At 61.1% G+C, this 46152-nt stretch carries 29 protein-coding genes and 1 pseudogene; 20 read left to right on the forward strand and 10 right to left on the reverse strand.

Features of this window, described 5'->3' with window-relative positions; translation table 11 throughout:
- Positions 1-123 precede the first annotated feature (123 nt).
- The 4 genes from B3E94_RS16205 to B3E94_RS16220 all read right to left on the reverse strand — a co-directional run bounded on the left by B3E94_RS16205 (position 124) and on the right by B3E94_RS16220 (position 9630).
- Positions 124-1197, reverse strand: a complete 1074-nt coding sequence (locus B3E94_RS16205) for a fimbrial protein (protein WP_286914295.1) — start codon at positions 1195-1197, stop codon at positions 124-126.
- Positions 1194-3761, reverse strand: a complete 2568-nt coding sequence (locus tag B3E94_RS16210; protein WP_286914296.1) for a fimbria/pilus outer membrane usher protein — start codon at positions 3759-3761, stop codon at positions 1194-1196. Before B3E94_RS16210 ends, B3E94_RS16205 begins: the two co-directional genes overlap by 4 nt.
- Before the next feature lie 263 nt (positions 3762-4024).
- Entirely contained in the window at positions 4025-9169 is a 5145-nt protein-coding gene (locus B3E94_RS16215) for an RHS repeat domain-containing protein (protein WP_286914297.1), read from the reverse strand.
- A 2-nt stretch (positions 9170-9171) separates the two neighbouring features.
- Positions 9172-9630: a hypothetical protein gene (locus tag B3E94_RS16220; protein WP_286914298.1), complete on the reverse strand. Its 459-nt coding sequence runs from the start codon at positions 9628-9630 to the stop codon at positions 9172-9174.
- A gap of 290 nt (positions 9631-9920) precedes the next feature.
- On the opposite strand from B3E94_RS16220, the gene B3E94_RS16225 reads away from it, so the two are divergent.
- From B3E94_RS16225 to B3E94_RS16260, 8 genes are all read left to right on the forward strand, one after another.
- Complete coding sequence (locus B3E94_RS16225; protein ID WP_286914299.1) at positions 9921-11708, forward strand: hypothetical protein; 1788 nt, start codon at positions 9921-9923, stop codon at positions 11706-11708.
- A 98-nt stretch (positions 11709-11806) separates the two neighbouring features.
- Entirely contained in the window at positions 11807-14260 is a 2454-nt protein-coding gene (locus B3E94_RS16230) for a hypothetical protein (RefSeq protein WP_286914301.1), read from the forward strand.
- 2 nt (positions 14261-14262) lie between these two features.
- Positions 14263-17076 (forward strand): hypothetical protein, encoded by a 2814-nt coding sequence (locus B3E94_RS16235; RefSeq protein ID WP_286914302.1) that lies wholly within the window; start codon positions 14263-14265, stop codon positions 17074-17076.
- Between the two features lie 34 nt (positions 17077-17110).
- A complete protein-coding gene (locus tag B3E94_RS16240) occupies positions 17111-20824 on the forward strand; it encodes an RHS repeat domain-containing protein (protein WP_286914303.1) in 3714 nt (1237 codons plus the stop codon).
- 248 nt (positions 20825-21072) lie between these two features.
- Complete coding sequence (locus B3E94_RS16245) at positions 21073-23100, forward strand: hypothetical protein (protein ID WP_286914304.1); 2028 nt, start codon at positions 21073-21075, stop codon at positions 23098-23100.
- A 172-nt stretch (positions 23101-23272) separates the two neighbouring features.
- Positions 23273-23656 carry a hypothetical protein gene (locus tag B3E94_RS16250; RefSeq protein WP_286914306.1) on the forward strand — a complete coding sequence of 128 codons (384 nt, stop codon included), beginning with the start codon at positions 23273-23275 and terminating at the stop codon, positions 23654-23656.
- A gap of 113 nt (positions 23657-23769) precedes the next feature.
- On the forward strand, positions 23770-25461 hold the full coding sequence (locus tag B3E94_RS16255) for an autotransporter outer membrane beta-barrel domain-containing protein (RefSeq protein WP_286914323.1): 1692 nt from the start codon (positions 23770-23772) through the stop codon (positions 25459-25461).
- A 55-nt stretch (positions 25462-25516) separates the two neighbouring features.
- Complete coding sequence (locus B3E94_RS16260) at positions 25517-26980, forward strand: hypothetical protein (RefSeq protein ID WP_286914307.1); 1464 nt, start codon at positions 25517-25519, stop codon at positions 26978-26980.
- A gap of 10 nt (positions 26981-26990) precedes the next feature.
- On the opposite strand, the gene B3E94_RS16265 is transcribed toward B3E94_RS16260, so the two are convergent.
- From B3E94_RS16265 to B3E94_RS16275, 3 genes are all read right to left on the reverse strand, one after another.
- Positions 26991-27773, reverse strand: a complete 783-nt coding sequence (locus tag B3E94_RS16265; protein ID WP_313394798.1) for a molecular chaperone — start codon at positions 27771-27773, stop codon at positions 26991-26993.
- A 5-nt stretch (positions 27774-27778) separates the two neighbouring features.
- Complete coding sequence (locus tag B3E94_RS16270; protein WP_286914308.1) at positions 27779-28312, reverse strand: fimbrial protein; 534 nt, start codon at positions 28310-28312, stop codon at positions 27779-27781.
- 178 nt (positions 28313-28490) lie between these two features.
- Entirely contained in the window at positions 28491-28892 is a 402-nt protein-coding gene (locus tag B3E94_RS16275; protein WP_286914310.1) for a PA2817 family protein, read from the reverse strand.
- 180 nt (positions 28893-29072) lie between these two features.
- Here B3E94_RS16275 and B3E94_RS16280 point away from each other — a divergent pair, with 180 nt between their 5' ends.
- Positions 29073-30587, forward strand: a complete 1515-nt coding sequence (locus B3E94_RS16280) for a hypothetical protein (RefSeq protein WP_286914311.1) — start codon at positions 29073-29075, stop codon at positions 30585-30587.
- Between the two features lie 71 nt (positions 30588-30658).
- Here B3E94_RS16280 and B3E94_RS16285 read toward each other — a convergent pair whose 3' ends face one another.
- Positions 30659-33106, reverse strand: a complete 2448-nt coding sequence (locus tag B3E94_RS16285; protein WP_286914312.1) for an acyl-CoA dehydrogenase — start codon at positions 33104-33106, stop codon at positions 30659-30661.
- A gap of 238 nt (positions 33107-33344) precedes the next feature.
- Between B3E94_RS16285 and B3E94_RS16290 the strand changes: the two genes are divergently transcribed.
- The 3 genes from B3E94_RS16290 (at position 33345) to B3E94_RS16300 (ending at position 35812) form a co-directional block, all read left to right on the forward strand.
- Positions 33345-33968 (forward strand): glutathione S-transferase, encoded by a 624-nt coding sequence (locus B3E94_RS16290; protein WP_286914313.1) that lies wholly within the window; start codon positions 33345-33347, stop codon positions 33966-33968.
- A gap of 135 nt (positions 33969-34103) precedes the next feature.
- A complete protein-coding gene (locus tag B3E94_RS16295) occupies positions 34104-35036 on the forward strand; it encodes an ABC transporter ATP-binding protein (protein WP_176512218.1) in 933 nt (310 codons plus the stop codon).
- Positions 35033-35812 carry an ABC transporter permease gene (locus B3E94_RS16300; protein WP_012271145.1) on the forward strand — a complete coding sequence of 260 codons (780 nt, stop codon included), beginning with the start codon at positions 35033-35035 and terminating at the stop codon, positions 35810-35812. Before B3E94_RS16295 ends, B3E94_RS16300 begins: the two co-directional genes overlap by 4 nt.
- Before the next feature lie 12 nt (positions 35813-35824).
- Here the strand turns inward: B3E94_RS16300 and B3E94_RS16305 are convergent.
- A pseudogene (locus B3E94_RS16305) lies at positions 35825-36322 on the reverse strand (DUF2062 domain-containing protein); the annotation flags it as partial.
- A gap of 142 nt (positions 36323-36464) precedes the next feature.
- On the opposite strand from B3E94_RS16305, the gene B3E94_RS16310 reads away from it, so the two are divergent.
- From B3E94_RS16310 to murB, 8 genes are all read left to right on the forward strand, one after another.
- On the forward strand, positions 36465-38693 hold the full coding sequence (locus B3E94_RS16310) for a DNA internalization-related competence protein ComEC/Rec2 (protein ID WP_286914314.1): 2229 nt from the start codon (positions 36465-36467) through the stop codon (positions 38691-38693).
- A gap of 68 nt (positions 38694-38761) precedes the next feature.
- The gene (locus B3E94_RS16315) at positions 38762-39397 is read left to right on the forward strand and encodes a MotA/TolQ/ExbB proton channel family protein (RefSeq protein WP_176512221.1); all 636 of its coding nucleotides are present in this window, start codon (positions 38762-38764) and stop codon (positions 39395-39397) included.
- Positions 39394-39828 carry an ExbD/TolR family protein gene (locus B3E94_RS16320; protein WP_236238260.1) on the forward strand — a complete coding sequence of 145 codons (435 nt, stop codon included), beginning with the start codon at positions 39394-39396 and terminating at the stop codon, positions 39826-39828. The genes B3E94_RS16315 and B3E94_RS16320 overlap by 4 nt, the downstream gene beginning before the upstream one ends.
- Positions 39828-40829: a tetraacyldisaccharide 4'-kinase gene (gene lpxK, locus B3E94_RS16325; protein WP_286914316.1), complete on the forward strand. Its 1002-nt coding sequence runs from the start codon at positions 39828-39830 to the stop codon at positions 40827-40829. Before B3E94_RS16320 ends, lpxK begins: the two co-directional genes overlap by 1 nt.
- A 43-nt stretch (positions 40830-40872) precedes the next feature.
- Complete coding sequence (locus B3E94_RS16330) at positions 40873-41058, forward strand: Trm112 family protein (RefSeq protein WP_003247142.1); 186 nt, start codon at positions 40873-40875, stop codon at positions 41056-41058.
- The gene (gene kdsB / locus B3E94_RS16335) at positions 41055-41819 is read left to right on the forward strand and encodes a 3-deoxy-manno-octulosonate cytidylyltransferase (protein ID WP_286914317.1); all 765 of its coding nucleotides are present in this window, start codon (positions 41055-41057) and stop codon (positions 41817-41819) included. Before B3E94_RS16330 ends, kdsB begins: the two co-directional genes overlap by 4 nt.
- Positions 41819-42283 (forward strand): low molecular weight protein-tyrosine-phosphatase, encoded by a 465-nt coding sequence (locus tag B3E94_RS16340; protein ID WP_286914319.1) that lies wholly within the window; start codon positions 41819-41821, stop codon positions 42281-42283. Before kdsB ends, B3E94_RS16340 begins: the two co-directional genes overlap by 1 nt.
- Entirely contained in the window at positions 42280-43299 is a 1020-nt protein-coding gene (gene murB / locus B3E94_RS16345; protein ID WP_286914320.1) for a UDP-N-acetylmuramate dehydrogenase, read from the forward strand. The genes B3E94_RS16340 and murB overlap by 4 nt, the downstream gene beginning before the upstream one ends.
- A 168-nt stretch (positions 43300-43467) precedes the next feature.
- Here murB and B3E94_RS16350 read toward each other — a convergent pair.
- Positions 43468-46152, reverse strand: a 2685-nt coding sequence (locus B3E94_RS16350) for a ribonuclease E/G (protein ID WP_286914321.1), incomplete at its 5' end; no start/stop codon positions are given.

The raw sequence follows: 46152 nt of genomic DNA on the forward strand, positions 1-46152 counted from the left end.
CTCGTTTCCCGCTCCAAATCGAAAAACGCCGAAAAGGACGCAAGTCCTTTTCGGCGTTTTTGCATGCCTGATTATTTTGTCTGCCCAGGCGCCCGGCAAACCAGCCGGGCGCCTGCGGCATGATCAGCGGTAGCTGATGGTGAAGTTCAATGCTCCCTGCGCCAGGCCTGGCCTCACCGTCGGGTCAAGCTGGTAGAAGCGTGCCCGGAAATCAAGTTGGGTCACGCCCAGTTGCAGTTGCTTGACCGAGACCGCCTCTTGCAATGGCAACTCCCGACCATCCCCGTGCAGTACCTGAATGCCGAAACCTGCGGCCGTAGAACCGGTACCCAGGCTGAAGATGCCCCTTTTGGCATCCAGCACGTTGGAGCCCCTCGTGCCATCCAGTTCGATGTGGGCATAGGCGGTGCTTGCCGCACTGTCGTCTTCGCAATCACTGAGCGTGATGCTGAAAGGGGTGTCGATGCCGACGGGGCCGGGGCCTTTGAAGTCGGCCACGGTGTAATTACCCAATTGCACCGGGTCTGCGCTTACCGGGTTGCCCAAGAGCGTGCATTGAGCTTGCTTGACCCGAGCTCTCAAGATGTAGTCCATGACCCTGCCCAGGTCATCGGTCGATCCGTGGAACATTTGTCTGTCGATGATGTGTTCGCCAGGGGGGATCGGGCCGGTCTTTATCAACCTCACCCGGCCTCTGATTGTGCCAAGCGGTGCGTTGAAGCCGGTGGGGGTGATCATGGTGCCATTGTAGGGCACCTCTTGGCTGCCATCGTCGGATGTAAAGGTGTTGGAGGCCGAGCCATCGTAGGGGTAGGCCAGCGTGATCACTGCACCAACGCTGTCAATGTTGGTGCGCAGTATGCTTTCGGTAAAGCGCTGACCGCGTGCGGGGGCGTTCACGACAAGTGGCGTGGAGGGAATCATCATGGCCCGGGTGGGCGGTGAAGCGTTGTAGAAACAACTCAAGGCCGCCCCTTCACTGTTTCTGACAGTCATGGGTAGATCGGCAATCACACGCCCCACTTCAGCATCGCGGGGCACCCAAACGGTGCCCATATCATGCTCGAACGTCATGTAGGTGGGCGAGTTCGACTGCCAATTGCACAAGGCCTGCGCTTGGCTGCAGAACAGCCAGAAAGCCAGGCCGCATGTCATTGTGGCGGTGGGGCGCAAGGCTGCGCATCCAAGGGTGCTCATGAGGATTGTTCCTGCTCGTTGGTGCCCGCTTCAGCGGGAGGGCGGGGGGCGCTGTGGGGTTGGCACACGAGTGATTGGATGCGGTAGCCGTTGACTACCGGGATGTCCTGGGGGGTGAGTGTCAACCGGCATTCACGGGTGGTTTGCTCCACCCACTGTGCCAACAGTTGCTGCTGGCCTTGCTCGTCGCTGGCCACCAGCGCCTGCCCTGCTTGGCCGACCACGGCCAGCTGCCGGCCCTGTGCATCGGTAATTTGCGCGCCGAAGGGCAGCGCACGACCATCGGGAAGTTGCAACTTCAGGACCATGCGCATGACCTGGCGGCTTGGGAAGCTGGCCTTGACGATGGCGCCGCGGCGCGGCACCACTTGCTGCGTGGCATTTTCGATGATGGTTTCGGGCGACAAGTCGTCGGTTCGCAACACCAGCGAATTCAGCCGATAAGGTCGCAGGTTGGGAGCCAGCAGATAACCCTGTTGGTTGGCTTGGCTCGGCGGCCCGTTCTCCAGTGAGATACCGGCCGCATTGGGCACATGGACCAACGCGCTGGTTTCGCCCAGGTAGGGGCCCATCACCACGCCTGAGCCGTGGACCAGCAATGCGCCACTGGTGTTGACCGACACACTGCGATAATCGGGCCCTTGCGTGTAACCTGCGCCATAGCTGGCGCTGGTGCCTTGATAAGCAACCGACAGCGCGCCACTGGTGCGGCTTTGCTCGTCATTGCTGACCGACACCTGGTAGCCGAGTTGGTGGTTGATCATCCCGCCGTTGAGGCTGGCGCGTTGGCTGTAGCTGCCGTTGTTGCGCTGCACGTCGAAGGTGGCATTGTGCCGGCGACCAAAGTCCAGTGGCAGTGACAGGCTCAGGCCCAGCAGGCGGCTGTCGCCACCGTTTTGGGCAAGGGCCTGGGAGGTGAACAGGTTGATGCCCAGGTCGCGCCAGCGGGTGTTGTACTGCAGCTGGTAATGGCGGCGCTGGGTATTGCTGTTCCAGTAATCATCTTGTGACAGGGTCACGCTGACGGAGTGTTTGCCGATGTTCTGAAACACCGAGGCTTCCAGGCGGCTGCGGCGGCTGCCCAGAAAGTGTTCGGACTGATTACGCTCCCTGACGGCCTCGTCGAAGTCGCGGTAGCCCTCGGTCGAGTAACGGTAGCCGGCAAAGCGCAGGTTGGTGCCAGTTTGAAAGCTTTTGCCGTAGCGCGCGGCAAAGCTATGCCCTTGTGCCTGGCCTGCAAGGCGGCCCAGGTCGGTGCGCGACTGGGTCACGTCGAACGACAGCGCACCCAGCCCGGCGAAGTCTCGGGCAACCCCCAGCGCCCCCGCGCGATAGAAGTCGCTGCCGAACACACCGCCGTAGAGGGTGCTGTCCCACAGCCCGCCACGGGCCAGGGTAGCTTGCCAGAACACCGGCTGTTCCAACTCTTCGGCGCCGTTGTAGCGGCCAACCGTCGCGCTGTAGCGCCAGATGCCATCGCGCAGCAGGTTGGCCAGTGACGAGTAGGGTTGGATAAAACGACGTACCTGGCCATCGGCCTCGGTGAGGATGACTTCCAACTCACCGTGGCTGGCACCGACACTGAGGTCATCGATGGCGTAAGGCCCTGGTGCAACGTAGGTGGAGTAGATCGAGTAGCCGTTGTGCAGTATTTCGATCTTGGCGCGGGTTTGGGCCACGCCGCGGATCACCGGGGCGTATTGCTGCTCGGTATCGGAATGCATGTCCAGGTCAGATGCCAGTTGTGCACCGAGGAACGGCACGCTGCGAAACACTTCCCCGCCGGTAAACGTTTCGCCCAGGGTGAGGTTGGCTCGCATGCCGGGTAGGTCGCGCTGGGCGTAGGTATCGCTGCGTTCCCAGGCAAACTGCTCGTCGGGGCTGTGGCGCAGCATCTGGTTGCTGCGCAGCCGCCAGCCGGCCAGGTTGATGCCGCTGTTCAGGTACAGGTCCTGGCTGCTGCGGTTGTGGCCGCGATCACTGTTGTACTGCTGTGCAGACATCTGGTAGTTGACGAAGGCGGCGTCGATGCCTGCGTCCCAGCGAGATTCGGCCACCGAGCCGGCCTGCTGGCGGCGCAGGGCGATCTGCGGGATCGACACCGACAGGCGCAGGCTCGAGGGGTCGAAATCGGCGCGCGCCTGGGGTATCAGCGCGGCCAGGTCAAGGCAGCGGTCGTCGCTGGGCAGGGGCGATTCCAGGGCTTCTTCACGCAGGTCAAAGGCGCGCAGCAGGTCGCCGGTCAGGCACGCTTGCAGCCCCTGGCCATCGCTGTTTCGAATGTCTACTTCGCGCGTTTGGATGGGCGTGTGGTTGACCAGAATCTGCACGCGGTAGCGGCCGGCCACCAGGGGTTCCTGCGCTGCCAGAGCCTGCAGGGCGAGGGCGCCCGCATCGCTTGACTGGCCAGGCGCCTGGTGCATGAACTCGGCTTGAAAACGTGGGGCGGGTGGGCTCGCTAGCGCGGGTGTGATCAACAGGAGGATCAGCGGGCTGCCTAGCAGCGCTGAGTGGGCAGAACGCGGGCGTGACGCCACGGGCCTGCGCCAGTGAAGCTTAGGCATGGGAAAGTCTCGGGGGTACCACCGGTCAAGGCCTCGGGCTAGCGAGAAGGCGATGCCAGGGTTGTTTGCAGGAAGCGGCGTGAGTCAGGCGAATGTGGGTGACCGCGCCGGGTTGCGGGCCAGATTAGGGAGGGGAGGGGAAGGGGGATGTAGGAAGAGTCTTGAGGATAAGCAGGTGGATTCGATTGGGCGGGGCTGGATCTGATCGCATGAACAGGTGGCCAGCGGGTACCCCTGCTGCGGGGAGCAGCAGGGGCCGTCAGTTAGGTTATTTTGTGCATATTGTGAACCTCTGCACTTAGCAGTATCCCTCTCCCGTCATACATCGTGCGCAGAGGATTAGGCTTACCAGGTGCTACGGGTTCGACGTACTCAACTGCTTGTTCTATTTGACGACTAGCCAAATCTCTAGCCCGAGCAGCGATCGCTTCGGAAAACGCACTTTTACCAGTTGACGGGCGAACTTGTGGATTGGAATTTGCGGGCACACTTTTTGATATTGGAACTTGCACCGTCGGCGTGCCTGAAGTGGGCACTTCCACCCTACCACCATTACTAATAGCCGGGAGGGGAGACTTCACTCTTGGCAGTTTGAATTCCCCCAATTGCAACAATGCGTCTGTGTTGTTCCCTCCAAGCACGCCGCCGCTGTTTACAGAGTTGATCGAACTCCGCCTGCTACCCGACGCAACCGACGAAGCCTTCTGTGCACTGCTCGCTCCCGCTTGTGTCTGGTTGACGACGCCCCGCAACTTGAACACCGCTGACCCGCCCAACACGCCGGACGCGATACCGACGAAGAACGCCCCTACGTTCAGCCCCATGGAGAGTGACTCGTTATCGCGCGCGGCTACCGCACCGGCCTGCAGGGCCAGGGAGATACCCTGGCCGACGATACCGATCACCGCCTTCGCATAGGTGGTGCCCATGGCCAGCGCCGCGGGCGCGGTCCACGGCATGGCCACGGCCGATATCGCCAGGAACACGGCCGATACCGCCAAGCCCAGCCAGGTAAACCATGAAACACCGGAACTCACGGGGTTATAGCGCGGTGGCGCATCGGTCCCCGACATGAATTGCGAGTAGTGCCCGGTCGGGTCTCGCCATTTGACCGGGTTGCCCAGGGCATAGACATACGGGTTGGGGCCAGCTACTTCCTGCGCGAGCGAATCGGGGCTGTGGAAGCGCATCAGTGCGGGGTTGAAGGCGCGATAACCGCTGCCAAGCAGGTACCAGCCCAGGTCTTCTTCGCGCAATTCGCCATTGAATGCCAGCAGTGTGCGCAAGCCATTGTCAGCTGGGCGTTCGCCATAGGCGCTATAGCTGGCGTAGCGAGCGCCATCGCTGTCGACCTCGGCCACGACACTGCCGGCGTTATCGGTCATCAGCAACTGGTGGCGGTCGGGTTTGCCGGCTTGCTGCTCGCCCACCGCTCGGCCGTCGCCATACAGGTACTGGGTCAGTTGTGTGTTCTCCCAGGTACTGTCCAGGGCGTTGCCCAGGTAGCGCCTCTGCACCTCGCGCTGGCCGTTGTGCACGCTGGCCAATAACTGGTTGTGGCCGTCGTACAGATACCTGACCAGCTCGTGGGCGTCGGCTTCCAGCACTCGCTGCAAACGGCCCTGGCTGTCGTACTCCAGTGTTCGCCCTTGCTCGTCATTGAGCATGTTGCCCCGCGCGTCATAGCTGAAGCCTTGCTCTGCCGGGTAATCCTCCTGCAGCGTGTGGGTGACTTTGGTCAGCTGGAAGCTGCCGTCTTCGGCATAGCTGAACCGGGCGGTGTCGCGTTTGCCGTCGTCAAATTCGGTCAGGCAGCGTTCGAGGTTGTCCAGGGCATCGAAAACAAACGTTTGTGCGATGATCCGCCGCCCCGCCGCATTGCGCGGCAGCGCCTTCCTGCGTTCGCTGTCAGGCGCTTCGTTCGTCCAGTCGCCTTCGAAATCGTGGATTACCAGGCGCTCGAGATCGTCGTAGCCGAACACTTCCTTGCGGATGAACGCTTGTTCATCCTCATCGCCTGCGCGGTAGAGCGTTCGCGACTGCAGTGTCGTGCTGTCACGCCAACTCAGCACCAGTACCCACTGTTCGCCGTTGGCATCGAGCGTGCGCCGGTGTTCGCGGCCTAAATCGTCATAGGTCTGGACGCTTCGTACATAGCGCGTTGCATCGCGGTTGTCGCGGGTAGTCGTCGTTTCCAGGCGGCCTTCACTGTTGTACTCGAATGTGCATTGCAGGTCGCCCTGGGTAATGGACTGGACCCGCCCCAGTAGGTCGTAATCATATTGGCAGGCAACGCCGTCGGTGTGCTTGCGGTGGATCAGGCGACCTTCCAGCGAATACAGGTTGTCGATCTTGTAGTCTTGCTGGCCGTTGCCTTGCCATTCTTCCCCGGCCAGAAAGCCTTGGTCGGTATAGCTGTAGACGCGGCCGCCGTTGCCGTTGTCGGCGCTGGTGATGGCTGCGCTGGTGGGCAGGTAGTTGAAGGCTGCTTCGTCCGGTGCAAGGGTGTTCTGCGCGTCTTCAACGGTGGCACTCAGGTGCACGGGCTGGGTCGTGAGCGCTGGCTCATATCGATAGCGGGTGACGTGCCTGCTTTTGTCATTACGCGCCGCGTCGGTGTTGCTGCAGGTACGCGATTCAAGCAGCTGTGTCAGGCCCTGATAGCTATAGGCCTCCAGCCGCGGCCCAATCGCCTGGCTGGTCATGCGCTCGAGCCCGTCGAATGTCCGCCGGCAGATTGGCCGCGGCGGTTCGCCGGTTTTGTCGCATACCTCCAGCAGCGTAGTCAGTTCATTGCTGCTGTGGCCGGCGAATGTGCGCAGCAGCAGGCTGCCATCGGCGCGCAGGGTCTGCTGCATGCGCCCCCAATGGTCGTAGCTGTACTCAGTGACGCGTGCCTCCAGCGCCTGCTGCGGGGTAAAGCTGAACGTTTCTTTGACACAGCGGCCCAGGCCATCGTATGCGTAGTCGGTACGGTCGCTTTCAACCATGCCCTGCTGCAGCAGTTGGTAGTGATACGTTGGCTTGTTGAAAAGGTTGTGCTCCTCCACGGTCAGTTGCTGCCGGATGTCGGGTTTGTCCGGGCTCACAATCCACTCGGTGACCTTGTTGCCGTTTTCACCAAAAGGCGAGAATTCGGTCTTTTCCCGTACACCATCGGCACGTAGCACCTCGCAGGTCTGCCCCCAGCCATCGTAGGCATAACGGGAGGTCAGAGCGAGCGGGCGCTCTTCATGCGTGCCGCTGCCTGGTGCGGCGGGCAGATAATCGAACAGGGTCTCGCTGGTGACGCGCCCTATCGAGTCGTAAGCGGTTTCGGATACTTTGCGGGTAATTTTGCCTGCCGCTGCGGCATCGCCCAACCCGTCCAAGGTGCGTGTTTCACGCACGGGGCGGTTGAGCCCATCGTGATAGGTACGGGTGACAACGCCGTTGACGTCGGTCACCTGTGCGTACCACAACGAGCGGTTGTCTTCGCTGACGTTGCCGTATTCGAACGTGCGCGACACGCAGTAGTGCGGGTCACCCGGCGCTACCGTCTGTTCGATCAGGCGGTTGAGCTCATCGTAGCGATGGCGGGTGACCACGCCATTGATGTCTTCGTCTTCGATGGCCATGTTGCGCGGCACGGACTGGACACTGGCCGAGGTTTTCTCGAGCGTGCCGCCAGGGGGGGTCAAGGTGGTCCTGGTGCGCAGGTGGGTCAGTTGGCCCTGGTCATCTGCGACCTTTTCATAATGCCATTGGGTGGTGGACGTGTACGTGCCCATGCGGGTCGTGCGCAGGTTGGAGCGGCCATGCAAGAACAGGTTGCCTGGCATGTTCAGGTAGCCCATGTCGATGCGGCGTAGCAACTGCTCGGTTTCTTTGTCGTCGTCACCGACCAGCACTTCGACCAGTTCCTCGCTGTCCACCACCAGCCATGACTCGGCCTGTTGCGCGGGCGATGCCTGGCTCAATATCGGCATTGCCTTGTAGGTGTAAAGGGTACGCAGAATAGGCGCGGGTTTGGCCGAAGCGCTGTCATTGGCGGGGTAGGTGGTGATGCTATGCAGGTTGCGCCGGAAGCCTTCCGGGTCTTGCGGGCAGCCGTCACTTTCAGCCACAGGGTAGTACGAGCGCACGATGTGCATGCCATTGGCGAGCCGTTCTTCCACCAGGTTGCCGGCCCTGTCATATGCAGTGGTGAGGATTTCGTCGCGCCGTGCTTGCGGGTTTGCCTTGTCGGTCCACGTTTTCCTGATGGTGGCGGGCAATTGGCAGTACTCATCCTGCTCTGCAAAACTGCCCGGTTTGTCGTGGTACTCGGTGGTGACGGTTTCTACGCAACCGCTTTCTTCAGTGACCTGTTCGGTCATGAGATGGAAACGGTTGAAGGACCGTTTGATGGTGCGCAACACCTGGCCATCGAGATAATGGCTGGCGGTTGAATCGTAGACGTACTCGTGGCCTGTGAACTTGTAGAGCTGGTCTTGGTTGTAAGCGTCATCCCAGACCACGCCTGATGCGCCGTAGCCCAGGAAGTTGGTATTGCTGTACGCGTAGCGCGTGGTGATGAATGTCGTTTCGTCAAGCGGGTTGGGCTTGGCGACATGCTCGATGACATGGGGCACGAACCGGTTCACCCCGGGCAGTTGATGCCCATGTTCCCTGTGGGTGATGAACTCCTCACCCTCAAGTGGGTTGATCAACCTTTCAAGCACATGTACGGGGCCAAGCGCTCGGTAATGGAATTCCCAGCGGGCTTGATCAGAGGTGGGCATGACCAGCGTGCGCAGTTGCACACCGGCAAACTGCAACGTGAACCGTAGATGGGCTTCGCTGCCGGGCTGTATATCCAGCAGCGCTTCATGATCACCGTTGTAGGTGAGGGTGAGCAGTACCCGCTGACTGTCGTCGCGGATCGCTACCAGCCGGCCTTTGTCGGTGTCGTATTCCAGGGTGATGCCATGGCCTGATGGCGTTACCACGCGGCTTGGCAGGCAGCGCCTGGGGTCGACTTTCAAGGGCTCCAGTATTTCGATCAGGCCCGCCTTGTGGGCCACCCGCAGGCGTGTGCCCTGTACGCCGCCGATATTGGTGACCTGGAAGCTTTCCAGCTTGCGTTCAGGTACCACCACCGGTTCACCCGGGCCATTGTCAAAGATTGCAAAGCGCTCACCGGTATGCAGTTCGAGCATGCCGCTGTCGAGGTGGTAGCTGCTCAGGTTCAAGGCCCAGCCGATGCCGAACCCTGAGTTCGAGTCGTTCAGTGGGTTGAAATTCAATTGCATCGGCAGGTCAGGGCCCTGCAGATCATTGGGGTTGAGCGGCGGTATCTCCATGGAAAAACCGTACTGCCCGGTACGCGGGTCGACGTTGCCCTGGGTATAACTGAGGAAGTTGAGCGCATTGGATTGAATGGCCATGGTTATTCTCCTCGCGCAGCGGGTGTTGTCGCGCGTGTTCCCCTGGGCCCGGCCGATGTGCTGATGGTCACTGTGCCAAGTGTGTCGGGAGTGGCATCGGTGGTGGATTTGCCAATGACCAGCATGCCGAGTGCGGTGCGTATGAAATTACCGGGCGCATTGCGGTTTACATATTGATCAATGTGTTCCTGCTCGAGGTAAGAAGGGGCGTGGGTGGTTTTTAATTTCATCCACCATTTGGGGGTTCCATTATTCTCCTTGACTTTCGATTCCAAGGTGATGGTGGCCGCTGAAGGCAGGCCGATCATATGTATCTGGCGTGCTTTCAAATCGTCCATTTCGAGCGTGACAGTTGTATTGCTACCCGCGTCAGGCACGTTGAGCGATTTGAACTTCTCTTCTTCGTCATACACCGTAATGATACCGGCGGCCATCGAACTTTGCTGTTTGGGTGTGCTCATGATCGGTTCCTTTTCATATAGTTGAAAGGGGCGGAGGGGCAGTGCCTAACCGCGGGGTCACAGGGTATTAAGTGCGTAGCCTAGAAGAGTTCGTACAGGGCGGCACCTGGCAAAAATGCTAGGTCTGTTTGCCTGGCGCGAAGTATCACGCTCATTCAGCGGCCCCGCCGGTGACCTAGCAATTTTGCCAGTTGTTGTCGCTTGGCAAGGCTTCTATAACGGTTGGCAGAGCGTCGCCACGTTATTGCAACGGAATGGCGCAGCACATCAAAAGCTAAGGGGTAAAGGTCATGAATGATGTACGGAGGGTGCTGGAGCAGCCGAGCGTACCGGCACTGAACGATAACAATGAAATTGACCTCGATCAGCTGGGTGCAGAAGATTTGCTTACCTACATCAAGTACTCGGGGATCCAGATCAATGACAAGGTGACCCCAAGGTGGTTTGGCGCAAGTCCATCAGGTGAAGCGTTCGATGATGTCCAATCGACCTACTACGTCGAGGCCGAAGATTTGAATGACGGTGTGCCGGTGGAGATCGCCAATGCGATCGTGGTCGGCGCTGGCGGTGGCGAAGCGTTTTATTCCTACACGGTGAATGACACTGAGGATTCATTGCGAAAGTTCTGTTTTGTCGGTATCAGACCGCGCGCAGGGCGAGAAGGTATTTCAGTAGTGCATGCGATACAGTCGCATGAGTTGGTGATCAAGCCCAATGAACTGGAGACCGCTGGGGTAAACTTCGTCATCCTGCCTTACCAGGCCATGCAAATAGGTGACAGGATAACTTTCACGTTTCAAGGGGTGGATGAATACGGGTTTGAAGACCCGCCAGAAGTTGAAACGCTGGTGGTGACCAAAGAGCACTTCGGCGAAAAGCCGCTGGGATTCACGGTGGGTAAAAACCTGTTTCGGTTTATCGACCCTGGGTCTGCGAAAGTGTCCTACCGCATTACCTTCGTCGATGGCCAGACTGCACAATCGCCGCTACAGAATTTCACCGTGGATTCCGATGAAATTTTGCCTGGCTACTTGCCAGAACCGGTGATCGTCGGCCATGTGCCGGGGGAAACATTGGACCCTGGCAAGTTCCGAGAGGGCTTGACCGTCACGATCGAGGGTTACCCAGGGCTGGACATTTCGGACCAGGTTGTCCTGCGCTGGCGCAGCCCGGTGCGCGATCTGGTGCAGGTCATGCGCGTGGATGCCAGCACGTTGGCCGTGGGTGCCATCATCTTCCGCGTGCCCGCTGAGTTTGTACTTGAAAACCAGGGTTTGGGTATCGGCCTGTCCTATCTGTTCAGTCGCGAAGGTGCCGGGCAACGTTCCCAAGAATTGCCAGTGACTGTCGCTACCGCGCGCGTACTGACCGCGCCGCGCGTCATCGATGCGACCCCTGACGAGCAGAATGACCACGGTACCTTGCGTGCGATCGATGGCATCAGCGGCGTGCGGGTGCAGGTGCCAGACGTGTTGCAGCCCGGCGAGAGCCTACACGTTCATTGGAGCGGATGGCCGGTGCTCGGCGAGTACATCGCCACGACGCCACAGGGTTCTGATCCGCTGATGTTTCATATTCCCGCGCAGTATGTGCCGGCGAACATGGGCCGCGGTACGGTTGACCAGAGCAGGCGCTTCGAAGTGTCGTACCGCGTGATCGTCAATGGCGATTACCTGGAATCGAGCCCCTACCATTTGCGCATCAGCCCACTGCCGACCAATGAGTATCCCCGGGTTTCCTGCGAACAGGCGGTATCGGGCAGCTTGTCGCTGGCGCGTGTGCCAAGCGCTGGCGCCGACCTGGTGCTCGGCACCTGGCGCTTCGGTGGTGCCGGGCAACTGCTCAATTTGTCGATCAGCGGCGTGACGCAAAGCGGTGCGCTGAACGAGGACATTCGCGATGCCTCTGAACCGGTCACGGCAAATGAAGCCAGTAACGGTATCAGGGCGAAATTGCCGAGAGCGCTCCTGCAACGCCTCAAGCTCAATGAAGCGTTCACCTTGCATGCCCGAGTGAGCTTTGACGGCGGCGTGTATTACGTCAGTTTCCCTAACTTGTCATTGACCCTACTGCCGTGAACTAACGGTTGCAGCGTTCTGCCGCCGGGTGCGCGGCGGCCTCTTGTTTGCGCCTGAACAGGCGTAAACGCTAATTAAATGAACTGGAGAACACCCTCATGGCCAGACCTACCATGGCACAATATTTGACCTACCTCAGTGAGAAACCGCGCACTTATGGCTGGGGCGCCTTGCTGGTCTACGACCGTTTCAAAGCCAACCGGTTATTGGCGCAGGAACATATCGAGCGCTTCGACGAAGGCACCTGGTTGCCGTTGATCAACTTCAGAGTCGAAACAGAGAGTGGCAGCTGGACCGAGGTGCGCGACATACGCCTGGATAAACCACGGTTGTCGTTTGTGAATTCGAATATCGCCAACTCCCGAGCGCGATTGAGCATGAACGTTATCAGTGGCGTGGTTACCCAATTGCGTCAAGCCGCGGGCAGCGGCCATATGGAGTTGGTGAGCTATTCGGTGCTGGACCCGCTGACTGCGCCGTCGGTGCGCATGGATATCATGTTGAATGAAAGCGGTGGCGGCTCGGTCAATGATGAAGGGCGGGTGACATTGGACCTGGCCAATGGCAACAGCTACTCCTTTGAAATCTCCAGTTGGAAGGAGATGAACGAGAAACTGGGCGAAGCCATTCGCGCCGAGTTTGAAAAGTGGCCGGTCGAAAATCGTGTGTGGGAGCTCAATGTTCTCAAACCCGTGGACACTGAACTCAACCCCTCTTCATTTACCGTGCGCACCCACTCGTTGGCGAATGCTCAAGACATCAGCAATGCCAGTGAGGAGGAAAAAGAAGAAGGCGCGGTGGTGGTCGGTGTTGCGTTCAACAACGAAGAAAATGGAAATTTCCCTGTCCGTGACCAGGACATGCCCTATCTGTTGCCAACGCCCAGTGGGGCGGGTGAGCCGGACTATTCAATGAACCTGCTTTACAATAATGAATCTTGGTTCAAAGAGGTGGTGTTCCATTTGGTGGAGCAGTTTTCGAATCTGCAGAATCCGCAGCTGGTACGGGATTCTAAAGGCTTCTTAAAAAGCGTGTCGGCCTCGGTAGGCTTTCAGGTTGCAGGCCATGTCGTTCGTGATCAAAGACGTTACGATTCGTTCACATTCTACGCGCTGGAGTGGCCGGCCCTTAACTTCCAAGGCGAGCTCACTATCGAGCAGGTGGACAAGCAACTTGAAGTTGTGTGGAGCGTAGAAGCTGCGCCAGAAGATAAATTCGTTATTCAGCTTGTCGAGTCTACCGGCATCACCGTTAATCGCCCCTTCGGAAAACTCACCGTTACTACCCGGGCCAGTTTTGGGCTCGATGTGGTCACCGAGGGCGAGCGGGTCGGTGAGCTTTTCATGACGGGGCTGGCGGATGCTCGTTCCGAATTGCAAGTTGAATTCTGGGGTTCTGAGTACTCGTACAGGGAGCGGCAAGCAGAGGAGGCGGCGCCTGACTACATCGGCTCGTATGTGCAAGCCATGGTGGACTCGATATCCGAGGAAATCAGGGGGCTCGGTTCGACAACCATCCCTTTCAACCTCTTGCGCCTCAATGGGCTGTTGTTCCGTAGCCAGGACGTCGCCACGCCACGCACGCTGAGCCTTCCTGGCGATCTTTCATTGCTAGGTGATCTGGCTCCCCGAGTGACCACTTTTGCCCTAGACCCCCTCGAAACCACCATCAGTGCTGGCACAGGGGACACGGCCACGTTCACGCTCGATCCCGCCCAAGGCGGCACTCCAACTTGGGAAGTCCACGCACTGCCGGGTGAGTCGGGGGCAGTCGGTAGCATTGCAAATGGAGTCTATACCCCTCCCGCCCTCGACACGATTACCGGCACCCATAAACGCGTGATTGTCAAAGCCACTGTCAATGGCAATTCAAGCAGTGCGTTGGTGACTGTGGTGCCGAACAGCGTATCCGTTTATCCAAACTTCCAGATTGCGCAATTTGCCAGCGACGCCAGCAGCCCACGCTACGTGCTGGTCGGCGGAGATGTCAGAAGTGAGTTGAAATGGGAAATGGGCAGTGGAAGCAAAGGCGTTATCCGTGCTCCCAACTCTGGTGATGGTGACCTGGATATCCCCGTTGACAAGAATGTGCAGATTTATGTCTCGCCACAAAGGGCGCCGGGTGATTCGGGCACGATTGCATCGCTCATACATGTAGAGCAGGTCAATGTGTCGGCGGGCGGGCAACGCCAAGCCATCGATGTGATCCTTCCTTGGGTTACGACCACGGCAAACATCATTGCCTCTCCCGCATCCCAAGGTGGCGTCAAGCTGGTGGTGAACTTTTTCAATAATGGTACCGGCAAGGACGAGGACCTGCCGCTGGATGAAACCCAATGGGCAGTGCTCAAGGGTACTGGCGCGATCGATCCCGCCACAGGCGTCTACCAGCCTGGCGAGAATGAAGGCCCTTACATCATCGTTGCCGGGAGTGAAACCCCCATGGGACGTGTGCCGATCTGGGGCTTTGTTGTTCTGCCGATGCCGTACGGCGAAAGCCACATGGCGCTGCTCGAGTACGTGCGGGCGCAGAATATCCAGAGGGGGGCTTGATCATGGCTGGCAATTCCAAGAGCGAACTGCTGGAAAAACTCGCCCAGGGCGATGCGATGCATGGTTGGGGCGCGATACTTGCGCTTGGCCGGGATACGGCCAACCAATTGCTCCAGGCTCGCTTCGTGAGTGGCTTCAGCCAGCAGCAATTTTTCCGCCCCATCAGCGGTGAGTACTACGCCGATGAGCAGCGTACCGAGCATGTGGTGTTCGATGAGTTGATGGTCGGGCCGCCGGAGTTGTCATTCGAGCAAGCCTCCGGCCGCTCCGCAAGGGTGATCGTGACCCTGGAGCTGATTGCCGGGCGCTGCAGTGCTGCCGAGAGCTTCCCAGGGCAGGCCAGGCGCTTGCGCCGCTCCCATGAGTTGTCCCAAGGCCTGGGCTACAGGCTCGAGATGACTGCCGAGCTGGTGGTCTTACCGGTGCCGGGTAGCCGCGGACTACAGCTGGCGGTCGACCTGAGTGCCGCTATCAACCCCACCTGCAACCTTGCGGTTTCCACGAGTGGGGCCAGGCGCATGGGGGAGTTCATCCTGGAACAGTTGAAATGGCAGCCCGTTTTCAATCAGGCATTCAGCTTTTTCGAATTCTTGCCCTATGGCAATGATGTCATGGCGCTGGCCGACGTCGCTCTTGTTACCCAAAAGGCCCCGGACGGCGAAGGCGGCGGCAGCATGCCCCACGCAGATGGCGCGGTGCTGATGCTGATGCAACTGCAAGCCAGCACAGAGCCTGGCACGACACCCGATGCGCTTCCCTACCTGCTGCCCCACAAGGGGCAGGGTAGCGAGAACGTCGGAGTAGCACTTCTGCTCGAAAGGCACAGGGCATCGCTCAAGGACGATCAGGCCGACGGCCTGCTGCCACAGCTGATTTTGCCCGAAGGGTTGTTGATTTCGCTGCCAGAGGCGCATGTACCTCACGACAGTATCTGGTTTGGCGAGCTCTCGAACGGAGCCAGCACACGCCAGATTTCACCTGGGCTGGCCAGCACGGGAGCGGGCGGCAGCGTAGCGTTTGCGGCCGTTGGCGGCGCTGTGCATGACTGGCAGGCGCGAGATATCAGCCGCCCTCGCGTTGCCGGTGAGATCAGTGCCACAGGCGTGTACAAGGCACGGCCGAACGGGCAATTGGTGGGGGCCCAGCGCATCGTTGCGGTATCGGCAAAAGCCTCGGAGCAGTCAGATGCCTCGGCGCTATCAGCATTGCTGATCGAGTCGTCCGAACCCCTAACAATTTCGCCGCGGGTGTCGATCTGGTACCCAGGTTATGACGATGTGGCCTTTACCTGCTCCGGCGAGGGCGACGTCAAGTGGTCACTTTCAGGTGAGCCCATGGGGGGCTTGCAGCCAGACCCGCAAGATCCGCGCAAGGCGACCTTCAAACCTGATGCGGTGAATACGCCGCTGGTGCGCTTGCAGCGGGTCGAAGTCAGCGTTGGGCAAAACAAAGGCCATGCCATTGTGGTGCTGTTGAGTTCTGACCCCAGGCTGAACGTCGAGCCGCACTACGTGCCCGGCCTTTCGCCAGGCGCGAGCATGCAATTCACCATGGATGATTTCGAGGCGGACCGCTGGGAGGTGGTTGGCGAAGGCAGTATCGATGCCTCTACAGGTCGATACACCGCGCCTGCGCAAGCGACTCAGGAAGCCAGTGTGGTGGTTGCGTTCGCCTCGTATTTCGCAGGGGTTGCCGTTGTCGAGCATCAAGGCGTCGCCACCGCGCAGGCCATGGCGTTGCAAGAGCGCTGGAGGGCGCTCAGAGAATTCGAGCTGGTGCTCAATAACGAAAGGCGCAACAAGGTGTTCGCCAATGGTTACCAGCAAGTGGGCATTGATATCGTCATTGCCACCCAGAGCTTTACGGACTCCAATGGCGAGGTTGTCTGGGACCCTGTCAGTGATCTTGAACTGGCCAGCTTGGTTCTGCTGGACCAGGCGGGCAACAGAGTGCCTTATCTGTCGGCTGAACAGGCAGGTATTCCCGAGGGCGCTGGCGCACGGTGGATGGCCAGCAAGCGTCGCAACCATTTCGACTATTACCCCACCGCCAATGCGGCCACCAAGGGCCGTTTGCAAAGTGAAGAGGAGGGCACGCGAAGGGTGACGGTGTATGTCCATTCACGCGAAGCGGAGATACACAACTTTTCTGCGGAGTTCCAGGATTACACCAACGGCTGGCGCCGATCGCTCGATGTGGACCAAACCAAAGGGCGAGTGCAACTTGAAGGTGTCGAATTGCCCGCGCCGAGCCTGGGTGCATTCGTGTGGCCGGAGGCGGGTAAGCGCGTCGCCAGTACCAACGGTTACGACTACGAGAATGACACGTTCAATCACTGGCACTTCACCACTGACTACTGGGAGCTGGCGGGTAATGGCATTCAGTTCGTCAACGTGGAATTCGACTCCACGTCGATGCTCAAGTGGGAGTCGGAGCAACTCGAGGAAACCTTTGCCACCTATACCGGCATCGCCTTCAAGCCACGCAGGCCAGAGGATGCGCCACAAGTACCGGCCGCAGTGCAGTACCAGGCTGAACTGCAACTGCTGGCGGCGGAAGCGGCAATCAACTACACGCAACTTGATTACCGTTTCAAGGGGCAAGAGGACGTTACCTCAGGGGCCTTGCTGATCACCTTGGACCGGATTTCGAACTTTGCCTATTGGGACAGCTGGCAAGGCGCGCACTACCGCAATGTGCTGCAGGACTCCGTGAGGTTCACCGTTACCGACAACTACGGTAACCCGCACAAGCTCAGGCTCCTGTTTACAGGTGAGGGCGCAGGACGAAACAGGGTGGAGTTGCGGCTGCAATGATCACCTTTGCAATCAACGTTCAGGAGCCACATTGATGACGACTCAATCACTTATTCATTCCAATGCTTTCAACTTCATGAGTTTCCTTCAAGGCAGTGTCGATGAGCGTACCGGCCAGTACGCGTTGAACATCGACTTGCCAGCGCTTGCAAGTGATGCCTTGAGTGGCCCTAGCCTGCCGTTGCGCCTGTCCTTCAACCCGCTCAATACGGTCAATTCCGGATTTGGCGTGGGCTGGACGCTGCTACTTAGTCAGTACGACCTGGATACCCATGCGCTTGACTTGCATACGGGGCAGCGCTTCACCATTTCCGATAACGGCCCAGGCCAACCGGCACCGGTGCCAGAAAGGAAACTTGAGCAGTTCTATTTTGAGAACATCAGCGGCAACGGTAGCAACCGCTACCGGGTCGCATACAAATCCGGCATCGTCGAACTGTTGGAGACACTCCCTACAGACCCTAGGCTCGCCTTGCCCGTGCGCGTGCTGGCTGACTCGGGGCATGGCATTACGCTGACCTATCACCCGCAGAAAAAAGGCTGCCTTGAGTCGATCATCGACGACACTGGGCGCACGTTGCTCAAAATCGACTACAGAGGGAACGAAAGCGTGGAGCTCACGCTGTTGCCTCAATCACCGATGGCAGCTGTGTACAGGCTCGAATTTTCCGCAAATGATCTGGCAAGCGTGGTGCTGCCTACGTCGAACAATGCCCGCTGGACCATGACCTATGGAACCTTCGGCGAACTGCGTTGCTTGACGCGCCTGGAAACCCCCCTTGGGGCCACCGAAATCATCGACTATGAAGCGTCCGGGCACTACTTCCCTGGCAGCAGAGAGAGGGCGCTGCCCTACGTCAGGCGCCATGAGGTACAGCCGGGAGCGGGTCAGGACAACCAGCAAACCACCTACACCTTCACCGCAGAGAACTTCCTCGGCTACAACGCGTTGAACAGTTGGGAAGATAACGGCATGGACAACCTGTACAAGGTTGCCGACCGCACTTATCGCTATGGCTCCACGGCTACCCACTATCAGGGTGGCGTCCCGGTGCGTACGGTGGAACGGGTATTCAACCGCTTTCACCTGCTGACCGAGCAGGTGACCCGCGAGCAAGGTTGCATCCAACGCAGCGAGACGGTCTACCACGAGCGCGACGTCGAGTTTGCAGACCAGCCCAAGTACTTCCAACTGCCACGCACAGAAACCCAGAGCTGGGCACGCGAGGGTGATGCAACGCCGCCTCGTAGCGAAACGGTGACTACCGAGTACGACGATTACGGTAACCAGACGCTTGAGCAACAGCCCAGCGGGATCCGTACAGAGCGCACGTATTTGCCCAAGGATGCAGACCCCGAAGGTTTCGTGCGTCATCTTGAGCAGGAAACCGTTCGCCCCGCTCAGGACCAGGAGTCGGGCGCTCCCACGCTGTGCACACGTTATCGTTACCAGCTCTTGCCGCCGGTGAGCCGCGACAGTGGTGTGCCGTTGCCAGGTTGGCTGGTCAATGGGCACGAGGAGCAATACCGGCTCAATGCCGATGGCTCGCAAACCCAGCTGCAGCAGATCGAGCGTGTCTATATCGACACACCTCTGGACAGCTTTGGCCATGGTCGCCTCAAGCAAGAGTTGACCAGCAGAAATGGTCGGCAGACAACCATTGACTACGCTTACGCGTTGGTCGAGACGCCCGATGAGCCTGGCACGCACCCGCGGGTGGAAACCAAGCAAGTCATCACAGGCTTCGATCACGGCCCAGGTAGCCATGCCCAGAAAGAGATCACCCTGTGGCATTCGGTGTTGATCGGCGAACCCTTGCTCAACCGCGATGACAACGATGTTGAAATCGAATACGAGTATGACCTGTTGCGCAGGGTGGTACGCGAAACCGTTGCACCGCGTACGGTATACGAGGCATCACGCAACTACAGTTACACATTGGTCGCCCAGCGGGGTGGCCAGGCTTCGCAAACGCAAGTGGATGTCAAAGGCGTTTCGACCCTGGGTATCGTCGATGGCCTCAACCGACTGGTGGAGGCATGGCGCGATGACCCTGATATCGCGCCGCAGGCACAACAGCAGGACTTGCGCAAAACTTACACGGCCAAGTACGACGGGTTGGGCAACCTGGTCGAAGAGGTCGAGATCGACTGGCACCGAGACGTCGATGTGCCATTGGCGAAGGCTTACTCCTACGATGGCTGGGGTCAGCGCTGCACAGAGGTTGGCCCGGACAAGGTCGTGCACCATACCCAGATCGATCCCATTGGCAACCCGCAGCGGCTTGGGCCGGTGCATCGCGATTGGCGTGAATCGGCTGACGGTTTGAGCAGTGGCCGTACTGTCACTGCCATGAACCTGTTCGGCGAACCCATCACCGTCGAGCGGCTTGACGCGGACTTGGCGCCTTACAGTGAGCATCACTACTTTTATGATGGCCTCGGCCGCAAGGTTCGAGAGGTGGATGCCGGCCGTCATGAAATGAAGTTTGGCTACGATGAATTCGATCGTTTGGTGGATCACACCCTGGCCGACGGGGCAGTGGTGCATCGCGTGTATGCCTTGCACAGTACCGAGGACTTGCCCGAACTGATCGAAGTCACGCGACGTGGCGGCGATCAACCGAGTGTACTGGGGCTGCAGCGCTTTGACGGCCTTGACCGGCTGGCCGAGGTGACGACGGGGGGCCGGGTGCGGACGCAGCTGTTTGATCCGGGGCAGCGACAGCCAAGTGAGGTGATCACGCCAAAAGGTAACCGTATCAAATACGAATACCGCTCTTCGCTGTCTGAAGAACCGGTCCTTCGCCACCAAATTGAGACGGACGTCAAAGCCAACTTCAACTACGACCCAGAGAATGCTCGCCTGATGTCGTGCTCGGAGCATGGGGTTGCCATGACCCGCGATTACTTCACGACGGGCGAGTTGAAGAGCGAAACCTGCAGTTTCGATGGCGATGAGCCGTACACCATGGCGTATGTCCACAGCTTGCAGGGTGCGTTGCTGTCCTACACCGACGTGCTGGGGGCAGTGCAGCATTACGAGTATGATCCGGCCGCGCGTCTGCAACGCACCCAGTTGGGGCAGCTTACCAGTACCTTTGAGTACGACGGGCTGGGCCGCAATGACTATTTCAATACGGTCGATGCCAGTGCGGGCGAGCAGCCACGCTCACTGGGCACCCGGCTGAAGTTTGATGATTTCGACCGCGAAATCGTGCGCACTTTCAACTTTGGCGATTCGCAACAAACCCTTGAACAGCACTATGACAGCCTCGACCGCATCACCCTCAAGTTACTCTGCGAGGGCGAGACGGTGTTGCGCAGAGAGACGTTTGAGTATGACGAGCGCGGGAGGCTGGTGGAGTACACCTGCAGCGGGGTAGATGAATACTTGCCGGTGGACCCCTATGGCAATCGCATTCAATCACAGACCTTCGTCTTTGATGCCATCGACAATATCACCCGGGTGCTCACCCGGCATGCGTTGGGGCGTGTGGATATCCTCTACCACTTCACGAATGAGAAAGACCCCGCGCAACTTCAAGGGTTTACGGTGCGTGGCGTCGATGATGCGCCCATCGAGGTTGTGTTGGAATACGACGCAGACGGCAACTTGACACGCGATGAGGAGGGGCGTGCATTTATCTATGATGCACTGGGCCGTTTGCAGAGTGTCGACGGCATCGACTATCGCTATGACCCGCTCGATCGGTTGATTTCACAAGCCCTCCCGGCGTCGACATGAAGTTGCTGTAACCGCATTAGCGGTTCAACGCGCAACCGCTAATGGGCTGCCGTGGGCGCGCGGCAGCCTTCGATCAAAGTATTTCATCCCTTTCGACTGTCGTCGGAATGGGTAAGTTTTGTTTCGTCGTTAGAGGGGGTTTGCGTGAAGGCAACTGATAAAAATGCCAGTTGTGATGTTGCAGGTTTTCCCTTGAAATGCATTAAGCGATAAGTGTGTCCACCCCGATGATCCACGAGGGCAATCGTATGAGCACTTCAAAACAAGCGGGCCAAGCTTCCGAACGTGTACGTGAGGCCTATAGACGTATGGTGACCAGTTTTCAAACCCGTCTAAGCCCTGAGACGTTCTCAGATTTGGACGACTTGGAAATTCCCGACGCCTACCTTGCAGATCCCAACACCGGGTTGGTATATAGCCGGTATATAAAAGACGACGCTCTGCCATTTGGCGTGAGTGTGCCTGGATGGTTTTTTACTGACCGAGATACGCTTCGTATCGAGCACTCTCGCGATGGAACTGTATGGACGGTCCTTCATGAGGAGGTGGTGACGTATTTTGACAATCCGATTCCACTCCCCTACCCAGTCGAACTCGATAAAAGCAAGGATCAACTGCAGTTAGAGGGCACCCACTATTTGAGGTCGTGGATCAGAAATGATGTTGATGATGTTTCGTGGTCGCTGCCGTTGGTGTTGATTTTTGACCGTGAGGCACCTTACCACAATGCGAACCCGAAGAACCCACCGGAGTTCGCTGCCATTCCGGTCGTGACCGATGCGTCGCTGGCGGCAAACAACGACACTGCTTCTTTACTCCTGCCGGCTTACCCCGACTGGCAAGACGGTGATGAAGTGCTTGTGTATTGGATGGCGCATCTTCCTGAAGAGTTTGACGATGTTGATCCGCCTGTGTTCAGAGGTAGAACCACCGGTGCCAATCAAACGTTGGCCATACCAGGAGATGAAATTCGCAGGGTCGGCGACGGCGGCGTGTTCGTGCTGTACGTATTGCTGGACAAGGCAGGAAATGTCAGTGAGCTGTCCATCTACAGGAGTGTCGCCGTCGCACTGGGTGTGATTCCCATCGACTTCGAAGACCCTGTGGTGCCGTTGGCTACCGACCAGGATGGCCATCTGATCGACCAGGCAGATGCCTACGAAGGCGTCGAAGTGTGGGTGCCGTCGTATGTAGGTATGAAAGCCACTGATCGGGTTCAGGTGAAATGGGGCAATACTGCTTTGGTGGCCGAAACGGTGGGTTCTGCTCCAAATGACTATATTCGGGTGCTCGTACCCAATGACGTAATGCTGCAAGAGTACGGTACCGGCCCCGGCCGCAAGCCAACGAATGTCAGCTATGTGTTACTGCGCGGCACCCACCCCATGGGAGGCGCGAACACCGATATCTTCGTGGACTTCGAAACCATGGACCCGGATGGGCCCGACATCGGATGGCCGGGGCCGATTCACCCTGATTTGACCAAAGCGCTGATCACGGGCCGTGGCAGTTTCATGGAAGATGAACTGGATGTTCGCGACAATGGCCTACCTGCCGACTTGAGTTTTGAACTTTACAGCTTCGCCGAAGCAAACGATGAGCTGACGTTCTTCTGGGCGGGTGAAGAGGCCGCCACCTATACGGTCAAGGCGGCCGATAATCCGGGTGACAAGATTATCGTTGAAGTGCCTTGGGCCATTATCCATGAAGGCGGAAACAGCCCAGCGCTGCCTGTCGACTACGAAGCCCGGCGCCCCGGTGTACACAACCCGGTACGGTCGGCGGTCACGTCCGTTGTGGTCGATGCAATTACGATTACACCCATCGCTGCGGCTTATGACCACCTGGTCAATGGGATGGTCACCTGCGCGTCGATCCAGGCATCGTCAGGGCATCCCGATGGGCCTGCGGTGGAAGTTTTAATCCCGGACCTTACTGAATACCTGCAACACGATTCATTCACTGAAATTGATGTGAGATGGTTTGTGTACAGGGGGCGAAGTGATGATCAAGGGTTCGAGATAATCGACGCAGTCACGCTCGAAGAGACCATTGAACTTGATGATCAACACCCCGTTACCGGTTTCACCTGGCGCGTGCCGTTCGAAGATAATGTGCTGCCCACCTTCGAAGGCGGTAATGATCCTCTCTTCATGCGTTCCAGAGCGAACATGACATATACATTGAAGATGGCGAGGGGCGATGTTGTATCGGAAGTCGCCAAGGTCACTCTTGCCTTCATCCCTCCATCGGGCGTGTGCAACCCTGATGGTTGATGCTGTTGTGTATGAAAGCCGCCCTGCAAATGTCAGATTATACCTCGATGTTTGTAGGGCTTTTCCTACATCTAATGAATTTAATTCCTGTACCTTGCCGGCCATTGGCGCCGCTTGCTCGCTTGGACTTGCAAATAGGGGTGCCTGATTTGGTCTATATGGGAATTGGCATATGACGAACAACACGCATCAGTTGAAGTTTCACAGCGGCCTCATTTGCTGCATGGTCACGCTGCCGCTTGCTTTCTACGGGGCCGAGGCAGTAGGGGTTGAGCGCATCATTGATCGAGATACGGTCATCGATGCCAGCGACCCGCTTGTCAGCTATCAGGTTGTGCTCGGCGCCACCTTGACGGGTAACGGCGCGACCACGCAGCACATTTTCTTGCGTGAGGGGGCAGGGCTGGAACTCAACGGCAGTTCTGTCATTTCAGCTGCCGATGGGGTGCTGCTGGAGGGGGGGCCAAGGCCAACATCAACGGCAGCACCATCATCAGCGAAGACCGTGGCATTGCAGTTGCCCGCAGCAGTGCTGGCGGCTCGCAAGCATGGCTGAACGGCAGTAACGTCAGTGGGAAGAACGGCGGTGCGTCCATTGCCAGTGATTCGCAGTTGTACCTGAGCGGTAGCACCTTGCGTGGCACGGGTGCAGGCAGCGCTGGCGTGCGTATGTTCAATAGCTCGCTCCAGGCCCAGGGCAGCCAGATCATCGGTGCGCAAGAGGGTATTTTGGTTAACGCCGATGGCCGTACTGGCGGGGCCACGATCGATCTGGATGGCTCCCAGGTTGTCGGACAGGACGGCGCAGCCATCCTGGTGGCGGGAGGCCGCCTGGGGGCGGCGACCGCAAAGATCACGGTCAGCAACGGCTCTGAGCTCAGTGGCAGCAATGGCAATCTGCTGGAGGTGCGCAACCAGTCGAGTGCCGACCTCAATGTGGACAACGCTCATCTGGTGGGTGATGTATGGGTCGAGCAAGGCTCCAGTGCTACCGTGGCCTTGGATAACCGGGCATCGCTCACCGGGCATCTGGAAAACGTCGCCTCGTTGTCTATAGGTGACCAATCACGCTGGACCCTGGTAGGCGATGCCAATGTGGGCGATCTGACGCTTGATGGGGGGGCCGTGCACTTTGGTGAGCCCACTGCTTACCATCGTCTGACGCTGGGCAGCCTGTCGGGCGAAGGTACATTCGTCATGGATGCGGACTTCTCCACCGGGCAAACCGATTTTCTTGATGTGACAGGCAATGCCAGTGGCAATCACGGGCTGCTGATCGGCAGCAGCGGGGCCGAGCCTAGCGAGGAAAACCAGTTGCACGTGGTGCATACGGGCGGCGGCGATGCCTCGTTCTCGTTGGTTAACGGGCCGGTTGATCTGGGGGCGTTTTCCTATGAGCTGGTGCAGCGCGGGAATGACTGGTACCTGGATGGTTCGAGCAAGATCATCAGCCCAGGCACTCGCTCAGTACTGGCATTGTTCAATGCGGCACCGACAGTCTGGTATGGCGAGCTGACCTCCTTGCGCAGCCGCATGGGCGAGTTGCGCCTGGATGACGGGAAGGCTGGCGGCTGGATACGTTCCTACGGCAACAAGTTCGACGTCGCTGCCAGTTCGGGTGTCGCTTACAAGCAAACCCAGCATGGGTTTTCCCTTGGTGCTGACGCGCCCTTGCCAATCGGCGATGGGCAATGGTTGTTAGGTGTGCTGGCCGGGTACAGCCAGTCGAACCTGAACCTTTCCGGTGGCACCGATGGTGAAGTCGACAGTTACTACCTTGGGCTCTACACCACTTGGCTGGACCGTGTCAGCGGCTACTACTTTGACGGGGTAGTGAAGTTCAACCGTTTCGACAACGATTCCAAGGTCGGGCTGAGTGATGGCACGCGCACCAAAGGGCATTACAGCAACCATGGTGTTGGCGTGTCGGCGGAGTTCGGTCGCCACATTGAGTTGGACCAAGGATATTTCGTGGAGCCGTTCACGCAGTGGTCCACAGCTTACATCCAGGGCAAGGACTATCACCTGGACAATGACCTGCAGGCAGAAGGGGATGCAGCACGCTCCGTGTTGGGTAAAGCAGGTGCCACGTTCGGGCGTAACTTCGAGATGTCACAAGGGGGTGTTGTGCAACCCTATCTGCGCGCTGCTTACGTTCATGAGTTCATCAACAACAATGACGTGAAGGTCAACAGCAACCGCTTCTCCAATGATCTTTCTGGTTCGCGTCTTGAGCTTGGCGCAGGTGTGGCGGTGACAGTGGCGCAGCGCTTGCAGCTGCATGTCGATCTGGACCACAGCAGCGGCGAACATATCGACCAGCCTTGGGGTGTCAACGTTGGGGCGCGCTACAGCTGGTAACTGCTAACGCTGGAGGCCTGTGAGGCCTCCTTTTTTTTTGGGAGTGAACCCGATCATGCACCCATCCACTGACATTGACCAATTGCTCGAGGCTGTCGAGGTGCCTGCGCTGCTGGAGGATATTCCGGGTGGCGACAGCAACCTGCTTCCTAAGTCAGCCACTTCCCAAGCGTTGCGTGTGGTTGTACCCATGTGGCCGTTCAGCGATCCGCAACCGGGCGAGCCAGAGCTTCTGAGGCTCTACTGGGACGATTCGACCCTGGTGGATGACCGGGCCTGGGAAACCCCGGTGCAGCCGGAGGACCTGGTGCTGAGTGTCCCGGTGGAAAGGCTGACTGACGGGCCGCACGTATTGAGCTATGAAGTTCAGGGGTCCAACGGGGATGTCAGTGTTTCCGAGATACTGCAGATATTGATTGACCTTGTGCCGCCTGCCTTGGGGGGCGTGCAGGGGGCACTGACAGTGGTGGAAGACCCGGAAGAGATCGAGCGCGACGGCCTGACCGAGCGCTATCTCAGAAGCCATGGCCAGCGCCTTCGCACCGAAGTGCCGAACTACACGACGCCTAAGGCGGGTGACACGATCATCTATTACTGGGACACCGTGCCATTTTCCGAGATGTATGCCGGTGAACATGTGCTGGCCTATGAAGATGTTGGTGGCCCTCACTACATCGACTTTGGCAGTGAACTCATCCTTGAACGGGGTGATGGAGAGTGTTACTTGTACTATGCGGTCCAGGACCGAGCGGGGAACATCAGCCTGCCTGCCAGGCCTTTGATACTGAAAGTGGACGCGGGCGTGAGGACTTTGCCACTCCCTGGCATTGCCCAGGCCACAGGGACAGGGTCGAACTTGCGGCTGGCGATCAATGACTTGTTGCCGCCGTTGCTTGTCAAGGTCCCTGCCGAGGCTACGGTTTACCCAGATGAAACGCTGCGAGTGGAGTGGGGGCAGCCCAATGATCCTGGTTATTTCTCCACCTCGACGGAATATCAAGGCCGTGCACGGGAATTCGAGATCCCCACGGAAAAGGTGCTTGCACAAGGCGCGACGTCGATCAAGGTGAACTACGTCGTATCCGGTGACGAGCAGCACGATTATCTCTCGCCCAGCATTGACCTGACCATTGCCCCCCTAAGCGGCAACAACCTGCCTCGGGTACAGCTGGCCGGGGTTAGCAGTGGCGCTTTTGAGCTGTCCAAGGCCCCAGAGCGCAACCCGGTCACCCTTGCTACCTGGCGCTTCATGGCAGTAGGGCAACTGGTTGACATATGGGTTAGCGGGGTTTTGAAGAATGGCCAGCCGGCGCAGCCTTTCAAGGTCCTGGAATCTTATGCCGTCAGGCAGAGTGATCTGACAAACGGGATCGGCAGCGCTAACAACGTGGTGGTACTGAAGTCCTTCTTGTCGACACTGATGCTCAACAACTCATTTACCCTGCATGTTCAAGTCAGTTTTGACGGGGGGCGGGAGTGGGTGGCTTATCCTGCCCTGAGTCCAACCCTGAGGGCCTGAATATCGAGGGTCAGAGTTCGGCGATGGGGGCCACCCTCTCGGTGGTCGTGCCACCGTAGTCGTTGATCGTGGTGAAAGTGACCTGCATGCCAGGGTGGATGGCGATGCCTGGCAGGGCGTAGGTTTGCGTGCTTTTGGGCGCTACCATTTCACGCGCCTCGACACGGGTTCGCTCAGTGGGCTTGCCAATGTGCACGTGCCTGAAGGTGTAGTAGTAGGGCGAAGGGTTGCTGACGACCAGTTGCGCTGTGCCGTGGATTTGCTGCAAGGACCATTGCAGGTCTTTCAAGCCATCCAGGGGAGAACCTTGCAGATCGGCTGGCCGATAAAACAGCTTGATGCGTGTACGCAGGGCGATGGTCAGGGTATTCGATGGCTCGACGTCGGCTTGAGGGATTTCCTGCAGATTGAAGTAGAACAAGGATTCCCTGTCGTTTGGCAGGTCATTGGGGATTCGATTGATCTGTACGGTCTGTTCATTGCCGGCGTCCAGCCGGAACAGGGCAGGGGTGGCTATCAGGGGCACAGCGGTGGTGGTGTCGTCGGCGTCGGTGTTGACCCAGCTCTGGGCTGCGAAGGCTTGGGTGCTGGGGTTGGCGACGATGATCGAACTGCTTTGCTTGTCGCTGGCCTGGATGATTCGGGTCATGCTGATGGTGAGCGCGGCTTGGGCAGAAGGCATCAGGCAACCGATGAGCCCAGCAAGCAGCAGGGCATGTCGCAGTGGTGAGGTAGGCATGTGGTCAGATCGCTCAGGGGTACGTAAACAAGCGCAGCATGCTGCGCTTGTCATGTGCTTTATTGAATATCGACCACGAAGTTCACGCTGGTCGATACGTGCCCTTCGGTAACCGTGTCTTCGATGGCCTCCAGCCGGGTGCTGAAGTTCATGTCGGTGGGTGCTGTCGCGCTCAGCGTGTATTCCATGGAGTCAGTGTCAGGGGCGAGCGGCTGGTTGCTGGCGTCGTAGATCGCCAGTGCCAGGCCTTCACTGTAGCCAACACCGTCTTGCAGCGCATACAGGCCACCGGGTGTGGCGCCGTAGGTGGCGCTGTACCTCACGGTCGCCTTGTCTCCATTGAGCGCACAGTTTTGCGGGTCATGACGCAGGCCGAACCTGACCGCTGGAGTTCTGTCTCCGGTTGCCTTGAAGTCTGTGGTCCTGAAGTTGCCCAACATGATCTTGGGCAGGGAAGGGCCGCCAGGGGTGACGACGTCAATTGGGCAGGTACCGCCGGCGCTTACGGTACCTTCGAAGTTGATGATGCCTGTGTTTGCCATGGCGGAGCTGCAACCCAGGCAGAGGGCAGCCAGTGCAATGATGCGTTTCATTTTTTGAAGTCCAGATCAAGTGTTGGAAGGCTTAAATCGGTTTATGCGCAACCGGCGAGCATATGAACGCTGCTGGATGAGCACGAGGTAAGCCTACCCACGGTGCGGGGCCCTGATATGTAGGTTAGTTCGCCTTGAGGTCTGGAGAATTCTATGGCTGTCGCTGCCTTTTGCGAGATCAGCGCTGGCGTGCGGCAATGAGTTGCTGTTTTTCTGCGTGCCAGTCAAACGCCTCGCCGCGCTGCTGCGCATCGTAGCGGCGCTCTTCGAGTTGTTGATACAGCTCCAACTCTTCGTCGGGCATGAAGTGCAGGCAATCACCGGCAAAGAACCACAACAGATCGCGCGGCACCAGGTGGGCGATTTGCGGGTAGCGCTGAATGACTTGGCAGATCAGGTCCTGGCCCAGATATTGGCTCTGCAAAGGCTCCTTGGGCAGGAGTGCGAGCAACTCGTCGAAGCGCTCCAGAAACAGTGCATGGCTTTCCTCGGGGATCTGCTCGCTGGCTTGGAGAGCGACCAGAATGCCGCGCAGGTGTTCAAGCAATTGCAAATGATAGTGCTGATAGGCGTTTGTCACGGGCGTGTCCTGAGCTAAAGGTGGATTGTCGGTATTGTACCCCGTTGCGCTGTACAGGGCAGTCGTATTGGCGCAACTGGTAGTTTTGCCAGTCGCGTGGCCCAACGTAATGGTAGATAACTACCCGTATCAGTTTCCCTGGCAGCAACTCGTCGAAGCTCGATTAACGGGAGGTGCAACATGACAGACAAACAACACTCTGGGGTAGCAATCTGTGGCCTGGACATCTCACCGAAGGTGCTCAATCAATTGTGGCAGGATCGCTATCCGACTCTATCCTTTACCCCTGCGGAAATGGTCCAGCTGGACAGGCAGTCCGACGCAAATACACGAAAATCCAAGCAATTGGTGATGGGGCAGCCGAAACTCAAGTTCAGCGAAAAGTCTTCCATACTTTTTCTGGAGTTCGAACTACGGGCGGTAAGTGAGATGGAAGTGATCCTCACGCTCGAGAACGGTTCCACCGACGCAAGCCTGACTCAAGTTCGAAGGAAAGACCTGCTTACCAGTGATGTATTGAAGATGAGCCTGTCTTTCGCCCCCGGCGAGCATCGGCATACGCTTGCCTACAAAACCCAGCCCAGGCGAGAGGTTAGCCTGGGCTGGAGCGGGGCCATGGAGTACAGCTACAGCGGTAGCGATACCGATAAACGCTTGTTGGTCAACCACTACAATGCAGCGCGCAGCCTGGTGCTCTATCAGATGCCAGCTGCGCCGACCAACAAGTGGTTGCAGGATGTGGTGATTCCCTGCATCGGATCCGCCAGTAACGGCATTGCCTACTCGGTACTTGCGCCGTCAATGGCTTCTGCGGGCAGTGACGATCAAGTTTCTTCTCACGATATTGCAATAGAAGAAGACGATCTCAAAGGGGTGAGCATGGCAATAGGCTTTCCCGAAAACCTGCGCGATCAGCCTCCTGAAGACCGCAACTGGCTGTCTGGATTGCTGGTGCCTCCAGGCTCCGCTACCTATGACAAGGCACAGGACATTCCCATGCCGGGATTGGGTTTCATTTTTGGCTGGAAGCGCGCGAGCAGGTCGGCCGCTGCCGAGGATGTCAACGTTACGGCAGCTCCAACTTTCATCAGCCCTTTGGTGAGTATCGTGGGAGCAGGATTCGATCGGCAGCTGCTCGAGGTGTCCGATCCATTCAACGCGGCTGTGACCTTCGTGGGCAATTACAAAGGGAAGCTCGAAAGTGGCGGTGGCACTTTCCATTACGTGCCCCCACCCTTCGGTTCATCCGCAGTCGAGTACGGGGAAGATTGTAAGACCAGGCGAGCAGCGGTGGTACTGAGTTCGCTTAGCGAGCGATCGACCACTGACGTTGTGCGGGTAACCGCAGGGGGGCAGTCCGCCGATTGTGCATTCGTCACCTTGTACGCAATTCAAACGCACACCGTCAGGTGCTCGCTTGTATCAGGGCGATTGACACTGGAGCTGTGGTACTACGACGTGAACCTGCGCAAGGATGTGCGTGTAGCGGACAACGAAACGCAGTGGTTGATCCTTGCGGGCAACGGCTCGGTATCATCCACTGGCGCATTTACTCCAGCCGCTTCGGCGCCCACGCCATTCACCGTGGTTGCAGGGCGCGATACCACCAGTACCCGGTTGCTGTACTGGGCGGTCACGATCATCCCTATGCCGTTATATACGCCCAATCAAGTCGTTGAATTTTTCGAAGGTTGAGTTGGATAGGTTGCGCTACGAAGGGTATCAAGCCAACGAGGCCGTAGCTTCGTTGGCTTGATACCCACTGTTCAACGGATATTGCCCGGTGCCAGCTTCAGCGACGCTTTATCGAATGCATCGACATCGATCACCTGACGTTGCGCCTCTTGTGCGTCGCGCAATTGCCGCGCTTGTGCAGGCTCGAGCAGCCCGGCTTGCTCGGCTGCCTCGATCAAGCCCTGTCCTGGCGTCGGCTGCAATCGCCCTTCACGCAGTGCTTGGTGCAATGCCTTGAATTGTGGGGCCGCTTCGGTCAGATGCCTGCTGGCTTTTTCCAGGGCAGCAACCGGGTCGCCCTCGGCGTTTGGCCTGAAACAGCCGCGCAGCAGTTCTTCCAGGGCCGGGTCGCCGTGGCTGCGCCCGATCAACTCGGCCACTTCTGCGTCCAGTTCATCGCTTGGCCCGGTATGACGCCGGCCAAAAGGGAACACCAGCACACGCAGGGCGCAGCCAGCGAAGCGGTTGGGGAAATTGTCGAGCAAACGGTCCAGCGCCTTCTCTGCCTGGCCCAGGCTCTCCTCCATGGCCCAGCGCAGCAGAGGTTGCATGTGCTCGGGTGAGCCCAAGTCGTGATAGCGCTTGAGCGCGGCGCTGGCCAGGTAGAGGTAGCTCAGTACATCCCCCAGCCGTGCACTCAGCCGCTCGCGGCGTTTGAGTGCGCCGCCGAGCAGCATCATCGACAGGTCGGCCAGAAGGGCGAAGGCGGCAGCCTGGCGGTTGAGGGCGCGGAAGTAACCTTGGCTCAAGGCATCGCCGGGCACCGACTCGAAGCGCCCGAGCCCCAGGTTGAACACCAAGGTGCTGGCCGCGTTGCCGGCGGCGAACATGATGTGCTTCATCAACAGGTCGTCGAATTCCTTCAGTGCCTGGTCGTGGTCCTCGCGCCCTGCGAGGGCCATTTCCTTGAGCACGAACGGGTGGCAGCGGATGGCGCCCTGGCCGAAGATCATCAGGTTGCGCGAGAGGATGTTGGCGCCTTCCACCGTGATGAAGATCGGCGCGCCCTGCCAGCTGCGGCCCAGGTAGTTGTTGGGCCCCATGATGATGGCTTTGCCGCCGTGCACGTCCATCGCATGCTGGATGCACTCGCGGCCGCGTTCGGTGAGGTGATACTTGAGGATCGCCGACAACACCGACGGTTTCTCGCCCAGGTCCACGGCCTTGGCGGTCAGCAGGCGGGCGCTGTCCATCAGCCAGGCGTTGCCGCCGATGCGCGCCAGTGACTCCTGGATGCCCTCGAAGGCTGCCAGCGGCACGTTGAACTGCTCGCGGATGTTGGCGTACTGGCCGGTGACCAGGCTGGTGTACTTGGCCGCGCCTGTGCCCACGGCAGGCAGGGAAATCGAACGGCCCACCGACAGGCAGTTCATCAGCATCATCCAGCCCTTGCCGAGCATGGCCTGGCCGCCGATGAGGAAGTCCAGCGGCACGAACACGTCCTTGCCGCTGTTGGGGCCGTTCATGAACGCCGCACCCAGGGGCAGGTGGCGCTTGCCGATCTCCACCCCGGGGGTGTCGGTGGGGATCAGCGCCAGGCTGATGCCCAGCTCTTCTTGCTCGCCAAGCAGGTGGTCTGGGTCGTAGGCCTTGAACGCCAGGCCCAGCAGGGTGGCGACCGGGCCAAGGGTGATGTAGCGCTTTTCCCAGTTCAGGCGCAGGCCGATGACTTCTTCACCTTGCCATTGGCCTTTGCAGATGACGCCGGTGTCGGGCATGGCGCCAGCGTCGGAGCCGGCCAGCGGGCCGGTGAGGGCGAAGCAGGGGATGTCATCGCCGCGGGCCAGGCGGGGCAGGTAGTGGTTGCGCTGTTCATCGGTGCCGTAGTGCAGCAGCAGCTCGGCCGGGCCGAGGGAGTTGGGCACCATTACCGTGGAGGCCAGGTCGCCGCTGCGGGTGGCCAGTTTCATCGCCACCTGGGAGTGGGCATAGGCGGAGAAACCTTTGCCGCCGTACTCTTTGGGGATGATCAGGGCGAAGAAGCCGTGCTCCTTGATGTGCTGCCAGGCCTCGGGCGGCAGGTCCAGGTCCTGGCCGATCTGCCAGTCGCTGACCATGGCGCACAATTCTTCGGTGGGGCCGTCGATGAAAGCCTGCTCTTCATCGGTCAGCTTGGGCGCCGGGTAGTCGAGCAGCGTGCCCCAGTCGGGGCGGCCGCTGAACAGCTCGCCGTCCCACCACACGGTGCCGGCGTCGATCGCTTCGCGCTCGGTCTGCGACATGGGCGGCAGGGTGCGCTTGAACCACTTGAACACCGGGCCGGTGAACACCTTGCGCCGCCATTCTGGCAGCGCCACCAGGGCGATTTTCACCGCCAGGATGGCCCAGATCAGGATCAGCAACCAGCCAGGGGCTTTGCTGAAGATGCCCATGAGCAGCACGTAGGCCGCCATGATCCCGAGAATCTGCAAGGGCGCCAGGCGCCGGTGCGTGAGGTACGCCGCGCCGATCACCAGCACTACCAACCACAACAGCAACATAATCGGTCCTCCTTGGAACCAGGGGCTTGGGCCGTCCCACAGAGCTTAGACGCAACGCAAAAAACGGCAGGGTCATGACAGTGACAGGGAGGGGCGGCGGGAGTTTCAGTTCATCTGCGACTGGGGTGGCCTTATCGCCGGCTCTTTGTGGGAGCCGGCTTGCCGGCGATAGGGCCAGTACAGGCGATGGAGCTCTGGAGTAGACTGTCTTCCCTCCGCATTCCATAAGGACGTTGCCATGCTGAAGATCTGGGGCCGCAAGAATTCGAGCAATGTGCGCAAGGCGCTGTGGATCGCCCATGAGCTGGGCCTGGACTTCGAAGCCATCGACGCCGGCGGTGCCTTCGGCGTGGTCAACGAGCCGCACTACCGTGCCCTCAACCCCAATGGCCTGGTGCCCATGCTCGAAGATGGCGACCTGGTGCTGTGGGAGTCCAACGCCATCGTGCGCTACCTGTGCGCCGAATACGGCGCCGAGCAGGGCTGGTACCTCGAAGACCCACGCCAGCGCGCCCTGGCCGACAAGTGGATGGACTGGACCACCTCGTCCTTCGCCGCGCCGTTCCGCCCGCTGTTCTGGGGCCTTTTGCGCACCCCCGAAGAGCAGCGCGACTGGGTGGCCATCAACGCCGCGCACAAGCAGTGCGCGCAATTGCTGTCGATTGCCGATCAAACCCTGGCGCACCAGCCTTATCTTTCCGGTGACCAGATCGGCATGGGCGACATCCCACTGGGGAGCTTCGTCTATGCCTGGTTCGAAATGCCCATCGAGCGCCCGGCCATGCACCACCTGCAAGCCTGGTACGAGCGCCTGAAACAGCGCCCGGCCTACCAGGCCGCCGTGATGACCGCGCTCACCTGACCCTGCTTCGATAGTCATTATCAATAGATGTGACTGTACTTGTGCGGCCTGGCCTTGCACCATGGCCGCACTCACTGCGCCAGTGACTTCGCCTGGCGTGTCCTGAACCATTTTTTATTCGGTACGTGACCCGCTATGAGTTCTGCCCTGTCCATCCGACAGCTGACCAAGACCTACGGCAACGGCTTCCAGGCCCTCAAAGGCATCGACCTGGATGTTGCCGAAGGCGACTTCTTCGCCTTGCTCGGCCCCAACGGTGCCGGCAAGTCCACTACCATCGGCATCCTCTCGACCCTGGTCAACAAGACCAGCGGCACGGTCAACGTGTTCGGCCATGACCTGGACCGCGAGCCCGCTGCGCTCAAGCGCTGCCTGGGCGTGGTGCCGCAGGAATTCAACTTCAACCAGTTCGAGAAGACCTTCGACATCGTCGTGACCCAGGCCGGCTACTACGGCATCCCGCCCAAGCTGGCCAAGGAGCGCGCCGAGCAGTACCTGACCCAGCTGGGCCTGTGGGACAAGCGTGACGTGCAGTCGCGCTCGCTGTCCGGTGGCATGAAGCGCCGGCTGATGATCGCCCGCGCGCTGATCCACGAACCGCGCCTGCTGATCCTCGACGAGCCGACCGCCGGGGTGGACATTGAGCTGCGTCGTTCGATGTGGAGCTTCCTCACCGAGCTCAACCAGAAGGGCATCACCATCATCCTCACCACCCACTACCTGGAAGAAGCCGAGCAGCTGTGCCGCAACATCGGCATCATCGACCACGGCACCATCGTCGAGAACACCAGCATGCGCCAGTTGCTGGGCAAGCTGCACGTCGAGACCTTCGTCCTCGACCTCAAGCAGGACCTGGCCCAGGCGCCGGCCCTGCAGGGCTACCCGTGCCGCCTGCTGACCCCGCACACCCTGGAAGTGCAGGTGGAAAAAGACATCGGCATCACCGCGCTGTTCGGCCAGCTGGCCCTGCAGAACATCGAGGTGCAGAGCCTGCGCAACAAGACCAACCGACTCGAGGAGCTGTTCGTGTCCCTGGTGGAAAAAAACCTGTCGAAGGTGGCCATATGAGTGTGGAACTGCGCACCAACTGGGTGGCCCTGAATACCATCGTCTACCGCGAAGTGCGGCGCTTCTTGCGCATCTGGCCGCAGACCCTGCTGCCGCCGGCGATCACCATGGTCCTGTACTTCGTGATCTTCGGTAACCTGATCGGCCGGCAGATCGGCGACATGGGTGGCTTCACCTACATGCAGTACATCGTGCCGGGGCTGATCATGATGTCGGTGATCACCAACTCCTATGGCAACGTGGTGTCGAGCTTCTTCGGCAGCAAGTTCCAGCGCTCGATCGAAGAGCTGATGGTATCGCCGGTGTCGCCGCACACCATTCTCGTCGGCTATGTGCTGGGCGGTGTACTGCGCGGCCTGGCGGTCGGGGTGATCGTGACCATCCTGTCGATGTTCTTCACCGACCTGCAGGTGCACCACCTGGGCGTGACCGTGATCGTGGTGCTGTTGACCGCCACCATCTTTTCGCTGCTGGGCTTCGTCAACGCCGTGTTTGCGCGCAACTTCGACGATATCTCGATCATCCCGACCTTCGTGCTGACGCCGCTGACCTACCTGGGCGGGGTGTTCTACTCGATCAACCTGCTGCCGCCGTTCTGGCAGACCGTGTCGTTGGCCAACCCGGTGCTGCACATGGTCAACTCGTTCCGCTACGGCATCCTAGGGGTGTCGGATATCAGCATTGGTACGGCGATCACCTTCATGCTGGTGGCCACCGCGGTGCTCTACCTGCTGTGCGTTCGCCTGCTGGTCAGCGGCCGCGGCATGCGCGCCTGAGGCCTTGTGCTTGCGCCGGCGCCACTGCCGGCCGACCCACCAGCGCCAGTACAGCATGGTGGTGAAGTAGGCGGCGATGCCCAGCACCACCCCGCACACCACCGAGCCCAGCAGGAACGGCTGCCACAGCGTTGCCAGCTGGTCGGTGATCCATTCGAAGGTGAGTTCGTCGGGCAGGGTGCGCGGCGGCACCTGCATCAGCCAGGCACCGGTCATGTAGGTGACGAAGAACACCGGCGGCATGGTCAGTGGGTTGGTCAACCATACCAGGCTGACGGCAATCGGCAGGTTGCCGCGTACCGGGATGGCCAGCGCCGCCGCCAGCAGCATCTGCATGGGGATCGGGATCAACGCCGCGAACAGGCCCACGCCCATGGCCCGCGCCACCGAGTGTCGGTTCAGGTGCCAGAGGTTCGGGTCGTGTAGCAGCTTGCCGAAAAAGCGCAGGGACTTGTGTTCCCTGATGCTGGTTGGATCCGGCATGTACCGTTTGAAAAGTCGGCGCGGCATGTAGGCTCCTGGCGCGTTGATCGAGGCAGTATGCCTTGATTCCCGCTCAGGCTCGTTCAGAGTTTGTGACAATTGTTGAGCGAGCCAGTGCGGCATTTCAGCTATGCCTCAGTAAGCGATTTTGCTTCTGGAGCTCTACCTCATGCGCACAGGGATGCTTGCGCTGGCGCTCGGGCTGTTGTGCCTGGGCCTTCTCCCCGCATTGCCGTCGGTCGGATGGCTTTGCCTGCTGCTTTGCAGCGGGCTGCTGTGCCTGCGCACGCACGGTTGGCCGGTGGGGTGTTTCCTGCTGGGGTTGTGCTGGGCCTGCTGGTCGGCGCAACTGGCGCTGGACGACCGCCTGGCGCTGCCCCTCGATGGCCGCACCCTGTGGCTGGAAGGCCGGGTGGTCGGGTTGCCGAGCCACACCGGGCAAAGCGTGCGTTTTGAGCTGGAACAGCCCCGCTCGCGTCGCGCCGAGCTGCCCTCGCGCCTACAACTGAGCTGGTTCGGTGGCCCGCCGGTGCGGGCTGGTGAGCAGTGGCGCCTGGCCGTGACCTTGCAGCGCCCCGCCGGGCTGCTCAACCCCCATGGGCCTGACCGAGAGGCGCATTTGCTGGCGCGGCGGGTGGGTGCGACCGGCACGGTCAAGGCGGGCCATGTGCTGCAGGCGCAGGCGCCGAGTTGGCGCGATGCCCTGCGCCAGCGGCTGCTGGCCGTCGATGCCAACGGCAGGCAGGCGGCGTTGGTGGCACTGGTGCTCGGCGACGGCAGCGGGCTGGCCCGCAGCGACTGGCAAGTGTTGCAAGCCACGGGCACGGTGCACCTGCTGGTGATTTCGGGCCAGCACATCGGCCTGGTGGCCGGGCTGCTGTACGCCCTGGTGGCGGGCCTGGCGCGCGGGGGGCTGTGGCCTCGGCGCCTGCCTTGGCTGCCTTGCGCCTGTACCCTGGCGCTGGCGGCGGCGCTGGCCTACGGCTGGCTGGCCGGCGCCGGGGTGCCGGTGCAGCGCGCTTGCCTGATGTTGGCGGTGGTACTGCTCTGGCGCTTGCGCTTTCGCCACCTGGGGCCCTTCTTCCCGCTGCTGGTGGCGCTCAACCTGGTGCTGATCGCCGAGCCCCTGGCCGCCTTGCTGCCGGGGTTCTGGTTGTCGTTCGGCGCGGTGGCGACGCTGGTCTATTGCTTCAGCGGGCGCCTGGGCGGCTGGCGCCCCTGGCAGGCATGGACCCGCGCCCAGTGGGTGATCGCCATCGGCCTGCTGCCCATCCTGTTGGCCAGCGGGCTGCCGGTCAGCCTCAGTGCGCCACTGGCGAACCTGGTGGCCGTGCCCTGGATCAGCCTGGCGGTATTGCCGCTGGCGCTGCTGGGCACCTTGCTGCTGCCACTGGCAGGCGTTGGCGAGGCATTGCTGTGGCTGGCAGGCGGCCTGCTCGATGGCCTGCTGCGGGTGCTGCAAGGGCTGGCTGCCTGGCGCCCGGCCTGGGTGCCGCCGGCCTTGCCGCTGTGGGCCTGGACACTGGTGTGCCTGGGGGCGCTGCTGGTGCTGCTGCCACGGGGTGTGCCGCTGCGTGGCCTGGGCTGGGTCATGCTGTTGGCCCTGTGGGTGCCCAAGGCGCCGGTGGCGCATGGCCAGGTGGAGGTCTGGCACCTGGATGTCGGCCAGGGCCTGGCGGTGCTGCTGCGCACGCGCCAGCACAGCGTGCTGTACGACGCTGGCCCCGCGCGCGGTGACGTGGACCTTGGCGAGCGGGTCGTGCTGCCCACCTTGCACAAGCTGGGCGTGCGGCAACTGGACCTGATGCTGATCAGCCACGCCCACACCGACCATGCTGGCGGGGCACTGGCGGTTGCCCGGGGGCTGCCGGTGGCGCGGGTGCTCAGTGGCGAGGCGCAGGCGCTCGCCCCGCCGTTGTCGGCGCAGCCATGCGTCAGTCATGAAGGGTGGGAATGGGATGGCGTGCGTTTTTCGCTGTGGCACTGGGGCGAAGGGCAGGGCAGCAATGATCGCTCCTGTGTCTTGCTGGTCGAGGCGCAGGGCGAGCGCTTGCTACTGGCCGGTGATATGGAAGCCGGCGCCGAGCGCGCCTGGCTGGCCGACCACCCGGCGCCGGCCATTGACTGGTTGCAGGCGCCGCACCACGGCAGCGCCAGCTCCTCCACCGAGCCATTCATGCGGGCCACGGCGCCACGTGGGGTGATCATTTCCCGCGGGCGCAACAATGGCTTCGGCCACCCCCATGCGCAGGTGCTCGAGCGCTATCGCCGCCACCAGCTGGCGATCCACGATACGGCGCAAGAGGGCGCATTGCGCCTGCTGCTGGGCAGCCAGGGCGGCGCCGAGGGGGTGCGCGCGCAGCGCCGCTTCTGGCGTGATGCACAGCCAATTCCCTGACCTTCGGCAGATGAGCGCCCCGCGTGCGTATGGTAGAGTGGCGGCCTTTTTCCGAAGGGGCGTTTACTGTGTGGGAATTGGTCAAGTCCGGTGGTTGGATGATGCTGCCGATCATTCTGAGCTCCGTCGTCGCCATGGCTATCGTCGTCGAGCGCCTGTGGACCCTGCGCGCCAGCCGTGTCACCCCGCCGCACCTGCTCGGCCAGGTGTGGATGTGGATCAAGGACAAGCAGCTCACCAGTGACAAGCTCAAGGCCCTGCGCGCCGATTCGCCGCTGGGCGAGATCCTCGCTGCGGGCCTGGCCAACTCGCGGCATGGCCGCGAAATCATGAAAGAGTGCATCGAAGAGGCCGCTTCGCGGGTCATCCATGACCTGGAGCGCTATATCAGCACCCTCGGCACCATTGCCGCCATGGCCCCGCTGCTGGGCCTGCTGGGCACCGTGCTGGGCATGATCGACATCTTCAGCGCCTTCATGGGCTCGCAGATGACCGCCAATGCCGCCGTGCTGGCGGGCGGTATCTCCAAGGCCCTGGTCACCACCGCGGCCGGCCTGATGATCGGTATCCCCGCCGTGTTCTTCCACCGCTTCCTGCTGCGCCGCATCGATGAGCTGGTGGTGGGCATGGAGCAGGAAGCGATCAAGCTGGTGGAAGTGATCCAGGGCGACCGCGAAGTGGAAGTGGCCGGAGGCAAGGCGTGAAGTTCCGGCGCAATCGCCAGCGGGAGAACGTCGACATCAACCTGGCGTCGCTGATCGACGTGGTGTTCGTCCTGCTGCTGTTCTTCGTGGTCACCACCACCTTCACCCGCGAGACCCAGCTGCGCGTCGAGCTGCCCGAGGCCGCCAGCGCCGAGCAGCCGCCTGCCGACCAGGGCAAGCTGGTGGAAGTCACCATCAGCGCCGAGGGCGTGTACTCGGTGAACAACCACCTGCTGCCCAAGAGCGACCTGGCCACCCTGACCGAGGCCATCGAGCGTGAGTCCGGTGGCGACAATAAATTGCCCCTGGCAATCAGCGCCGACGGCAAGACGCCGCACCAGGCTGTGATCACCGCAATGGATGCTGCCGGCAAGCTCGGTTTCAGCCAGCTGCGCATGACCACCGTCGAGGCGGCCCAGGGGACACCCTGATGGCGTTGGCTGACCGATTGCTGGCGGCCTGGTATGCCGGGCACCCTGCGCTGGCGCTGCTGCGCCCGCTGGAGGCGTTGTACCGCCGCGTGGTCACGCGCAAGCGGGCGCGCTTTCTCAGCGGTGAAAGCGCCAGCTACCGCGCCCCGGTGCCGGTCATCGTGGTCGGCAACATCACCATTGGCGGTACCGGCAAGACGCCGATGATCCTCTGGCTGATCGAGCATTGCCGTCGGCAGGGGCTGAAGGTCGGTGTGGTCAGCCGTGGCTACGGTGCCAAGCCGCCGCAGCTGCCGTGGCGGGTCGAGGCGCAGCAGCCAGCCGAACAGGCTGGCGACGAGCCTTTGCTGATCGTCCAGCGCACCGGCGTGCCGCTGATGATCGACCCGGACCGCTCCCGCGCCGTGCAGGCGCTGTTGGCCAGCGAGCCGCTGGACCTGATCCTGTGTGACGATGGCATGCAGCACTACCGCCTGGCGCGTGACCTGGAGCTGGTGCTGATCGACGCCGCGCGCGGCCTGGGCAATGGCCGCTGCCTGCCGGCCGGGCCCTTGCGCGAGCCCGCCGAGCGCCTGCAAGAGGCCGATGCCGTGCTGTTCAACGGCGCCAGCGCCGATCGTGCAGACGGTTTTGCCTTCAGCCTGCAGCCCAGCGCCCTGGTCAACCTGCGCAGCGGCGAGCGGCGCGGGCTCGATCTGTTTCCGGCAGGCCAGCGCCTGCACGCGGTCGCCGGTATCGGCAACCCGCAACGTTTCTTCAATACCCTGCTGGGGCTAAACTGGCAGCCGGTGCCGCACCCCTTCGCCGACCACGCCGAGTTCAGCGCCGAGCGCCTGGCATTCAGCCCGCCCTTGCCGTTGGTGATGACCGAGAAGGATGCGGTGAAATGCCGGGCCTTCGCCGCCGACGACTGGTGGTACCTGGCCGTCGAGGCCCAGCCCACCCCGGCCTTCACGGCCTGGTTCGACAGCCAGCTGCAGCGCCTGCTGCGCAAGCCCTGAGCCCGTTTTCAATTTCCGGCCACCTGGCCTCAAGGACGCTTCCATGGACACCAAACTGCTCGACATCCTGGCCTGCCCGATCACCAAAGGCCCGCTCAAGCTCAGCGCCGACAAGACCGAGCTGATCAGCAAGGGCGCAGGCCTGGCCTACCCGATTCGCGATGGCATCCCGGTGATGCTGGAAAGCGAGGCGCGCACCCTGACCGACGACGAGCGCCTGGACAAATGAGCCTCGACTTCACCGTGGTGATTCCTGCTCGCCTGCGCTCCACGCGCCTGCCGGGCAAACCGCTGCTGCTGATCGCCGGCAAGCCGATGATCCAGCACGTCTGGGAGCAGGCGCGCAAGAGCGGCGCCAGCCGCGTGGTCATCGCCACCGACGATGCCAGCATCGTCGAGGTATGCCAGGCCTTTGGCGGCGAAGTGCTGATGACCCGCGCCGACCATGAGTCGGGCACCGACCGCCTGGCCGAAGTGGCCGCCCACCTGGGCCTGGCCGCCGATGCCATCGTGGTCAACGTGCAGGGTGACGAGCCGCTGATTCCGCCGGTGATCATCGACCAGGTGGCCGCCAACCTGGCTGCTCACCCGCAGGCGAGCATCGCCACCCTGGCCGAGCCGATCCACGACCCCGAAACCGTGTTCAACCCGAACGCGGTCAAGGTCGTCAGCGACAAGAACGGCCTGGCATTGACCTTCAGCCGTGCGCCACTTCCGTGGGCGCGCGATGCCTTCGCCAAGGGCCGCGACCCACTGCCCGAAGGCGTGCCGTATCGCCGCCATATCGGCATGTACGCCTACCGCGTCGGCTTCCTTCAGGACTTCGTCGCCTGGGGCCCTTGCTGGCTCGAGCAGAGCGAAGCGCTGGAGCAGCTGCGTGCCCTGTGGCACGGCGTGCGCATCCACGTCGAGGACGCCATCGAGGCGCCCGCCGTTGGTGTCGACACCCCAGAAGACCTTGAGCGCGTAAGGCGCTTGCTGGAGGCCTGATGCGCGTTCTGTTCGTGTGCCTGGGCAACATCTGCCGTTCGCCCACTGCCGAAGGTGTGCTGCGTCATCAACTGCAGGCCGCAGGTCTGGCCGACCAGGTGCAGGTGGCATCTGCCGGTACCGGTGACTGGCATGTGGGCAAGGCGCCCGACAGCCGCACCTGCAAGGCTGCGCTGGCCCGCGGTTACGACCTCTCGGCGCAGCGTGCGCAGCAGGTCAAGGCGGCGCACTTTGCCGAGTACGACCTGATTCTGGCCATGGATGAAAGCAACCTCGGCCACCTGCGCGCCCTGCGCCCGCACAGCGCCGTGGGTGAGCTGGACCTGTTCCTGCGCCGCTATGGCGCCGCCCTGGACGAAGTGCCAGACCCTTACTACGGCGGCGCCGATGGCTTCGAGCAGGTGCTCGACCTGATCGAGGCGGCGTGCCGTGAGCTGGTCGTGGAAATCAAGGGGCGGTTATGACGGCGGGTTGGCAAGCGCAAGTCTCGCTCAAGCCCTACAACAGCTTCGGCATCGATGTGAAAGCCCGCTACTTTGCCCAGGCGCACAACGATGAAGAGGTGCGCGAGGCCTTGCGGCTGGCGCACGAGGCCGGCGTGCCGGTGCTGGTGATCGGCGGCGGCAGCAACCTGCTGCTGACCCGTGATGTCGATGCGCTGGTGCTGCACATGGCCAGCCAGGGGCGCCGCGTGCTCAGCGATGACGGCATGCGGGTGGTGGTCGAAGCCGAAGCGGGCGAAGCCTGGCACCCGTTCGTGCAATGGTCGCTGGCGCAAGGCTTCTGTGGCCTGGAAAACCTCAGCCTGATCCCGGGCACGGTGGGTGCTGCGCCGATGCAGAACGTGGGCGCCTATGGCGTGGAGATCAAGGATATGTTCGTCGGGCTGACCGCGCTAGACCGGGAAACCGGCGAGTTGCGTGACTTCGGCCTTGAGGAATGCGCCTTCGGTTATCGCGACAGCCTGTTCAAGCGCAACCCTGGCCGCTGGTTGATCCTGCGGGTGCGTTTTGCCTTGAGCCATGTGCTGCAGGCGCACCTGGACTACGGCCCGGTGCGTCAGCGCTTGCAGGAGCAGGGTGTCGAACGGCCCACCGCCCAGGCAATCAGCGATGCCATCTGCAGCATCCGCCGCGAAAAGCTGCCGGACCCGGCCGAGCTGGGCAATGCCGGCAGCTTTTTCAAGAATCCGGTGGTATCTGCTGTGCTCGTGGAGCGCATTCGCGCTCGGCATCCCGCGGTGGTTGGCTACGCCCAGGCCGATGGCCAGGTGAAGCTGGCGGCGGGCTGGTTGATCGAGCAGGCGGGGTGGAAGGGGTATCGCGATGGGGATGCCGGGGTGCATCGGCTGCAGTCGCTGGTGCTGGTCAATTATGGCCAGGCGAGCGGGGGGCAGATGCATGCGCTGGCGCAGCGGATCCAGGCGGATGTGCTGGAGCGTTTTGGGGTTGAGCTTGAGATGGAGCCTAACCTCTACTGAATGTTGGGGCCGCGCTGGCCTCATCGCCGGCAAGCCGGCTCCCACCTATACAGCGGTGCTCTAATTGTGGGAGCCGGCTTGCCGGCGATGCAGTCAACACAAAACCCCCGGCCAAGAAAAAGCCCCGCCAGTTCGCACTGGCGGGGCTTTTTCATTCAGCCGTTGCTATCAACCGTGGTGAGGCTTGTGCTCATCGGCGGTTTCCAGGGCCGGCTCGTCGGCGGCAGCAGCTTGCTGTGCAGCCTTGGCAGCGGCCTCGGCTTCACGCTTGCGGCGACGCACTTCACGTGGGTCGTTCGGCGCGCGGCCGTTAGGCAGCATCACGGTAGCGGCTTCGACCGCTGCCGGTGCTTCCACCGGGACAGGCTCGGCGACCGGCGCTACTTCGGCAACAACCGGCGCAGGCTCTGCTACCACTTCTGGCTGGGCTTCGACGACCGCTGCCGGCTCTTCGGCAGGGGCGGCTTCGAAGGCAACCTGAGGCTTCTCGGCTTCACCGGCTTCGACGGCTGGAGCCTCGACAGGCGCTTCGGCGACCACTACCGGCTCAACGGCAGGGGCAGCTTCAGCCTCGACAACGGGCTGTGGTGCAACTTCGACCACCGGCTCAGCGCTGGCTTCGACCACGGCAACGGGCTCGCTGACAGGCTGCTCGACCACTGGCGCGATCACAACTTCCTCGGCCTGGGTAACCGCCTCGACAGCTTCTGCCGGCTGGGCGGCTTCGCGGGTTTCGGTAACAGCGGCTTCGGCAGTGGCGCGTTCGGCTTGCTGGTTGGCTTGGGCTTCGGCATCGGCACTGATATTGCTGCTGGCGACGGCGGCGGTAACGGCAAGGCCGGCGGCCAATTCGGCACCCAGCTCGGAGGCCTGGTGCTGTTGCGGCTGCTCTTCGTTGCCTTCGCTGCCTTCGTCATCGCCGTCGATCAGCTCGCCGTTGGCATTGCGCTGGCGCTCACGACGGTTGCTGCGACGACGCTGGCCACGGGAGCGACGACGCGGACGCTCGCCATCGGCACCTTCCTGCTCGTCCTGCAGCAGCTCTTCGTTCGGCAGTTGCTCCTCGGCGAGCTCTGCAGCCTGCTCGGCGGCCTGTTCGGCAGCGCGTGGCTGGCGCTCTTCACGCGGTGGGCGAGGCTGGCGCTCTTCACGAGGGGCGCGTTCTTCACGTGGAGCGCGTTCTTCGCGAGGTGCACGCTCTTCACGCGGAGCGCGTTCTTCGCGAGGGGCACGCTCTTCACGTGGGGCGCGCTCTTCGCGAGGAGCACGCTCTTCACGTGGTGCACGTTCTTCACGCGGTGCGCGCTCTTCGCGGGCTACACGCTCTTCACGTGGGGCACGCTCTTCACGCGGCTGGCGCTCTTCACGCACGACCGGTGCGGCATCCAGGGGTTCACGCAGTTCGCGTGCCGGGCGCTCTTCGCGGTTGCCGCGGCGGTCTTCGCGTGGCTGGCGTGGTGCACGTTCTTCGCGTGGTGCGCGTTCTTCACGCGGGGCACGCTCTTCGCGAGGCTGACGCTCTTCACGCGGGGCGCGCTCGGCACGCTCTTCGCGCGGCTTGCGCTCTTCATCACGGCGACCGTTGCGGTTGCGGCTCTGCTGGCGGCCGTTGCGACGCTCCTCGTTACGCGGGGTGCGTTCGCTGGCAGGCTTCTCGGCAGCCACGGCCGGGGCGGCGGCAGGTTCTTCCTTGCCGGCGAACAGGCTGACCAGCGACTTGACCAGGCCCTTGAACAGGCTTGGCTCCGGCACGCTCGGTGCTGCAGGGGCGGCAGGTGCGGCTGGCTGCTCTTCCTCGGCGGTCGGTACCGGTGCGTTGGCGCGGGCCGGCGCGGTCTTCACCGCGGCTTCCTGGCGAACCAGGGTGCGGGTGGCGGTCGGCAGCGGCGCTTCTTCGGCTTCGGCAGCGGCGATTTCGTAGCTGGACTGGTTGTTCAGCACTTCCGGGTTGTCGTCGCGCAGGCGCTGGACTTCGAAGTGCGGGGTTTCCAGGTGGTCGTTCGGCAGGATGATGATGCGGGCGCGAGTACGCAGTTCGATCTTGGTGATCGAGTTGCGCTTCTCGTTGAGCAGGAAGGCGGCTACCGGGATCGGCACCTGGGCGCGAACCTCGGCGGTGCGGTCCTTCAGGGCCTCTTCCTCGATCAGGCGCAGGATGGCCAGCGACAGCGATTCGACGTCACGGATGATGCCGGTGCCGGAGCAGCGCGGGCAGACGATGCCGCTGCTTTCGCCGAGCGATGGGCGCAGGCGCTGGCGGGACATTTCCAGCAGGCCGAAACGCGAGATGCGGCCTACCTGGACACGGGCACGGTCGGCCTCCAGGCATTCGCGCACACGTTCTTCCACGGCGCGCTGGTTCTTCGCCGGGGTCATGTCGATGAAGTCGATGACGATCAGGCCGCCGATGTCGCGCAGGCGCAGCTGGCGGGCGATTTCCTCAGCCGCTTCCAGGTTGGTCTGCAGGGCGGTTTCCTCGATGTCGCTGCCCTTGGTGGCGCGCGCCGAGTTGATGTCGATGGAAACCAGGGCTTCGGTCGGGTCGATCACGATCGAGCCGCCGGACGGCAGGTCGACCACGCGCTGGAAGGCGGTTTCGATCTGGCTTTCGATCTGGAAGCGGTTGAACAGCGGCACGCTGTCTTCGTACAGCTTCACCTTGCTGGCGTACTGCGGCATCACCTGGCGGATGAAGGTCAGGGCTTCTTCCTGGGCGTCGATGCTGTCGATCAGCACTTCGCCGATGTCCTGGCGCAGGTAGTCGCGGATGGCGCGGATGATGACGTTGCTTTCCTGGTAGATCAGGAACGGCGCGGCGCGGTCCAGCGAGGCTTCCTTGATGGCGGTCCACAG

Origin of the sequence: Pseudomonas sp. UBA6315, assembly GCF_002438125.1 — a bacterium.
Taxonomy (GTDB): domain Bacteria; phylum Pseudomonadota; class Gammaproteobacteria; order Pseudomonadales; family Pseudomonadaceae; genus Aquipseudomonas; species Aquipseudomonas faucium.

Excerpts from the sequence above, each read along its gene's own strand:
- B3E94_RS16205 (WP_286914295.1), bottom strand. The coding sequence starts at position 1,197 with ATGAGCACCCTTGGATGCGCAGCCTTGCGCCCCACCGCCACAATGACA.
- B3E94_RS16210 (WP_286914296.1), bottom strand. The coding sequence starts at position 3,761 with ATGCCTAAGCTTCACTGGCGCAGGCCCGTGGCGTCACGCCCGCGTTCT.
- B3E94_RS16215 (WP_286914297.1), bottom strand. The coding sequence starts at position 9,169 with ATGGCCATTCAATCCAATGCGCTCAACTTCCTCAGTTATACCCAGGGC.
- B3E94_RS16220 (WP_286914298.1), bottom strand. The coding sequence starts at position 9,630 with ATGAGCACACCCAAACAGCAAAGTTCGATGGCCGCCGGTATCATTACG.
- B3E94_RS16225 (WP_286914299.1), top strand. The coding sequence starts at position 9,921 with ATGAATGATGTACGGAGGGTGCTGGAGCAGCCGAGCGTACCGGCACTG.
- B3E94_RS16230 (WP_286914301.1), top strand. The coding sequence starts at position 11,807 with ATGGCCAGACCTACCATGGCACAATATTTGACCTACCTCAGTGAGAAA.
- B3E94_RS16235 (WP_286914302.1), top strand. The coding sequence starts at position 14,263 with ATGGCTGGCAATTCCAAGAGCGAACTGCTGGAAAAACTCGCCCAGGGC.
- B3E94_RS16240 (WP_286914303.1), top strand. The coding sequence starts at position 17,111 with ATGACGACTCAATCACTTATTCATTCCAATGCTTTCAACTTCATGAGT.
- B3E94_RS16245 (WP_286914304.1), top strand. The coding sequence starts at position 21,073 with ATGAGCACTTCAAAACAAGCGGGCCAAGCTTCCGAACGTGTACGTGAG.
- B3E94_RS16250 (WP_286914306.1), top strand. The coding sequence starts at position 23,273 with ATGACGAACAACACGCATCAGTTGAAGTTTCACAGCGGCCTCATTTGC.
- B3E94_RS16255 (WP_286914323.1), top strand. The coding sequence starts at position 23,770 with ATGTTCAATAGCTCGCTCCAGGCCCAGGGCAGCCAGATCATCGGTGCG.
- B3E94_RS16260 (WP_286914307.1), top strand. The coding sequence starts at position 25,517 with ATGCACCCATCCACTGACATTGACCAATTGCTCGAGGCTGTCGAGGTG.
- B3E94_RS16265 (WP_313394798.1), bottom strand. The coding sequence starts at position 27,773 with ATGACAAGCGCAGCATGCTGCGCTTGTTTACGTACCCCTGAGCGATCT.
- B3E94_RS16270 (WP_286914308.1), bottom strand. The coding sequence starts at position 28,312 with ATGAAACGCATCATTGCACTGGCTGCCCTCTGCCTGGGTTGCAGCTCC.
- B3E94_RS16280 (WP_286914311.1), top strand. The coding sequence starts at position 29,073 with ATGACAGACAAACAACACTCTGGGGTAGCAATCTGTGGCCTGGACATC.
- B3E94_RS16285 (WP_286914312.1), bottom strand. The coding sequence starts at position 33,106 with ATGTTGCTGTTGTGGTTGGTAGTGCTGGTGATCGGCGCGGCGTACCTC.
- B3E94_RS16290 (WP_286914313.1), top strand. The coding sequence starts at position 33,345 with ATGCTGAAGATCTGGGGCCGCAAGAATTCGAGCAATGTGCGCAAGGCG.
- B3E94_RS16295 (WP_176512218.1), top strand. The coding sequence starts at position 34,104 with ATGAGTTCTGCCCTGTCCATCCGACAGCTGACCAAGACCTACGGCAAC.
- B3E94_RS16300 (WP_012271145.1), top strand. The coding sequence starts at position 35,033 with ATGAGTGTGGAACTGCGCACCAACTGGGTGGCCCTGAATACCATCGTC.
- B3E94_RS16310 (WP_286914314.1), top strand. The coding sequence starts at position 36,465 with ATGCGCACAGGGATGCTTGCGCTGGCGCTCGGGCTGTTGTGCCTGGGC.
- lpxK (WP_286914316.1), top strand. The coding sequence starts at position 39,828 with ATGGCGTTGGCTGACCGATTGCTGGCGGCCTGGTATGCCGGGCACCCT.
- B3E94_RS16330 (WP_003247142.1), top strand. The coding sequence starts at position 40,873 with ATGGACACCAAACTGCTCGACATCCTGGCCTGCCCGATCACCAAAGGC.
- kdsB (WP_286914317.1), top strand. The coding sequence starts at position 41,055 with ATGAGCCTCGACTTCACCGTGGTGATTCCTGCTCGCCTGCGCTCCACG.
- B3E94_RS16340 (WP_286914319.1), top strand. The coding sequence starts at position 41,819 with ATGCGCGTTCTGTTCGTGTGCCTGGGCAACATCTGCCGTTCGCCCACT.
- murB (WP_286914320.1), top strand. The coding sequence starts at position 42,280 with ATGACGGCGGGTTGGCAAGCGCAAGTCTCGCTCAAGCCCTACAACAGC.